Raw genomic sequence first — 57671 nt, forward strand, 5'->3', positions numbered from 1 at the left:
TTCTTCAGCAGACTGAAGTCCATCCTTGACTGAACTATACTTACTGCGGTAGCGATTTCCGTATTGAATGATTTTCTCGGATAGAAGCACGTTTTCGATCAAATCTCCCGTCTTCGTGTAAAAATGATCGACAGTGTCTTCTGCTCCAAGAAGAGTTTCTTGAACGAACTTCATGTTTAAAGGCTTCTCGGTTAAACTTGCATTCACTTGCTCAATCTTCCGATGGACCTCATCAAGAAGATCCTTGTAATCAGCAGGTAAGCCAGGTACATTACTCTTTGAAATCATGCGGCTCGCTTCAGCCACCTTTTTCTTAAGCTCCTGGATTTTTTCGCGGGTCGCCAGCTCATCCTTACGCAAGTTTTGTAAGTAGATGGAAAACTCACTCTGTTCCCGATTCAGTTCTTCCAGACCGTTCCGGATTTCTTTCAGCTCATCACTTAGTGAGGAGAACGCAGTTTCATTCGATTCTTCTTTATTCATCAACATTTCGTGGCGCTTTGAAAGCTGAATGATTTTCGTTTCAATTTCGTACGGTGTATCAAGGTCCGCATCTTGAAGATGGTAGCCTTGCTTCACAAGTGTTACTTCAGATTGAATATCTTCATTATCTTCCTTGGCCTTGATCAATCCTTCAGTCGTTTGATCTTTATACTGTTGGACAAAATGTTTGGCATGTACTTCTTTTTCCAGCAAATCATAAAGGTTCTCGACCTTTACTTTAATTTCCTGGATTCCTTCTTCTACCTCTTCTACCTTCAGCTCTTCAAGATTTTTATTAAAGTGGAGCAGGGTATCCTTCAGGGATGCAACCTCTTTCTCTACTTCAATATGATCAAGCATATATCCTTGCCCCTTCATCTCCACGTATCCCGCTTCAAGCTCGGACAATTGTGTAGGCAAAAGGTTTTCGCAATCGGTGATCAGCTTCGGAACCGTCTCCATTTTGTAGGAAACATCCTTCATTTCCTGTGCCAGACTAAGGACTATTTCTCTTGCATCCAGATAATTCCCCTGCTCTGTTAAGTCATTGAATTGATCCATTTGTTCAGAGAGCTTATCTAAAATGTTCTCTATGTACTTAGCGGCTTGACCATATGTATGACGATACGCAAGTAACTGCTTTTTACTGTTTCGATAGTCTTCTTGAAGAGATTGGATTTCTTCACGGTTCTTCTCTTCACTGCCGATCAGCTCATTTAACTCTGTCAGAATTTCCTCGATTTTCTGTTCCGTTTCAGTCAGAACCTTGTCGATACGGGATAGTATCTCTTTTGTTCTAGTAAATCGAAATTTATCGGTGTACTCTTCTGCATCAAATAGTAGTTCTTCAACATCAGGAAGCTGTACAGCAACAATCTCATCCCATCCTTGTCTCCAACCGTCAAACAATTCTTCTGTTTGCCCCGTCATATTCAGTTGCTTCACTTTGGAGAGTTCATCTGAAACCGGCTTGTTCATAATATCTATCTTCCATGCTTCATAGCGATCAATTTCAGCGTAATATTTTTTTCTCGAGATAAATCCGATAAGGAATACGATTAAGATTAGTATTATTCCAGCGATGACGAATTGCATCTTAAGCCCCCTGTTCAACTATTCAGTAGACATCTATATCAATTTGAATGTTTCATTAATAAATTCTCATTGCTATAATGATACCATGTTAACGACAATTTTTGACTATTAATTTCTAATTTTTCAGTGATAAAAAGTCATTTTCAGCAAATTCAAGGAAAAATAGACTTTTTTCTTAAGAAATAATCACTATTTACAAGGAAGTGAAGACTTTTGGTAAAAGTGGACGGACATATTCATACCCCTTTTTGTCCCCATGGAAGTGACGATACATTTGAAATGTATATTGAAAAAGCGCTCTCCTTAAACTATTCTGCAATAACATTTACGGAGCATGCGCCACTTCCCAAGGGTTTTGAAGATACAACACCCGACAAGGATAGCGGAATGGATCCATTGCACCTTTTGGAATACTTTCAAACTCTGGATTTCGTTAAGGAGAAATATAAAGATAAAATCACGATTCGTTCAGGGTTAGAGATAGACTACATTGCAGGCTTCGAAAGAGAAACAACTGAATTCTTAAATACATACGGACCCCGATTGGATGATAGTATTCTTTCCGTCCATTTTTTAGAGCACGGGGGAAAATGGGATTGCCTGGACTTCAGTCCTGATGTGTTCCAATCTATGATTACTTATTACGGATCCGTCGATGCGATTTACGAACACTATTATAATACTGTGATAAAGTCGATCAAAGCTGACTTGGGATACTATAAGCCTAAGCGTATCGGCCATATGACCCTCGTAAAGAAATTTCAAAGGCTGTATCCGGCATCCCATGCTTTTTCAGATAAAACCTCTTTGATATTAAAAGAAATGGCATCAAGTGATTTGGAACTAGATTATAATGGAGCAGGCCTGGTGAAGCCCTACTGTGGTGAATCCTATCCCCCAACAGAAATCATTCAACAAGCTCTTTCCTTAGGAATCAAAACCGTTTACGGGTCCGATGCCCATACAGCTGCAGGTGTCGGTCAAGGTAGCGCAGAGATGCAATGATAAAAACAAAGAACTCTTCAATTGACTGAGAAGAGTTCTTTTGTCACTTTTCCATGCTTAGATAATTAGTTCTTTCTTCATGACTTCCTTCGCTTCGGAGACGAGTAGTAAATCGATCCATTGATCAATATTCTTGTAGTATTGATCAATAAAATAATATTCCTGCGGGAACATTTGCCATACTTCCCTTAGTTGCTGGCTATTAAGAAACGGCATTGTCAGCATGGACTTGAGCTGAATCACCAGAAAGCTGACAGGCTGTTTCTTCAAGGCATGATCTTTCATCCCTTGTTCAAACAATCTCTTCATATAATGTCTTTCCTTCATTAAATAGGAAGCAATGATTTCACGAACAACCTGTGAATCTATCGAAACTTCCCTCCAGATAAACCTGGATAATTGATGATGGTCACTTTGGAATTTCAAGATTTTGTACACTGCCCGCTTTAAGCATAAATCCGCACTTACATAATTCAAGGCTTCCACTTCTTCCTGAAGAAAGCGCAGATACGGTTCAAAGAAATGAGTGAAGCACGCTTCCAGCACACCCTGCTTCCCTTTAAAATAATAGGAGATGGTAGCAGGATTAACATTCGCTCTTTTTGCTATATCCCGGACAGAGGTCCCATCAAAGCCATGATCATAAAACAAATACACTGCCGCTTGAAAAATGGCGTCTTTCGTCGGTATTGAGGTATCTAGTTTTTTCATATTTCCCCTTCTTTCAAATATGATAGGCGTATGAAAAAAACAGTGACAAGAATTCAATATATTAAAAATCTTTTGATGAAAAAATCTAAATCATTGAAGGTTTCGAAGAATTATGCTAAAAATGGTTCAATAGATGTTTCTATTATAGTTTGTTTACTCAAAGAATTCGTGTTTTCATGTGGATTTCCTTTAAGTATTTCTCGACAGGATCTGTTGTATAGTGGGCTTGGGGGAACAAACGGACATGAAATAACGCACATTTTGTAGAATTGGGGGAGCTGTTGGTGTTTAAAGCAGAAAAATATCAAGGTACAAAGGAACAGGGCTTTGGTCTTGTTACGAAACAACTGAAAGCTTTATTAGAAGGCGAACCGAATCGAATTGCTAATTTAAGCAATGCTTCTGCCCTCTTAAATCAATTTATGGACCGTATTAACTGGGTAGGATTCTATTTATATGAAGAAGAAAGCAATCAACTGGTGTTAGGACCATTCCAGGGACTGCCTGCATGCGTAAGGATCCCATTGGGCCGAGGCGTTTGCGGTACATCTGCAAGTGAACAAAAAACACTTTTGATTGATGATGTTCATCAATTCCCCGGGCATATCGCATGTGATGCAGCCTCTCAATCAGAAATCGTCGTTCCCCTTGTGAAAGAGGGAAAACTGATAGGCGTACTGGATATAGATAGTCCGGAAAAAGCCAGATTTGATGAAGAGGATCAGAAGTACTTAGAGATTTTTGTGGAAGAACTAATGCGCCACCTTTAAAATTCATTCTGACAGACCTTGCCGACAGGGTCTGTTTTATTTTTGTGGATGGGGATGGTCCAATTCGAAGGGGTGTTGTGCCACTTTGGCCGGTTGTTGTGCCACTTTCAGCATTTGTTGTGCTACTTTCAGCGTTTGTTGCGCCAAATTGTGAACACCAGCTGCTCACTAATCACGATTACAATACATCACTAAAAGGGAAGAAAGGAACCAGCCAGCCCGGTTCCTTCCTTCCCTTTTACTTATGCCTTATCCAACGCCTGCGATAAATCATCCCAAATATCCTCCGGCGCTTCCAATCCTACCGAAAGTCTTAGGAGCGTGTCACTGATTCCCATGCTTTTTCTTGACTCTTCAGGTACGACTGCATGAGTCATGGTCGACGGATGCTGGATTAATGTTTCTGCATCCCCCAGACTCACGGCGATCTTGATCATTTCAAGATCATCCATCAGCTTCTGTGCCTGTTCCTTGGAACCCTTTATCGTAAAGGAAATCATTCCTCCTGCTTTCTTCATTTGTTTCTTCATGACCTCATGTTGAGGATGGTTGGAATGGCCCGGGTAGATGACGTTTTCTACCGCAGGGTGTTCGGCTAACAGACGTGCAATCTTCTCTGCACTTTCACAGTGACGGTCCATTCGCACAGCCAACGTTTTTAAGCCCCGCAATAATAACCATGCGTCAAAGGGGGATATGATTCCTCCTATATCTTTCTGAGTCGTCATGCGAATTTCTGCCATCTTCTCCTGTGATCCCACAACCAGCCCCGCGACCACATCTCCATGACCACCGATGTACTTCGTCGCACTGTGAATGACAATATCGCATCCCAGTTCCAACGGTCGTTGTAAATAAGGAGAACAGAATGTATTATCAACCACTACAGGAATCCCTTTTTCACGGGCGACCTTCACGACAAGCTCAAGATCAATTAACTGCATAGTCGGATTGATTGGTGTTTCTACATATATACAGCTCGTATGTTCTGTGATTTTCTCCCGGATTTCCTCTTCTGTACTCATGGAGGAAAAATCATGATCAATGGAGAATTTCTCTTGTAGTAACTGAAGCAGACCGAACGTACAGCCATAGACGCCTTGAGAGCATAGGATATGATCTCCTGATTTGGTTAAGGAGAATAATACGGCGGACACAGCTGCCATACCGGAACCAAAGGCAAGGGCAGCCCCGCCGCCTTCCAATGATGCCATTCTGTCTTCCAGAATCGATACTGTCGGGTTACCCAGTCTTGAATATATATATCCTTCTTCTTCACCGGCAAATCGATTTTCCCCTTGTTTCGCATTTGCAAAGGTATAAGTAGAAGTTTGATATAAAGGCGGCGCTAAACTATCAAAGTGCTGAGATGATGCATACCCCTCATGAATCACCCTTGTTTCAAAACGCTTCTCTTCTTTCATACAGTATTCCTCCCAGTATTCCCTTTAAGTCTAAGTAACTACTATTCTAGAATATGATAACCACGACAAAAAAGAAAGCGGTTACACTAAAGTGATAAAGAGGAATGGCCAAAAAAGAAGAACCCGTAAGAGACATGTCGACTCATTTCACGGGTTCCCGAACATTCTTATTCCAGGATGATTCCATCACAATCTTTTACAACCTGATTCTTGCCATTATTTTTCGCATGATAGAGTGCTTCATCTGCTTTCTTTACTAATTCCTTTACAGACTTAGGGCACTGGTCATCCTCTACTCTCCATGTGGATAAGCCACAGGACAGAGTCACTGAAGGATCTGTATTCACCGGAATCTCCTCGACAATGCGTTGAGCAATGTCAGAACCAGTCTCATGATCAAGTGAAGGCAGATAGACCGCTAATTCTTCTCCACCCCATCTGGCAACAAATCCATGATGACTTACGATTCCTTTAATCAGGTTCGCCACCCCAATAATGACTTCATCCCCAATTTGATGGCCGTAATTATCATTAATCGCCTTGAAATCGTCAATATCGATCAACAGCAAGGTTCCCACTGAGTCTTTATTCATCGATGATTCCATCTCATCATCGAGATAATTCCGTGCGAATAATTTGGTCATATGATCGGTAATGACCATATGCTCAAGTTTCTCACGAAGGGTTGCATTGGTTATCGCCAGGGTTGAGTGATGGATAAACGACTGAAGCAGCTTGTACATATCAAATGAAAACATGTACGGTTCTTTATGTAACACTATGCAAAACCCTAGCAGGGCTTCATTTTGAATCATCGGGACGGCCATAACGGAAGGAAAGACCACTCCCATATCGAATCGATCGCTTACATCACCTAAAAAGATGGCATCCCGTTCCTTCTCGATTCTCCCCTTTACATAAGAGATATACTTTTCACCTTCTTGTTCAAAAAAAACAGGAGAGCTTTCTTCCAGGATTCTATACTCCCCTTTTTGAAGGAGAACAAATCCGATGGCTGATGCCTGAAAGGATCGTTTAATCTGTTTTTTTAAAAATAAGACCGTATCCGTTAATCGTAAATTCAAATTTAACTGATGGGAGGTTTCATTAATAAGCTGCAAATCGGTAATAAGCCTTTTTGATTGTTCATAGAGCTTGGCATTTTCAAGGGCATTCCCTGCTGTATATGCAACTAAGCGAATGAACTCGATCTTCTGTTCCGTAAAGGTGAAATGGGCCTTTGACTTCACTTCGAGAACGCCATAGATTCCCTGTTTCCCTTTTAAAGGTGCATACAGGATATCCTGTTCCCTCACTTCGATACTCCCATTGACAAATGCCTGCATGGCAGACTCATTGGCACGATCAAAGTCAAAATTTTTAATGGGGAGTGTCCCGAATTCATACCGGTCGTTAGACAATAACAAGTGGAATTCATCGATTGGAAACACATGCTTCAACGTTTCAATGATCTGCACGAGAAGCGTATGAACATCCCTTGTTGAGTGAAAGATCTCCGTTACTTTAAATAATTCCCTGTACCGTTTTTCATCTTCGAGTACGGCCTGGATTCCACCTGTATGCTGTAAAAATTGATTGCTGGCTTCCCAAAAGGAATGGAGCCAGCTATCGTCTGCCACTTCTTTACGTTCATCCCTCTTTACTAAAAGCATCGCCAGGGGACTGCCATCTTTATTCGTAAAGTGAAAACGGATGTTGAAATTATCCTCTTCCTCAACCATTACAGGACGAAAAATGTATTTCTCCTTCGTTTCAGCAAGCGTGAGGGGAACTTCCTCATTGTCACTGGGGTGATATAAGAGATAGGCAGACTCGCTATAAAAATATAAAAATGCCCGATCAATATCAAGGCAGTCTTTAATAATTGTCAGCCACTTTTGCAAATGAGCAGAATGCCCCAATTCAACTGACATTTCTTCATAGATTAAATCAAACAGCTTTGACTTATATTCAAGCAATGAATTATGAACAACGTACATTTTTCTCACCCACACCTAAAAGGTTTGTGAAACTATTAACATCATTGACCTTGAGCCAGCACCAGATCTTCTTGTAATACCACGAGCCATATAGGCTGATCTACCGATAAGGAATGGACTTCCGCGGGTTCAGCTTTCTGATCTGACAAATCCAGTTGAATCGGGTCTTTGTCCTCTCTAAAGGAAATGTCTATCAATTGATGATGCTCATCATATTTAAAGGGTTGTTTACTGGAAATCACTGATGAAGGAACATCTTTCTTCTCTTGTAAAACCTCTAAAGATCTTGAAAATAATACCCATTGTTTCTTATCTAATTGGACCCAAATTCCATCTTTATCTTTTGTGAGTCCTATCTTTTTCACTCTTTTCTGTAACGACACACTATGTAATACCTTAAAATAATACTGATTGCTTCTATCAAGTTCATATATAATAAGAACAGGCTGATCTTGAGCCATCTTTGCTACAGCGATGACGGGGTTCTGCTCTCTATTTCCTGCAGTTAATACCTCCGCATGGATCGATTGCCCAGACTCATCTACTTGTAATGAGGAATTGGAAGAATAAACAAACCCTCCGAAAACAACCAGGACGCACAGACCAATCAATACAAATCTAAGGGTCTTTTCTCTTTTTGATTCTTTCAACAACATTCACCTATTCAACATATTTTCCAACTTTTATTATATCACAAAAAATGACTTTTGGACTATTTTGTTTAGAGAACAACACTCGCAAGAATCTATGAAACCTGTTCATCTTAAAATACTTCCTTGACTTCTATTCTCTCCCGTCATATAATATTCTTTGTGTAAAATAATGCAGCTTCAGTGAAGTCCTTTATGATCGTATTTTGTTCCTCTACATCTTGAGGTGTATCTTGTAACCCTCTGCTGCTAGGGCGAAGGTACATGAAAACAAAATGCACATAATTGTTTATTCACAGGTGTTTTTATTTTACAACAAAATAAAAACAATAAAGGAGGAGTCATTCATGGCTCGATATACTGGCCCAAGCTGGAAATTATCTCGTCGTCTTGGAATCTCTCTAAGCGGAACGGGTAAAGAATTAGAAAAGCGTCCTTACGCTCCTGGACAACATGGTCCTAACCAACGTAAAAAAATCTCTGAGTACGGTTTACAACTTCAAGAGAAGCAAAAACTTCGTCACATGTACGGAGTAACTGAGCGTCAATTCCGTAACCTATTTGACCAAGCTGGCAAATTACAAGGTAAACACGGTGAAAACTTCATGGCGTTACTTGAGTGCCGCCTGGATAACGTTGTTTATCGTTTAGGTTTAGCTCGTACTCGTCGTCAAGCACGTCAACTTGTTAACCACGGTCACGTAACAGTGAACGGATCTCGCGTAGATATCCCTTCATTCCGCGTACTTCCTGGTCAAACAATCTCAGTTCGTGAAAAATCACGTAACCTTGACATCATCAAAGAAGCGATGGAAGTGAACAGCTTTGTTCCTGAATTCCTAACTTTCGATGCTGACAAATTAGAAGGTACTTTCACACGCGTTCCTGAACGTTCTGAATTACCGGCTGAAATTAACGAAGCTCTTATCGTTGAGTTCTACTCTCGTTAATCTTTGTAGGAAAGACACTGTCCATTTTATGGGCAGTGTTTTTTTGTGTCTAATAAAATTAGATTGAGTCAGCATTTGGACATTTTGTAAAATAAATAAGAATTCATTACAATTCAGGACGGGTTTCGGTACTGAATGTAATCATTAGAAGCATTTCTTTTCAACCTTCAACTTTTCAGATATATTTTCAACTTCTTCTTGCACACTAATAAAAAGCACGGTACCCGCTCCACAAAAGAGAAACGGATACCGCACTGACAGATTCAATAATAGTATTATACGTACTGAATTCTAAAATATTTCTTTTTTCCGCGGCGAATGATGGTAAATTGTCCTTCAATCATATCTTTCTCATCAATCACATGCTGAAGGTCTGTTACACGTTCACCGTTAAGGTATACTGCACCATTTCCGACATCTTCACGCGCTTGTCGCTTAGATGGTGAGATTTTCGCATTTACGAGAAGGTCGATTAATCCGATCGCTTCTCCTTTAGGCTGTTCGAATGAAGGAACATCTTTAAATCCTTCAAGAATTTCAGAAGCCGATAAAGATTTGATCTCACCACTGAATAATGCTTGTGTGATGCGGATGGCTTGATCTAGCGCTTCTTCACCATGAATCAGTTTGGTCATTTCTTCAGCCAGTGCTTTTTGCGCCTTGCGAAGGTGAGGTTCCGTTTCAACAGACTGTGCCAAAGCATCGATCTCTTCGTGTGAAAGGAATGTAAAGTATTTCAAGTATTTCACGACATCCGCATCGGCCGCATTGATCCAGAACTGGTAGAATTCGTAAGGAGATGTCTTCTTCGGATCCAACCAAATCGCTCCACTTTCCGTTTTACCGAATTTACTTCCATCTGCTTTCGTTACAAGTGGAATCGTGAAACCAAACGCCTTCGTTTCTTCTTCGTGGGTACGTCTGATCAGTTCAAGGCCAGTCGTGATATTCCCCCACTGATCACTGCCGCCGATTTGGAGCTTACAATTGTAGTTGTCGTATAGATGATTGAAGTCCAGGGCTTGCAGAATGGTATAAGTAAATTCAGTGAACGAAATACCTGATTCCAAGCGTGACGCAATCGTATCTTTCGCCAGCATGTAATTTACACCCACATGCTTACCGAAATCACGAAGGAAGGTGACAACATCCATCGCTCCGATCCAGTCATAGTTATTCACCATCACTGCCCCATTTTCCCCTTCGAAATCAAAGATGCTTTCAAGCTGTACTTTAATGCTCGCTACATTCCCCTGAATCGCTTCAATTGTCTGCAGTTTACGCTCTTCATTTTTACCACTCGGGTCACCGATCAATCCGGTTGCCCCTCCCACCAACACAAGAGGACGGTGCCCTTGATTCTGGAATCGTCTTAATGTTAAAAATGGGAGCAGATGCCCGATATGCATACTATCTGCTGTTGGATCGATCCCGCAGTAGATGGAGATGCTTTCTTTATTCAACAGGGCCTTCAACCCTTCAGCATCCGTTTGTTGATACGTGATTCCACGCCATTCCAAGTCCTTTATCAAATCCATGTTTTTTCCTCCTTTTTTGTAAAACAAGACAACAAAAAAGTCCCTGCATAAATGCAGGGACGCTGTCGCGCGGTACCACCCAAATTAAGGAATTACATCCTTCACTCATTAAAGATAACGGCTTTAACCGTTTGCTGCTACTAAGGTTCACAGCAAAAGCTCCAGGATGTAATTCATCGGCCATTTGTGTCAGTTCACAGCAACCACTGACTCTCTTTATAACAGGGAAGGCAGACTACTTATTCCTCTCATTGCGATCACACGTTCATTTTTTTGTAAGTAAATCCGACTGTGTGCCGGATCGTCATTCATTTCGCTATATAAGGTTTTTACCATATTCTAAAATATTAGTCAACTAAACACATGATAAAAGACCATTTTATTTGACTTTTTACGACAGCCTTCCTGTAAATATGCTATAATGGGAATGTTCTGGGGGGAATGATATATGAAGGAAAAATGGAACAAATTACTCGAAAAATTAGACCCTGCAATCAGGTTCTTTTCAAATACTGGAGTTCAAAAACGAGCAAGAATTACATACGGAGTATTCTGGAATCTGTCGTTGATCCTGGTCGTGATCTTTGTACTGGGATTCGCATTTGCAGGAGGAGTCGGAGCGGGATATTTCGCTTCTCTCGTCAAGGAAGAACCGATCCGTCCTTATGACCAAATGAAAAAGGACATTTACAACTACGAAGAAACATCGCAGCTATACTTTGCCAATGATGTATATTTGGGGAAACTCCGAACAGACTTAGAGCGCGAAGAAGTGAAGCTCGAGAATGTTTCTGAAGATCTGCGAAATGCTGTAATTGCCACGGAAGATGAATACTTCAAAGAACATAACGGTGTCGTACCGAAAGCGATCATGCGTGCCGTACTACAGGAATTCACCAATTCCTCCACTCAATCAGGTGGAAGTACACTCACACAACAGCTAATCAAAAACCAAATATTGACGAATGAAGTATCATTTGAAAGAAAAGCGAAAGAAATACTCCTCGCCCTTCGCTTGGAACGTTTCTTTGAAAAGGACGAAATTCTGGAAGCGTACCTGAATGTAGCGACACTTGGACGTAATTCTTCCGGTCGGAATATCGCCGGGGTCCAATCTGCTGCCCAAGGGATATTCGGAGTCGATGCCAAGGACTTAACCTTGCCTCAATCGGCGTTCATTGCAGGACTTCCTCAAGCTCCATTCTCTTACACACCATTTACGAATAGTGGAGAAATGAAAGAGAATCTGGAAGCTGGAATGAGCCGAAAAAACACTGTACTCTACAGAATGCACCGAGAAGGTTATATTACGAAAAAAGAGTACGATGATGCTGTTGCCTATGACCTGTCGAAAGATTTCATCAAGCCTAAAGCATCACCGAGTGAACAGTATCCTTGGCTGACTGCCGAACTTGAAAGCAGAGCAGTGGACATCATGACGGATGTACTTGCCGAAAAAGACGGCTATTCAAAACAGGATCTTGAAAATAATGATGAACTTGAAGATAAATACCGAACGCTCGCGGACCGCAATGTCCGTCAAAGCGGTTATAAGATTCACTCAACTATCGATAAAAAAATCTATGATCAAATGCAAAAGACGAAAGATGCCTACGAAATGTATGGACCTCCGAAATATGTAACGGCAACTGACCCTGAAACAGGAGAAGAAGTGGAAGTGCAGGAGCCGGTTCAGGTCGGAGCAATCATGATTGAAAATAAAACAGGACGCATCATCAGTTTCATTGGCGGCCGTGATTTTAAAACGGAACAAATCAACCACGCCACCCAGTCACTGAGATCGAACGGGTCTACCATGAAGCCTTTACTTGCTTATGCCCCGGCACTGGAATACGGATACATTTCACCTGGATCCCCTATTCCTGACGTTGGTGTGAACATCAATGGGTGGACGCCTGAAAACTACTCGCTTAATGAACGTGGACTTTTCCCTGCAAGATATGCACTTGCAGAATCATTGAACTTACCTGCTGTAAGAACTTATGCCAATATTTATAACCGAAATCCATTTAAAGAATTCCTTCTAAAAATGGGCTTTTCATCACTAAACAGCCGATATGATAACAACCTGTCACTTGCACTGGGGGCCACCACAAGTGGTGTAACAGTCGAAGAAAATGTAAATGCCTATACTACTTTTGCAAATGGCGGGAAATTCATAGATGCCTACATGATAGATAAAATTGTCGATCAAGATGGCAATGTGGTGTTTGAACATAAAGTAGAACCGGTGGATGTATTCAGTCCACAAACAGCTTACCTTGCCATCGATATGATGAGGGATACCCTGGATCATTCACTTGGGACAGGTCGCTATGCGAAGAAATTCCTGAACTTTGGTTCTGACTGGGCCGGGAAATCCGGAACGAGTCAGGAATACAAGGATCACTGGTTTGTCGCATCGAATCCGAGCATTACATTTGGAACCTGGTTCGGATATGATACACCTTCATCATTAAATACAGCAGAATCGAGAGCACAATATGGACATTATGGATTGCGAAATATCCGCTTATGGTCATACTTATTAAATGATACAAGAGACCTGGCTCCTGAACTGATTGATCCCGAAGGTTCGTTCACAGCACCGGAAGGCATTGTAAGAAGATCCTTCTGTTCCATTTCCGGATTGCTGCCATCAGAAGCATGCAGTCAGGCGGGGTTAGTGAAAAGTGACTTATTCAACGCTAAATATGTACCAACCAAAACAGATGACAGCTTACTCATGAGCCGTTATGTCATGGTAAACGGAAAGAAATATTTAGCTCTGCCTAATACGCCGGAAGAATTTTCACAACCGGGAGTGATCTTGAACCCTGACTTTGTGAAGAATGTATTTGGTTCTGTACCTGGAAATCCAAACAAACTCATTCCGGAAGGTGACAATCGATTCAAAAATGTTCTGATTGCAGAAAACAAAATTTCTGACGACGGAGTTGCTCCAGGGACGGTAAAAACAAGTGCTAATGGTAATACCATCACTTGGACCCCTTCTGCAAGCGGAGATGTCGTCGGATATCGTGTATATAGTAAATCTGGCGGCAAGGTCGGCAGTGTCAAGTCTGGCGGGAATTATTCAGTTTCCGTTGGAAATGGTGATTTCTATGTGGTTGCTGTTGATGTAGCAGGAAAACAATCTACACCTTCCAACACTGTGCAAATCGGAAAACCAGAGCCAAAACCGGAACCGAAGCCTGAGAAGCCGGCAACGGATCCGAAACCGCCTGGTGATAAACCGGCTGATCCTCCTCCTAAACCAGACAAGCCTGAGCCACCACCTGCTGATGATGGCGGCGGTGACAATGGAGGAACCGAGCCACCAGCTGAACCTGAACCACCTGCTGAGCAGAATTAGATAGCAATTTAAAAAACGAGCAAAAGTATTTACTTTTTGCTCGTTTTTTTATATTGGATGAGGGTGAAGGGCTGGATTTGGACTGTCCCTTTAATCTTTCATGCCATTTTGGAAATTTATCTGCCGTTACTCATAAATCGACAAATTCCATCATCCTCACCTCCTACTCCTCCAGACCACGAAAAAACCCCCACTCATCACGAGCAGAGGTTCTTTCATCTATTAATCTTCCATTGTACTTAAATCACCGGTAGGAAGGTCTAATTCCCATGCCTTCAACACGCGACGCATGATTTTCCCGCTTCGAGTTTTCGGCAGCTTGTCTCTGAATTCTATTTCTCTTGGAGCCGCATGGGCAGCTAATCCTTTTTTCACGAATTGGCGAATCTCTTCTTTCAACTCATCTGTCACTTCGTAACCGTCGCGAAGTGCAATGAAAGCTTTGATGATTTCGCCGCGAACAGGATCAGGTTTTCCAATGACGCCTGCTTCGGCAACTGCCGGATGTTCTACGAGCTTGCTTTCTACCTCAAATGGACCCACTCGTTCTCCAGACGTCATGATGACATCATCAATTCGGCCCTGGAACCAGAAATATCCGTCTTCATCCATATAAGCTGAATCTCCTGAAACATACCAGTCACCAGGCATGAAGTATGATTCATACTTCTGTGGATTATTCCAGATCTGGTTCATCATGGATGGCCAGCCTTTTTTAATTGCTAAGTTCCCCATGCGGTAAGGAGGCACTTCGTTTCCTTGATCATCCACAATCGCCGCCTTCACACCCGGGAATGGTTTCCCCATGGATCCAGGCTTGATTTCCATGCTAGGATAATTACAGATCAATTGACCGCCTGTTTCAGTCATCCACCAAGTATCATGGATTCGCAGATTGAATACTTTCATTCCCCAGCGGACAACTTCTGGATTCAGCGGTTCTCCTACGCTCAGGATATGGCGAAGCGAGCTTAAGTCGAATTGTTTCACGACTTCATCCCCTGCACCCATCAACATCCTGAAGGCGGTTGGTGCACTGTACCAAACCGTTACTCCATAATCTTCGATCGTTTTATACCAGTTCTCCGGCTTAAAGCGTCCCCCTACAATGACGTTCGAGGCACCTGTCAGCCACGGACCGAAGATTCCATATGAAGTCCCTGTGACCCAGCCCGGATCCGCTGTGCACCAATACACATCCTCTTCCTGAAGGTCAAGTACCCATTTGGAAGTTTGATAATGTTGGATCATAGCGTTATGGACATGAAGGACCCCTTTTGGTTTTCCTGTGGACCCTGATGTATAGTGAAGGATCAACCCATCGTTCCGGTCTACCCATTCTACTGCCAGTTTATCGCTCGCTTCAGCAAATTTTGAAAGGAAGTCAATATGGACATCGTCCTCCTGTACATCTTCCCCAATTAAGAAAACATGCTTTAAGTTTGGAAGTTCACTTACTGGAACCCTCTTTAATAGCTCAGGAGTTGTGATCAGTACCTTTGCTTCACTATCCTCCAGACGATCACGAACGGCTCCCTCCATAAATGCTTCAAACAGAGGACCAACGATGGCACCCAACTTGATCGCACCTAATACGGAGAAATACAATTCCGGTGATCTCGGCATGAAGATGAAGACACGGTCACCCTTTTCCACATCCCCAAAACGCTTCAATAGATTTCCTGCTTTGTTCGACATCTTCTTCATATCAGAGTACGTATATTTTTCATCACGTTCTGCATCTCGGTAATAAAGAGCCACTTTATTTTTCCTGAAAGTTACTGCATGTCGGTCAATCGCTTCATGAGCCAGATTGACACGCCCTGTTTCCGACCATGAAAATTCTTTTTCGACATCTTTCCAATCAAATGATTCATACGTATTTTCATAGCTTTCAAGATTATAGTTTCCCTTCGTTACTGGTAACGCTTCCACTTTCATATACCGCATCCCCCTTATGTAAGAAATTACAATCTTATTATAGTATAAATTTAATATTTTCTCAATTTTTTAAAAAATCTGCCACAAGGCGCTCCTTTCTGCGTTTCGAGTAAAAACTCTTCAAACCCTTGTTCTAGATAGGTATTGCAAAATAGCTTCCCCACTTCAAACGTCTGAAAATTTTGTGAAAGCGCTATACATTTTTTAATTTCATGTATAATGGACTTGAGGAATATCTTTAGGTGGTGTCCAGATGAAATTGAAAAAAACCTATAATGCAACAGAATTGAAAACAATAAAGGGAAATATCATTATTGAAGGTCCGATTTCCGCTGAAGAATTAGCCAGGCTAGACTTTCACGAGGACTTGGTCGCATTCAGACCTCCTGCCCAGCAGCATAAAGCCCTTGTAGAGATTGCCGGTTTACCGGAAGGCCGAATCCTTATCGCGAGAGATCATCATACGATTGTAGGCTATGTTACATATTTATATCCTGATCCCCTTGAACGCTGGTCTCAAGGAAAAATGGAAAATCTGATTGAGCTTGGAGCAATCGAGGTCATCCCTAAATTCCGCGGGGCTTCCGTCGGAAAAAATCTTTTAAAGGTTTCCATGATGGATGATCATATGGAAGACTACATCGTCATTACGACTGAATATTATTGGCACTGGGACCTCAAAGGAACCGGCCTGAACGTGTGGGAATATCGTAAAGTGATGGAAAAAATGATGAACGCCGGCGGATTGGAATATTACGCAACGGATGACCCTGAAATCAGTTCCCATCCAGCGAATTGTTTAATGGCGAGAATTGGTACGAGAGTGGACCCGGATTCCATCCAACGATTTGATCAACTGAGGTTTATGAATCGTTTTATGTATTAATGGAATTCTGACAAGTTTTCTAAAGGGGTGGAGAACGTGATTGTAGAAGAAATTATGAAAACGAAAGTCGAAACATTAAAGGCAGACGATACAATTGAAACAGCCATAAAATTAATGCGGGAGAAGAAGATCAAGCATATACCGATTACCAATCATGATATGGAAGTGATCGGGATCGTGAGTGACCGTGATGTAAAAGACGGTACCCCATCTATTTTTCATGATGAGTCCACAACCAGTGAATTACAGAATCCTCTTAAATTGATCATGAAGAAAGATGTGATCACAGGTCATCCTCTCGATTTTGTCGAAGAGGTTGCGGCTCTCTTTTATGAGCACCGGATCAGCTGCCTCCCTATTTTGAAGGAAAAGAAGCTGGTCGGAATCATTACTGAAACCGACCTGTTGTACACGCTCATTCAACTGACGGGAGCACATCAGCCCGGCTCTCAAATCGAAGTGAAAGTCCCACATAAAGCGGGCATTCTATACGAGGTAGCCGGTATCATCAGAAGGAATAACTCCAATATTCAAAGTGTACTTGTCTATCCGGATAAAAAGGACGAACAGTATAAAATCCTTGTGTTCCGAGTAAGAACGATGAATCCGATGAATGTGATCAATGATCTAAAGAGAGAAGGATATGACGTGTTATGGCCAAACATGCCAGGAATCTCCTCATGACAAAAGATGCTGTTTTCATCTATTCAGACGAACTCCTGGGGTATCGGTTCTCTGATGAGCATCCCTTCAATCAAACCCGATTGACCTTGACGATGGATTTACTCAAAGAAGCAAATGCTCTTCAATCAGATGAAATCGTTCCACCACGAATGGCTACCGATGAAGAGTTATTTCTTAATCATGATCCCAATTATGTAAACGCCGTCAAGAGAGCGAGTGTCGGCCAACTCTCTCAAAATCAGGCAGAAGGGTTTGGAATTGGTACAGAAGATACCCCGATGTTTCAAGGAATGCATGAAGCGAGTGCTTATTTGGTAGGCGGGACGTTGACGGCTGTTGATCTTGTCATGACGGGAAAAGCGAAGCATGCCCTCCATCTCGGCGGTGGTCTGCATCATGGTTTCAAAGGTAAAGCATCAGGCTTCTGTATTTATAACGACAGTTCGGTGGCAATCCGCTACTTGCAGGAAAAGTACGGTGCCCGGGTCCTATACGTCGATACAGATGCTCATCACGGAGATGGCGTTCAGTGGTCCTTTTACGATGATCCGGACGTGTGTACCCTTTCCATCCATGAGACGGGTCGCTACCTCTTCCCAGGGACAGGTAATATTAATGAACGCGGTCACGGAAAAGGATATGGGTATTCGTTCAATATCCCACTCGATGCTTTTACAGAGGATGAGTCCTGGCTAGAAGCTTACGAAACTTCCTTTCGCGAAGTAATTGAATTCTTCAAGCCCGACGTCATTTTGACTCAAAACGGGGCAGATGCCCATTATTATGATCCACTCACCCACCTTTCGGCTACCATGAATATATACCGGGAAATCCCTCGTATCGCCCACGAATTGGCTCATGAGTATTGCGGGGGCAAATGGATTGCCGTTGGGGGCGGGGGCTACGACATTTGGAGAGTGGTTCCGAGAGCCTGGGCACTGATTTGGATGCAAATGACCGATCGAATGGACCTTACCTCTTCATTCCCAGCTAAATGGACGGAACGCTGGCAGAGGAAAGCAGGGGTTACCTTGCCAAATGAATGGTGGGATAAACCTGACATTTACAAACCTATCCCGAGAAAAGGCGAGATCACAGAGAAGAATAAACAAACCGTAGAGAAAGCTCTTTATTCCGTCCGGCAGCAGCTGAGGCAAAAGCCGGGCAGCTAATGGGATGAAGGGGTAAGTATTTCATAACTCTACGAATCTATTTTAAAAACCAAGGTCCTCTCATCACATTGAGAAGTCCTTGGTTTTTATTGTTCCTCATATGCAGGATCTGTTATGATCACTTCCACACGCCTGTTTTTTTGAAGATTTTCCCTTGTGTCATTGGGGGCAATTGGTCGAGTGTCCCCATATCCGACAGCAATGAAGCGCTTCGGATCTATGTTTTCGGTTTGAACGAGATACCGGATCACACTGCTTGCCCTTGCAGAGGAGAGCTCCCAGTTTGATGGGAACCGATATGTACCGATGGGACGATTATCCGTATGTCCCTCCACTTTCACGAAGTTTGGTATCCTCGATAAAAGATCGCCAACTTTATTTAAGAACGGATAAGCGTCCTCAAGGACCGTTGCTTCACCTGAAGCGAACAGTGCTTGCTCCTGAAGGACCAGCACGACTCCGCGCTCGGTTCTTGTGGCCACTACAACGTCACTTAGTTTGTTTTCATTTAAGTAGCTTTGAATATCGGCTAAAAGCTGATTCAACTCTTTATCGGTTTCCTCACTGCTTTGAGGCTGAGTTTTCTCCATCTCCATTTCAGGTTCAGCTGAAGGATTCTCGAATGGAATGACAGAAGGGTAAAACTCAAGTATTTGACGCTGCTGAAAGGAATCAGCGATGGTCCTGAATTTCACGATATCAATTTGAGACATGGAAAATAGTAAAATAAAGAATACGAGAATAAGAGTAATGAGATCAGAAAAGGTTACCATCCATTTCGGTGCACCCGTAGGCTGAGACACATGTCTTCGTCTACGCTTCATCGAATGCTGCCTCCTCTTGCTTCCTGCCAGAGTACATCTCCAGTTCCTCATTGGATAAGAAAACTCTCAGTTTCTCTTCCAATATTTTCGGATTTTGACCGGATTGTACACCGACGACACCTTCAATCACGATTTGTTTCATAAACACTTCTTTTTCTGTTTTCATCGCTAATTTGGATGCCATTGGTAAGAAGACAAGGTTTGCAAGGATCGATCCATATAGAGTCGTTAATAAGGCGATGGCCATATTAGGCCCTAATGACGCTGGATCATTTAAATTCTTTAACATCAGTACGAGACCAATCAAGGTCCCGATCATCCCCCAGGCAGGTGCATATTCCCCCGCCTTGTCCAATAAACTTTTATTTTTACGATGCCGCTCTTCTAAAGCGATGATTTCGGCATTCATGATATCCACAATCACGTCCTGCTCAATTCCATCGACGGCTAACAGGACTCCTTTTCGAATGAAAGGATCCTCAACCTCTTCCACTTCCGCCTCTAATGCGAGAAGGCCTTCACGTCTCGCTTTTTCTGATAGGGTCACAAACGTGCGAATCAGGCCCTGAAGATCGTATTCCTCGTCACGAAAGGATTCTCTCATCACTTTCCCCAGTTGCTTCAATTCCTTAATAGAGAAACTGACCAGCATGGCAGCGATCAACCCGCCTATCACAACAAACATGGAAGGCAGATCCACAAAGGAACTGAAGCCTGTAACACCAGCGTTCGTAATGATGGCGAAAGCGACGAATAGAAACCCTACTACAACCCCGATTGGTGTAAGAACATCAAGCTTTTTCATTTTGACTCTCCCTACAAAAATAAGTTCTGTTTGTCTTTATCTCTTATATCGACAAACTTCTTATTTTGTTGAGTTCCGATGTTCAATTCGATGAGGAAGAACAACTGTAGATTCTTCAACCGTTTCTTTGTTCATATATTTCGTTAATAATCTCATCGCCACAGCCCCGATATCATATAAAGGCTGAACAACGGAAGTTAACTGTGGTCGAACCATAAGCGCCAATCTTGTGTTATCGAAGCTGATCACTTCAACTTCATCAGGAATGGACACGTTTTGATCCTGCGCACCGTGAACGACTCCAAGGGCCGTCTCATCATTTCCGACGAATATAGCGGTCGGCTTATCCTCAAGCTCAGAAAACCTCTGCCAGGCTTCAAGTCCTGAATCATATGTGTACTCACCTTCAACAACCAGGTCGTCACTATATTCAACTCCGGCTTTAGCGAGTGCCTCACGATACCCTTCTAATTTAAACTTCATGTTGATTGTATCGTGGAAAGGACCACTTACAAATCCGATACGTTTATGTCCTTTTTCCAACAATTCCGTAACAGCATCGTAGGAAGCCGCTTTGTAGTCGATATTAACTGAAGGAACCTTGCTTGTTTCTTCCACAGCTCCAGCTAATACGATTGGAACCGGGGAACGTTCGAATTCCTGGACATGTTCCTCGGAAATGTGCCCGCCAAGGAACAGAATTCCGTCCACTTGTTTACCAAGCATCGTGTTAAGAAGATGAAGTTCCTTCTCCGCATTTTGATCCGAGTTACTTAAGATAATATTGTATTTGTACATGGTTGCGATATCTTCAATTCCACGTGCCAATTCCGCATAGAAAATATTAGAGATATCCGGAATGATGACTCCGACCGTTGTTGTTTTCTTACTTGCAAGTCCCCTTGCTACTGCATTCGGACGATATCCAAGGCGGGAAATGACCTCCAGTACTTTCTTTCTTGTTGCCGGCTTTACATTGGGATTTCCGTTGACAACACGTGAAACGGTCGCCATGGAAACATTTGCTTCTCTTGCTACATCATATATTGTAACGTTCATAGCTAACTCTCCTTTACTCTTCTACTCATTTATTTATCTTATTTTACACTAAATAAACCTAAAGAAAAAAGCGATTACAATAGTTTGTTAAAAAATGCACATAATTATATTCACGTTAGTGTTTTTTCAATGTATATAGGTTATTTATCTGCAATTACCATGATAATCATACGATAGTCTCTATTTTCGTGCAACGACTCCGCCTTATCTTAATAAAAAGTTCATTATAGCATGCAGAAAAATCGGCGACCAGAATACAGGCTTACTGGAGAAGAGTATCGTTTCGCCGATATATTTAGAATTTCGCCGTTATATGCGAGATTTCGCCGTTAAAATCGGAATTTCGCCGTTAAAATGAAATTTTCGCCGATATCCTCAATGATGATCGGATAGTTCACCTGAAATTCACTAATTATTTTGTTCGTAGACTGCTCAAAAAGGCTTATCTTACAAAAAACACCCACAATGACAGCATAAAACCGTTTTTAAAATCAAAAACAAAGGGTTGAACCCCATAAATAGGATCCAACCCTTCTCTTTTATATATTATACTTCGATCGTTCTTCCTTTTAACAGCTCCTGATAGAAATGATCAAATTGATCTAAATCCATTTGTTGGGCAGAATCGGATAAGGCAACGGCAGGATCAGGATGAACCTCAGCCATTACACCATCTGCACCGATGGCAAGTGCTGCTTTCGCAGTTGGAAGCAACAGATCTCTGCGTCCGGTTGAGTGCGTTACATCCACGAATACTGGCAGATGCGTTTCTTGCTTAAGAATTGGGACAGCTGAAATGTCCAATGTGTTTCTTGTCGCTTTTTCGTACGTACGAATTCCACGCTCACAAAGGATGATGTCTCCATTTCCTTGTGAAATGATATATTCAGCAGCGTTGATGAACTCATCGATCGTTGCAGCTAAACCGCGTTTAAGTAATACGGGCTTCTTCACTGCTCCTGCTGCTTTTAACAACTCGAAGTTTTGCATATTTCTCGCACCGATTTGAATCACATCAATGTATTCCAATGCGGGTTCAATATCGGCTGGATTTACGATTTCACTGACGACAGCCAAATCATATTCATCCGCCACTTTTTTAAGAATTTTTAATCCTTCGATCCCAAGGCCCTGGAAGTCATAAGGTGACGTTCTCGGTTTGAACGCTCCGCCTCGCAGTAATTTAAGTCCTTTTGCTTTGACGGCTTTTGCCACTTCTGCTACCTGCTCGTAAGATTCAACCGCACATGGACCGAAAATGAAGTGAGGCTTTCCGTCTCCAATTGAATCGCCGTTGATCGTTACAATCGTATCATCCGGTTTCTTTTTACGGGAAACAAGCAGTGCTTTACGGTGATCGTCTTTTTGAAGCTCCAAACCTGCTTTAAAGATTTCTTTAAAAATATGTTCAACGGTCGAATGTTCAAATGGACCATTATTATTTTCTTTGATCAAATCAAGCATTCCTCTTTCACGAACAGGATCATAGCGGTATACTCCTTGAGTCTCCTTGACACGCCCGATTTCCTGAACTAGTTTAGCACGTTCATTAATGGTGTCTAATAGTTTTAAGTTCATCTCGTCTACTTGTTTTCGTAATTGATCGAGCTCTTGATTACTCACAATACAGCACCCTTTCTTTTTTTATCCTGTTCATACGTAAAAACTGTTATAGTTTTAAGAAAGTATGATACATTTTTGATATTGAAACTTATTATAATAGAACATATCCAAAATGTCACGATAAAATTCTTTATTAATTAGACGCTTTTAAGCACTAAAGTATTTTAGTATTGTATGAGAATAGGTTAAAGTGGGTGAATACTAATTGAAAAATAAGCAAAAAATATTTGCTTTGGACATCGGAACCCGATCGGTCGTCGGGATCATTTTAGAAGAAATTAACGGAATATTTCAAGTTTCAGATATTTTAGTAGAAGAGCATAAAAAGAGAGCCATGCTGGATGGTCAGATTCATGACGTTCCAGCAGTTGCCGAGGTCATTTGCTCCATTAAAGCACAATTGGAGAAGAAACACGACCCCCTTCATAAAGTGTGTGTCGCAGCTGCCGGAAGAGCCCTGAAAACGGCAACCGCATCTTCCTCATTAAATATAAAAGGGAAACCCCTTCTTCAAAAAAACGATATTCTTCATCTCGAGTTAAGTGCTGTCCAGCAAGCACAAGCATTGGCAGCAGAAAACGAAAATGATACGAAGGGCTATCACTATTATTGTGTTGGTTATTCTGTCCTATTTTACCGCTTGGATGGTGAGGAAATCGGAAGTCTCATCGATCAGCAGGGGGAAGAGGCCACCGTCGAGATTATCGCAACCTTCCTTCCACGTGTAGTAGTTGAATCCTTAATTGCTGCACTGAATCGCGCTGGCTTAGAAATGGATGCCTTAACCTTGGAGCCTATCGCTGCGATTAATGTGCTGATTCCAGAATCCATGAGACGACTAAATGTAGCCCTCGTTGATATCGGAGCAGGAACATCCGATATCGCGATTACAAATCTCGGTACTGTCATTGCCTATGGAATGGTTCCGACAGCCGGCGATGAAATAACTGAAGCCATCAGCAATGAACTGTTGCTGGATTTTCCTTTAGCGGAGCAAGCAAAGAGGGAGCTTCAGTCTAGAGAGGAGATTACGGTTACCGACATTCTCGGTTTTGAAACGAGTTTCCCGGCACTGGAGGTTGTTGATAAAATTGGTCCAACTGTAAATCGTTTAGCCGGGGAGATTTCTAAGGAGATTCTCCGTTTGAACAATGGGAAGCCTCCACAAGCAGTCATGCTTGTAGGAGGAGGCAGCTTAACACCTGGGCTGCCGGGCAAACTAGCCTCATCCTTACAACTTCCACATAACCGGGTCGCAGTAAGAGGCGTGGAAGCGATTCAAAATATAACCATATTGGATGAAATAACAAAAGGACCAGAGCTCGTTACACCTATCGGAATCGCCATTGCAGCTAAACAGACACCTGTTCAATATGTCACTGCCCATGTGAACAATCAACCGGTCCGATTATTTGAAGTTAAGAACTTAACGGTCGGGGACTGTATTTTGGCTGCGGGCTTAAAACTAAGTAAATGGCACGGGGTTCCAGGGAATGGTTTCTTTGTAACAGTCAATGGTCAAGATATATCCTTACCAGGAGGCCACGGTCAGGCACCTCTTATTGAAAAAAATAGTCAGCCTAGTGCTCTGGACGAAAAAATTAACAATAACGATATTATCACTGTTCACAAAGGAGAGAACGGGTCTTCACCAAGCGTAACGATTGGAGATCTATTAGATACCTCTACTTCTAAACAGATTGTGATAGATGAGAATCCTTTTTTACTAGCTCCTCTCATCTACAGAAACAATCAGCCTGCCTCCCTTGAAGAGACCATTCAGGACCGTGATTGTATCCAGATCGAATTGATGGAATCACTCTTCGACGTGTTAAAGCATTCAGGGTATGAAGAGTGGTTAGAAAGCACTAAGCCCTATCGTATTTCCATCAATGGAAAAGACACCTTCTTCCCTGTTTATAGTGGAAGGCTATTCATCAACGGTTTTGAGGCAAAGCTTTCATCAAAGATTCAGCAGGGTGATGTCATTTCATATAAACCAGGCTTTACTCCAACGGTAAAGGAGCTTCTCGCCAAGAAACAGCTCACTGCAGGGGCTTCTATCATCATTACTTTTAACGGAAAGAAAGTAGAGCTTATGAAAGAGAGCAGCCGTGTTTATCGAAATGGCAGCAGACTTGGAATGGACGATCGTTTAATTTCCGGGGATTCGATTGAAATTGAAGAACAACCAATAAGCTCATTTATCTTCCAGGACTTATTTAATACTGTTGAAATCACCATGCCTTCTCATGCGAATGGGAGCTTCATACTCTTGAAAAACGGAGAGGAAACCACCTTTTATGAAGAAATTAAACAGGGGGATGAACTAGAAATCGTCTGGCCACAGTCCACACGCTGAATGAAAGAATAGCAGACAACAAAAAAACTGGCATTCACGCCAGTTTTTTTGTTTATGATCCAACTTGTCCAGGTACGCTGCTCGTACGTTTAGTTGGACGGATATTATTGCTATTATCGTAGGTAGCAGTTGAACTCGTTGAAGTCTGTGAGCTGTTTACTGAAGAGGTCGTGTCTCCTGTCACTTCTTCACCTGCTTCTCTCACTTTACCGCCAATATCCTTCAATTCCTTTCCCGCTTCCTTCGTTGTAGCGATAATTTCTGAAGAATCTTCCTTTACTTGATTCACTTGATCGATCACATCATCATTCACCTTTTCATAAAGGCTCTGTGCGTCGGTGATCGCATCCTTTAACACAGTGGAAGCCGTTTTAAGACGATCCTGCCAGTCGTTCATAACTCCCGATGGATTCTCCCTTACCTTTGCCACCATTCCCATTGTGGAGTCCTTCACATTGGATGTTCTGGATGAAACTCTTTTTCTCGTTGTTTTATCAAGCATAGCTAATGCGCCGCCTACTACAGCTCCCACTACCATGCCTTTTAATAACTTACCATTCTTCTCACCGCAAATGCCGTTCATCGCAGTCGTATTAGTCGTATTACTCGTTTGAGTATTATTAGGTACAGTCTGAGTCATGAATCGTTCCTCCTAATTTACTATCAATAAATTTTATTCTTATAGAGTAAATTCCCTGTTTTATAGAAAGTAAACACATGGGAGGGAATTACCAAAAATTATTAGAAATCCCAAAAAGAAATCATCAATCCGGACAAATAAAAAGGACCCTGTCATAACAGAGCCCTTTCCCTACAACTTATTCAATTCATTCTCGGTAATATTCCAATGTGAAGCATTCCAGCCCGGTTTTCCTTCAATAAACAAGAAGGCTTGGGGTGATTCATGCTTGATGCCGTATTTTTCGGCAATATGATTGGATAGTTCCCTTGACTCTTGAACGGCTAAATAGTAACCGTCTTCCTCTTCATGCTTATTCAGGAATGCCTGGTATTCACTGAAAGCATTTGAGCTCACTGGGCATGTTAAGCTGTGCTTCATAAAAAAGAAGCGGGAATTCGTTTCAGAAAGCTGTTCAAACTCTTGAACGGTTTCAATCTTTTGCATATCATTCATACTCCTTTACATAAAAATGTGCATTATTAAATAGCCGGAGACTGGGGTGCCCCTTAGCATTTTTATTCCAACAAAAAAACGGTGAAGTAATCATATCACTTCACCGCCCTTAGAATCAATTATTATTGATTGTATGTTTTTTCAGTTTCGTCAAATGCCTTTTTTGTTTCTTCAAGCTTTTGATTCACATCTTCTGATTCTTCCACAGGTGTTTCACTTACAGCAACAGCTTGAAGCTCGTCATTTGTTTCTTGGAGCTCGTTATTATTTGAGCGGTATGTTTTTAGCTTCCCAACGACATTGTTGGATTGCTCCTGTACTGATTTTGAAAGTGCAGATGATTTTTCTTTGGCTACCGCAGCAAGCTCATTGCTCTTTTCTACAGCCGTGTCTTTCCACTGACCTGTCCTTTCTTTCAGTACTCCAGCCTGCTCGTTGATATCATGACGAAGGTCTTTACCTGATTTAGGAGCCAATAGAAGAGCTGTTGCCGCCCCAACGATTCCTCCGATCAGTGTTCCGATCATGAAGTCTTTTGAGTTAATGTTGTTGCTGTCGTTTGTTTGGTTTTGGTTTTGGTTCTGATTTTGATTGTACTGTTGTGTCATTTGAAAATTCCCCTCTCTAATTGTTATAAGATCTTGCTCTTTTAATCAATTTTTCTCGAGATCGAACTTCTTTAGATGCTTGGTTTTGAACAGCTGCATCAGGTTGACTTGGCTGTTTTTCCTGTTTTTGTTTCCATTTGTCCTTTAAATCGATAAAGGCATTTCCCCACTGAACCACCTGTGAAATCTTCCCTTGATTACGTTCAAGTTCAGTTGAAATGGAAGTACTTACTTTCTTAACCGAGTTATTAAGATTCTGGATGGAATGCCCTACATCTCTTACTGCATAAACAACAGTGTTCAGCTCCTCAGATTTCTTCTGGATATCCTCAGCTAATAAATTTGTTTTATGTAGTAATTCAGTAGACTCTTTGGTTACTCCCTGAAGCTGACTCTCAAGACCCGTCAATGTAGTCGAAACACTGTCCAGGGTAGAGCCTAAAGACTTCAAGGTCTTCATGACACTCATAACTAAAATTAAAAATGCAACGGCTATTACAGCCACGCTTAGATAAAGAATGATTTCCATATGCCACACCTCCATGTATAGAAATTCTTTACCCTTATGACAAACAAATAAACATTATACTAGTATTTCTTCTTTTCTCATGAATTCTCCTGCATGAAAAAATAAAAATATTCTTATTTTATCATTTCTCATTTTGTTTCTTTCATCCATTAGTAAATGTTTTAGGGTACAATATAATGGACTATATAAAAGGGGGAAGATAACTTGAAAGATCCACGTATTGAAAAACTGGCAAAAAATTTAATTCAATATTCCGTGCAGCTACAGCCTGGAGAGAAAGTATTAATCGAAAACTTCGGATTACAACGTGAGCTTGTAACAGCACTAGTTAAGGAAGCATATGCAGCTGGAGGATATCCTTTCGTATCCATCAAAGATCACTCGGTCGACCGTGCATTATTGATGGGCGCTCAAGAAGAACAATACAACATGATTGCAAGCTTTGAAGCGAATGTCATGGAACAGATGGATGCGTATATCGGTTTGCGCTCAGGTGATAATATCAGTGAACAATCGGATGTACCTGATGAAAAGATGAAGATCCATGGAAATACAATTGGTAAAAAAGTACATAGAGAAATTCGCGTCCCTAAGAAAAAGTGGGTCGTGCTCCGTTATCCTACTTCATCCATGGCACAGCTTGCCAACATGAGCACAGAAGGATTCGAAGACTTCTACTTCGATGTCTGCAATCTGGACTACAGCAAAATGGACAAAGCCATGGATAACCTGGTTGAGCTTATGAACAATACGGATAAAGTCCGCCTTGTCGGAGAAGGGACGGACCTTACATTCTCAATCAAGGACATTCCTGCAGTGAAATGTGCGGGTCGCCTGAACATCCCCGATGGAGAAGTATATAGTGCACCTGTAAAGGATTCAGTAAATGGAATCATTTCCTACAATACACCGTCACCTTATAATGGGTTTACCTTTGAAAACGTAAAATTGACATTTAAAGAAGGTAAGATTGTGGAAGCTACTGCAAATGATACGGACCGCATTAACAAAATCTTTGATACGGATGAAGGGGCAAGATATGTAGGTGAATTCGCCATTGGTGTGAATCCGTATATCCAGCATCCGATGCAGGACATTTTATTTGACGAAAAAATTGATGGCAGCTTCCACTTTACGCCAGGCGAATGCTACGAAGAAGCGTACAATGGAAACCACTCGAACATTCACTGGGATATGGTGATGATTCAGCGTCCTGAGTACGGAGGCGGAGAAATCTATTTCGATGATGTATTGATTCGAAAAGACGGCCGATTTGTCATTGAAGAACTTGAAGTGCTGAATCCTGAGAATTTGAAGTAAGACTGTAGAGTCACTGTCATGAAACATGACGGTGACTTTTTTTTGTATTGTGAATGGTTGCATGATTGATTGGTTTAGCTGTTGAACTTCTACGTTTATTCACCTGTTGAATTTCTACACTTATTTGCCTGTTAAAAATACCTATACTATTAACAGTTGAATTCCCCCATTATTTCAACTGTCAATCCCATTCCAAACTTCTCCGAAAATAAGAAAAGAACCGGCTCTCATCAAGAACCGGTTCTTCTACATTAATTTTCGGCTATCTGTTCCTCCAGCGTTTTTTCATACGCTTGTTGGAACTTTTGTACATCTCCTGCTCCCATGAAGATAAGCACGCTGTTGTCGTGTTTTAAAAGGGCAGTCGTATCTTGTTCGTCTATAATCTCGCATCCTTCGATCTTACTTTCAAGATCGTGGATCGAAAGTTTCCCATGATTTTCCCGTGCAGATCCGAAGATTTCACATAAATACACCTTGTCAGCAAGACTCAAGCTTTCAGCAAACTCAGAAAGGAAGGTTTGCGTACGTGTGAATGTATGAGGCTGGAAGACAGCGATGATCTCTTTTTCAGGATATTTCTGCCTTGCCGAATCTACGGTTGCTTTAATTTCAGTCGGATGATGAGCGTAGTCATCAATCAGGATCTGATCGCCCACTTCCTTTTCAGAGAAACGGCGTTTAACCCCTTTGAATGAGCTTAATCTTTCCTGGACGATGGTTGTATCAAGCTCTTCGTAATGACAGATGGCAATGACGGATAAAGCATTCATGATGTTATGGTCACCGAATGTCGGGATTTTGAATGCCGCATAAAATTCATTACGGACAAACACATCGAATGAAGTGCCGGTTCTGTCCCTTGATACGTTTCTCGCCTGGAAGTCATTCTCCTCAGCAAAGCCATAAAACACGACTGGCACTTGAGCCTGGATTTTCTGTAACTGTTCATCATCTCCACATGCGATGATTCCCTTTTTCACTTGCATCGCCATCTCCTGAAAGGCAGAAAAAACGTCATCCACATTGGCAAAATAATCGGGATGATCGAAGTCAATATTAGTCATGATGGCGTAGTCAGGAAAATAAGACAGGAAGTGGCGGCGATATTCGCACGCTTCAAAGACAAAGTATTTGGCATCTACTTCCCCTTTCCCTGTTCCATCCCCGATCAGAAAGGATGTTGGCTTTGCGCCACTGATGACATGTGCCAACAATCCGGTTGTAGACGTTTTTCCGTGTGCACCGGTTACCGCTACACTTGTAAATTTCTGCATGAAGTCTCCAAGAAATTTATGATATCTAGTGAGGGGTAGACCTTGCTCTACAGCTGCCTGAATTTCTTCATGTGTATCAGGAAATGCATTTCCCGCGATCACATGCATATCCCCTCCAATGTTTTCTTTTTGGAAAGGGAGAATTTTTATATTTGATTCATCCAGAGCTTTCTGAGTAAAGAAATATTTATCTACATCAGATCCTTGGACCTCGTAGCCCATATCGTGGAGTATTTGGGCTAATGCACTCATGCCCGACCCCTTAATTCCTACGAAATGATATATAGTCATAATAGAACCTCCAACAATCGTCTATCTAAAAGCATTATATGAAATGAATATTATTTTGCTATCGGTCTTAAGCTTTTGATATTTAGTATAGAAAAAAGCGAACTTTCTTCAACTTGAAATATTATATCATTTTTTAAAATCCCTGACCATGCACAAGCTACGAAAGACTGCGGATAATGAAGTTTGGTGCTTCTTCTTTTAAATATGTTCTCCATAAAACCCCAGTTTTTTGATTCATTTGACCATAATGATGTTTCACGTCTGATAAAATCCCCTCTGATTTGACGGGAAAAACGGGACCTAAGAGCCACTGATGAGTTACTAACGGGACTTTCCTCACGAAATAGATCCCACCCTCATAAATTCCCTTTTCTTCACAATTTAGGTTTGTTTTAACAGAAACTTCTTCATCCTGAATGACATTCTGACATGTAAACGTAACTTCTTCGTTTTGATTACCGATTTTTCTAATGATGATGGGCTCCCAAGCTGCAGTCAGCACGATGGCACCGAGCAGTTTGACTGATTCATGCAGTGAATGGGACTGAAGAAATTGAAAGAACAGGGTTTGGCCCTTAATTGTTTTATAATCAAACAAAAACCATTCCTGGAACAGCTTTTCTACTTCTTCAACCATTTGAGTCTCATCATGTAATAGAAAACGCTTAGAGAAAATCATCTTGGCCCGTACCTTTTCTCTTATGTTCGTTTCCTTCAATGCGTACTCATACGCTTTTTTATAGAGGTCTTTTATATGTTCCTCGGCCATTCTCTGCTTTTTTTGTTTATATTGCTCTAGATTTAAAAGGCTTTCTTGTTCTTGCATCCTCTCACCTATTCGAATTCTACTTTTTCCAGGCGGGGATTTGGACGGAGTTTTCTTCCTGCCTTGGCTTCAGGGGAACCGTCAATTACGACATTATCTCCCGTAAACCCGACATGGATTTTCAGAAGACTGCTTCCTACTCCATACATATCGACTGGAACTTTATTTTCCTCAAACTGGCGAATACGATCTTCGTTAAATCCACCTGACACCACAATCTTGACGTGGTGGAAACCTTCTTCATCCAAGGCATGTCTTAATGCGTAAATCAGTTGCATGTTTACTCCCCGCGGATCAAATGTTCCAAGCACATGTTGATTACGGAGGAAGTATTTATCGATCATCATTCTTGATGTATCTACCCTTACCCCTTTTAATTCAGGGCCAAACTCCCGTGCTACCTTTAATGAGTCTGTAATGGCATCATTATTATAGTCTACCAGGGCAATGAGCTCGTCCTCAGGAAATGTTTCCTGATAAGCTTTAGTGGCTTCTACAATATCCCCATTGAATAATTGGATCAGGGCGTGAGGCATGGTTCCCATCCCCTTCTTTCCCCACCATTCGTTCATGGCATGGGTAGCCTGGGCTGTAGATCCCCCGATAAAGGCTGCATATCCATCCCCAGCCTGCTGAGTAAAGTGATCATCCCGATCTCCCATGAAGACGACAGGCTTTTGTTTCCCTGAAATAGAGGCAGCTTTCATTACATTATAGACACTTGTCGCAACTGATGTTCTTCTTGCCAGGATACCATCAATGATACCTTCTAAATAGCCAAAGTCCTGGTAACGGCCCTTGATAGTCAGAACCGTTTCAAATGGTGAGATTTGATCCCCATCTTTTAAGGAATGGATTTCCAGATTTTCCGGGTTATCGGCGAAACTATGTAGAAGTGCAATCACTTCATCCGTTCCACAAATAACGGAATGATTCTTTTGAAAGAATTGCATGGTGACAACGGCATCGGGTTTATACTTCTTGGCAATTTCCTTTGTTTTCAAAAAATAAACCGCTGAAAACCAGCCATCCTTGATTCTTTCGTCAAACTTAAATGTATGATTGGTCAATCTGCTGAGTTTTCCTTGAAGTTTCAATTCTATTTCTTTCATCACTAAAGCTCCTTATGGCTCTTTCCTACACAAAAATAGGTATTCTGTTTACTGAATCCTAAAAGGACACATATAAACAGAATACCATGTATTAAATGATTCTACTAGTCTATGCCAGAGTCTCCAATTCACTTTCGGAAATCAGGACATCCCTTGGTTTACTGCCTCTGGACTCTGAAATAATTCCATTACTCTCCATCATTTCCATCAATCTTGCCGCCCGGTTATAGCCGATTCTGAATCTGCGCTGTAATCCCGATGCAGAAGCCCCTCCCTGATCGACGACAAACTCACAGGCTTCTAAAAATAATTCATCTTCTTCCTCGGTAACCTGTGCCTTCTTGATCAATTCATCCTGTTGGAAGAGATAATCCGGCTCTCTTTGCTCTCTTACATGATTGATGATGTCATCTATTTCGTCATCGGACACGAAGGTTCCCTGCAGGCGGACCGGCTTCGATGAACCATTTTCCAGGAAGAGCATATCTCCCTTACCAAGAAGCCTTTCAGCCCCGCTTCCATCAATGATCGTTCTTGAATCGACGCTTGATGATACGGAAAACGCCACTCGTGTCGGTACATTGGCTTTGATCAAGCCTGTAATGACATCGACTGAAGGCCGTTGAGTCGCAATGATTAAATGTATCCCACATGCACGTGCCTTCTGGGCAATCCGGCATATCGCTTCTTCAACATCTGCAGGCGACATCATCATCAAGTCAGCTAACTCATCAATGACTATGACTAAATACGGCAGCATATCGCTGTATTGTTTATTCCGTTTCGCCAGTTCATTGAAGCGTTTAATATCCCTTACACCTGTATGAGCGAATAACTCGTATCTTCTTTCCATTTCCTCAACAGCCCATTTAAGAGCTGCAGTAGCTGCCTTTACGTCTGTTATGACCGGACTGACGAGATGTGGAATCCGGTTATAGGGTGCAAGCTCTACCATCTTTGGATCAATGAGAAGCATCTTCAATTCATCCGGTGATGCTTTGTACAAAAGACTTACGAGTATCGAGTTGATACACACACTTTTACCTGATCCGGTAGCACCGGCGATGAGTCCATGTGGCATTTTGCTTAAATCAGTCACGATCGGCTGTCCGGAAATATCGAGACCAAGAGCGGCGGTCAGAGGGGAAGAGGGCTCTTGAAACTCAGGACTCGCGATCACTTCACTAATGCAGACTGGACGGCTCTCCCGGTTAGGCACTTCAATACCAATCGTATGCTTACCGGGAATAGGGGCTTCCATTCGGATATCCCTTGCAGCCAGGCTCAGCTTAATATCATCTGATAGATTGGTAATTTTATTCACCTTCACTCCAGGTTCCGGTTGAACCTCGAACCTCGTGACTGATGGACCTTGTGTGACATTCACTACTTTGGCCCTCACGTTAAAGTTATGAAGGGTTTCGTCCAGTAATATTCTTTGTGAATCGAGCCACTCTTCGCTCATTTCCTTTGATACAGGAGGCATCAGATAATCCACTTCAGGAAAAACATAGTCTCTTGTCCTTTTAGAAGATGAGCTTAATTCGCTATAGCTCTTTACCGCCTCTTCTCCTTGGACAGAACTTTGTTGAGACGTTTTCTGTTCAGGATGATGAATGGATGTCGCTTCTTCCATTTTTTCTTGCTTTACTTCCAGGACAGGTTGTTCCCTCTTCTCCGGTTCTGCTTCAGCCTGAGTTAATGTTTCGCCCTCACTTTCCTTGCGGATGGGCGTCGAATCATTACTAGCTGATCGTTTTCGCGTATCTAATTGTCGCTTATCCTGTTTCAGCATCAATACGTTAAAAGGAAGGTGAGACCTCTTACGTCTCTGCGGTTCTTCCTTCCTCGGCTCTTGTTGGGAACGTACAGGTTCTGATACTTCCTCTACTCGTTTCTCCTCAATCGTGGATTCACTTTGTACAACAGGTTCTTGAACAGGATGAACGGGTTCATGGACATGTTCTTCATTTACTTCATCTTCACTTGAAGAATGAACAGGTTGTTGCGGTGGATCTTCCTGCACCGAGTCATGACGCTCTTTCTCTTCATGTGATAAATATTCCAGCTCTTGTCGTGGTTGTTCCATTTCAGATATAAGAGAAACACGTTCATTTGTTTCCTGGGAAACTTCTTCAGTGATCTCCACTTTTCGATCTGGATTCTCTACTGGAATTGTTTCATTGATATCTTCAGTATCTACCATTACAGTATCTTCAATCTGCGATTCTTTACGATGTACTTCCGGAAAATTCGTAATCATCTCAGCAGGTTCATCGTTACCAGGTTTTTCTGGTTCAGCTGTTTCAACTTCGACTATGGATGCTGATTCTTTTTCCACGGGAATTGAATTCTCTACTACAGATAGTGCCTCATGATCAATCACAGCTTCTTTGTTCTCTTCTTCATTATGTAAAAATTTCTTAAGCTCGAACTCTACCTGGTCTTCTTTTTTTACCGGTCGTCCTCTAAAACCATAAATTGGTGAAGGGATTTCTGTAGGGGTGAAGGGCCTGCTGTTTCCCTTTTCCACTTTAGGAGATTTCTTCGATTGGACTTTAGCCGATGTTTTTTCTTCTTTCCACTTTCTATTTTTAGAAGCGTGGTCCTGACTCTTTTCCTTTTGTTCCTTGGACGGTTCTTCCTTCTCCTGACTTCTTCGATTTCTATTCGTTCGCGGACGCTCTATATTTTCTCCATCCGATATGAGGGGAAAACGAAAAGTCCCTTTAGGATATTGATACGTCATCCTTGCTTCTACATCACGTGAATGGTTGGGCCCTACTATATTTTTACGTTCAGTCTTTTTACGTTCAATATGCTGAACTTCATCATTGGTTTCCTCATAAAACTCTTCAAATTGATCATCATTATCTGATAATTTACCAAACATTTTTTTAATCCAGCTCACAAACATCACTCTTTCTTTCATACTTATTTATATTTTATCAGTTAAAGAGAAAAATTCGAGTCATTTCGATAGAATAAGAGAATTGTTAAAGAATTGTGTCGAAACAAACATAGGTGTAAAGAGATTGTAATACGAATTTTGCAAGGCTATTTTCAGAGCTGTGTTACTAAGCCAGTAGTGGTTGATTTCCGCTTCAGGTGCTCGCTTTCCGCGGGGCGTGAGTTGAGCACCTGCAGCGAGAATCAACTTATGAATGATCCCGTCACGTCCCAGTACTCAGTAAGAAAACCTTAATGAAAAACTACTATGAACAAGTTTCTATTAGTTTTCAATCGTACGACCTCTAACATAAATAAAAATAAAAATACCTGAGCCCATACTCCGGACCCAGGTATATATTTTTAAGCTGTGAATGGTTGACCTACTTGGTAAGTATCTTCAAGAACGAGAATCCCTTTTTCTTGAGGGGCATCTGGAAGTGCAAGTTCTTTGGCAGAACAAATCATGCCTGATGATGCCACTCCGCGAAGCTCTGCATCTTTGATGACCATTCCGCTTGGCATTACGGCGCCAACTTTCGCAACAACGACTTTTTGTCCTTTGTCAACGTTAGGAGCACCACACACGATCTGAAGAGTTTCATCCCCAACATCCACAGTACAAATGTTCAATTTATCTGCATTTGGATGCTTTTCTTTTTCAGACACATACCCTACCACGAATTTTGGTGAAAAGTCTGCCTCCAATACTTCATCGAAACCGTTCTTTTTGATGGCTTCATTGATCAATTGGAGCTTCCCTTCATTCATTTCGACAGGTCCCACATCACTTAAATCCATATACTTTGATGCTTGGAATAGGTTATACCCAAGTGTCTTCCCTGTTTTCTCATCAAACAAACGTGCAGCATCTTCTTTTCTTTCGTGCTGAACTTCTCCCTCAAACCCTGGTTCCATTGTAACGATCAGGGTATCACCAATACCTTCTAAGTTATAAAATACGTTCATCATTTCTTCTCCCTTTCCTTTTTGCGATTTTTTGCCAGAATGAAGATCGGCTCCAGTTCTCCTCCTTCATATACAAAGGATAGTGCCGTTATCGGAACATTTCCTGTCGTAAAGAAACTCATGGTCATCTGGGCAAGGACGTCATAGCCGGTTTCATTGCGGATATCCCCGATGACTAATACATCCTGATGAGGTACGGATACAGTCATCTCACCTTGAACATCCTTACTTACCTGCTTTAAGAAGGCATCATTCAAAATGCGACTTGCATCGTATCCATCATTATTGTTCAGAAAATAGAATATGTTACCTGCTACTTCGTCCTTCTTCATGTCCGTTGGTAAGCTTCTGACATTGAATAAGGCGGTCTCCTTCATTTGCTCGTGAGTCCATCCTTCAGCCTTTAACATATTTTCATCTAATAGGCGGTAAGTTTTCCCCAGGTCAACAGCATAATAGATACGCGTTTCAGCTGTATGATCATCTGTAACGAGGGCAACCCCTTCATTGGATTCGGTCGCAAAAGAAGTGGAACGGATCACTGGAAACACTTTTTTTTCTTTGTTCCCAAGATCTGCTTCGGTACCCATTACGTTTAAAGCTTCTTCCACGTAATAAACCACTTCATCGATAATGGACTTATTGTTTTCTTTCCACTTGGATACAATCGGAGGCAGAGCGATGTTTATTCCTTTTTTCGTATCCGTGTTCTCAATTCTAAGAAGATCCTTATCTCGATCATATGTAAACGTACGATTCGGTTTCTCTAATCGTTCCTGGAGTATACCTTTTAGCTTTTTAATGTCCAAATCTGATCCTCCTTTGGTGGTACTATTATAATAGAAAGTATCGGTCCAAAACTTTCATCGTTGATTCATTCACTTATAACATTTTACATCAAAATGCATAGAATACAAAAGGAACCTGTCTCATTTAAGCCAAAAAGAAAAGGGATCCCAGAATAAGGTGATCCCTTTTCATCCTATTATGAAGATAATGTGTTCATGAAGTTCTCGATTTGTTCTTTTGTTTTACGGTCCTTATTAACAAATCGTCCAAGTTCACGGCCGTCTCCGTATGCCAGAAAGCTTGGAATTCCGAAGATATCCAATTCAATGCACAGATCAATGAATTGATCTCGATCTACGTATAGGAACGTGTACTCTGAGTATTGGCTCTCTATTTCCGGAAGGATCGGCTCGATGATTCTGCAATCCGGACACCAGTCCGCTGAAAACATAAATACATGCTTGCCGCTTTCTTTCAACTGGTGAAACTCTTCCACTGATTCAAGTTTGCGCATATTATTTGCCCCCTGTTTCAATCGTCATTTGATTAGGTTTGATCCAACCTAGTTTACGCATATATTCAGATATTAACAGGCTTATGAATGCAGGTCCAACAAAATGCAACAGAAGGATTCTCAATGTTACATCCCAACTGAATCCCATCGTTTTAAAGGTCATGATTTGACCGACGAATCCGCTGGTTCCCATTCCGGCTCCAGCAGCATTATTCTCCATTAACCATATCGTGGTTCCGATGGGTGCCAATATCATGCCCGCAACTGTGGGAGGAATGAGAATGCGGGGATTTCGGACAATATTAGGTACTTGAAGCATGGAAGTACCTATTCCTTGAGCCAATAATCCACCGACTTTATTCTCCCTGTAACTGATGACAGCAAATCCTACCATTTGAGAAGCACATCCAATCGTTGCGGCCCCGGCAGCGACTCCATTCAATTCAAGCATAAGGGCAATGGCCGCGCTCGAAATAGGTGCCGTCAAAGCAAGACCCATGAGGGCTGCAACCAGAATCCCCATAGTAATCGGGCGTTGCTCTGTAGCCCAGCTGATCCAACTACCAAACATGCTCATAAAGTCTGCAATTCCCGGCCCTATAAAGTAAGCTATCGTAAACCCTGAAAAGATGGTGACGAATGGGGTGACAATGATATCCACTTTCGTTGTTTTGCTGACTAGCTTACCGATTTCCGTTGATATGACAGCTGCTACATAAGCTCCCGCCGGTCCACCTAAGCTTGCGCCTGCTGCTCCGGTAACTACCGCAGCAAATAGGACGAGTGGTGGTGCCCCGAGACCAAAGGCAATGGCTGCCCCTATTGCAGGACCCATCAAGCTGATCGCAAGACCGCCCATCTCTATGAAAAATTCACTTAACCCAGGGGGGATGGGAAGCTGTTCCCCGATCGTCTTAATGATTAATCCGATAATCAACGAACTGAACAACCCTAATGCCATATAACTTAACGCATCTATGAAATAAACCTTTGGAGATAATGTAATGCCTTTACTCTTTAAGAATTCTCTCACTTAAGTCCTCTCCTCCTTGTTAACCCTTCTACTTTTACTAGTGTAAAGACACTTGTTTATTTTGTCTATATATTTTACCTTTATCGGGCAATCAATTACCTTCTATTTTCCTTTATTAAATCGTACCTATTCACGTATAATAAAAAAACCGATTTTCCGCCTAAGCGGAAAATCGGTCTCTATCGTTATGATTTATGTTTAACTGAAGCTGCTATTTTCATCATCATCTCTGCATGATCTGCTAGATCATCTAATTCCACTTGTGTCGTTACCTTCGTTCCACCCACTCCAACCATAAGTTCGTATTCTTCCGTATCGGGCAGTTCCTTAATGACATAGTATCCTAAGCGATTGTCCTCTTTAAAAGTCCCATGTTTCAAGAGATTTTCATTGTCACTAATGGCCATTTTATATAGAAGTTCACTATCCTTATTTTCTTGAGGATTTGTAAAAAGTATAAAAGTATCAGAGCTTTTGGATATAATGATATTATTTGGCGATTCTTTTTCTATTTTGGCTCCAAATGGGAGATAAAAGTTAATGTTTCCAGCCTCTTCTTGAGCTGTTTCATTTGAGCTTAATGTGTTCTCCACCACTTCAGCTGTCTTTTCTTTTTCTTGATCGATCGTTGTGTTGCATCCGGCTAAAATAAGCACAAGAATAAAGAAAATGACTGTGTATTTGATTTTCATCCTATACTTATCCTCCCTTTCATGCTTAGGACCTACGCTTATGATACCCTCACAAAGTCCCATTGACAACCCTTACAATAAGAAATCCTGCCTTTTTAATGGGAAAATAGGTTATTTTTAACTTACATAGGGTATTTATGATAAAATAACTAAAAACAGGAGGGTGAAAATCATGGAATTCACAGTGTATCTGGCAGGGGAAATACATAGTTCCTGGAGAAACGAGCTTAAAGAGAAAGCAGAAGAGCTTCGCCTCCCTTTATCTTTCGTCGGTCCAATGGAAAATCACGAACGTTCCGATGCAATCGGGGAAGAAATTCTTGGTGAACAACCAAATAGAATACTCCGCGATGAGGCAGCTTCGAGTATTAACAATCTTCGAACAGAGTTACTGATGAAAAAGGCCGATGTGGTGATTGCCTTGTTTGGAGAAAAATACAAACAGTGGAATACTGCTACGGATGCGAGCACCGCCATCACACTTGGAAAGCCTCTTATTCTTATTCGTCCCGAAGAACTGCATCATCCATTAAAAGAACTTTCAAACAAGTCACATGTTACCGTAACAAACATAGATCAGGCGATTAAGACGTTATCATACGTTTTTGAAACGGAATAAAATCATGAAAATAAGCATGCCGTCCAAATTGGAAGGCATGCTTATTTTTATGCCCATTACAAAAATCCCGGAACTTTTTTACTATATTAAAATAATTTAATATTGGCAATATAAAGACATTTTATGTTATTATTAACAATTTATAAACTTTTTTTGACTTTATGAAAATATTAAAATATTATAGTAAAAGAATAAGGGAGGTAGTAACATGTCATCAATGAATAAACAGAAAATTGTGGATAGTGTCCCTCAAAAAGGTTTCTTTGGACATCCGAAGGGATTATTCACTTTATTCTTCACAGAATTTTGGGAGCGCTTTTCCTATTACGGAATGCGTGCCATCCTCGTATTCTACATGTACTATGAGGTTTCAAAAGGCGGTCTGGGCCTAGAGCAAAACACAGCTTTAGCAATCATGTCGATTTATGGTTCACTTGTATATATGTCCGGAGTAATCGGAGGCTGGCTGGCAGATAGAATATTCGGAACTTCGAAAGCCGTCTTCTACGGTGGAATATTCATCATGTTTGGTCATATTGCTTTATCATTTCCAGGAAGTTTAGCCATGTTCTTTGTTTCGATGGTATTGATCGTTGTCGGAACAGGATTATTAAAACCTAATGTTTCAACTGTTGTCGGTGAAATGTACAGCGAAAGTGACACTCGCCGCGATGCAGCTTTCAGTATTTTCTATATGGGTATCAACCTTGGTGCGTTCATTGCTCCACTAATTGTTGGTAAACTTATGGAAACAAAAGGATTCCATTGGGGATTTGCGGTTGCTGCCATCGGTATGTTCTTAGGTCTTGTTGTATTCATGACAACAAAGAAAAAGAATCTTGGTCTTGCTGGCACCTATGTTCCAAACCCGCTTGCACCAGCTGAGAAGAAGAAATATGGATTAATCGCAGGATTGGTAGTTGTTGGTCTTGCTATCATTTTAGGTATTACGATTCCTGCAGGTCTATTTACATTAAACGTATTTATTAATTTAGTAGGTATCTTCGGTATCGTCGTTCCAACCATTTACTTTATCGTGATGTACTATAGTCCGAAAACAACGCAAACTGAACGTTCCAGAGTCATCGCTTATATTCCATTATTTATTGCTGCGGTTATGTTCTGGGCAATTCAAGAACAGGGTTCAACCATCCTTGCAGTTTACGCAGATAAGCGAACTGAACTGGAATTCATGGGAATCAGCATATCTCCAGCTTGGTTCCAATCTTTAAACCCGTTATTTATCATTTTATTAGCTCCAGTATTTGCTTGGATGTGGGTGAAACTTGGTGATCGTCAACCTTCAATTCCGAAGAAATTTTCATTCGGTCTATTGTTTGCCGGTTTATCATTCTTAGTGATTCTATTGCCTGCATACTTCGGAGGAGAAGATTCACTAGTAAGTCCTTTATGGCTAGTGCTAAGCTATTTGATTGTAGTACTTGGCGAGCTATGCTTATCACCAGTCGGTCTTTCTGCCACAACCAAATTAGCTCCGGAAGCTTTCTCTGCTCAAACGATGAGTCTTTGGTTCTTAGCTTCTGCTGCTGCACAGGCGCTGAATGCACAACTTGTCCGTTTCTACACACCAGAAACAGAAACGCTGTACTTCGGGGCAATCGGAGGTATGGCAATCGTATTGAGTATTGCTCTATTCCTGCTTTCACCTAAGATTCAGGAATATATGAAAGGTGTAAAATAATTGATTTAACCCTCTGAATGTTTTCAGAGGGTTTTTATATACCTGAATGGATATACTTCCTTAATGTCTGAAAAGTATAAAAAGAACTCCGCTTTAAAACGGAGTTCCATTCTAACAATTAGAAAAAGTCACAATCACATTTTCTTTTACGTCTGCTTCTACGATGATCTTCCGTTCCTAAGACATTATCTCTTCTATGACAACCACATTTTCTACGTTTATCTTCATCGTCATCTCTTCTTCTGCGACGTCTTCTACGATTATCTTCTAATCCAAATACATCATCTCTGCGGTCACATCTTCTCCTGTCACCGAAAAGGAACTTATCCCAGTCACAGCATTTTCTGTCATCACGACGGTCATCACGACAGTCATCTTGACGACCCCCAACTCGGTCATCACAATAATGGCATCCCATAAATTCTTACCTCCTTAGAAAGAATTTATCAGATAAAATAAAGTCTGATATACTCCATCCTATGAATAACAGGTAGGTTTGGTATGGGCCAAGTACCCTCTAAGGGCAAAAGTCTATCGATTATTTGTCCCGCTTTTTGTTTCTGAACTGCCACTGACCTATTAAGAGCTGTACCACGTGCAGAAACATCGCCTCTCTCGTAATGAGTCCATTCGTAAACACACCCATTGCGCCCTCTTTTTTTCTTATCCCAGAGGTTTGAGTGTACTCATCCATCAAGGGTCCAAGCTCTTCCCCTGCCTTTAACCGACTGCTGATTTCTTTAGGAAGGAGGATTCTGGCACCTCCACCAATGATTTCGTTGCCGCTCCGATCCACGAGTGCCCCCCAGTTACAGACAAACATTCCGTAAAGTGATTCCGTCACTCCTCCTTCAAGGCCGATCCCCATATCGCTATCTGTTGCCCGCAATATGTTCTTGGCACGATTTAACGCACCTTCGATGGTCTCTTGATCAGAGATTGGCTGTTCACCTACATTTGAATCTGTTTTGAAACACTCGAATTCAACGTCCTTATAATGCTCCTGAAAAGCCATTTGAATGGCTTGCACTTTTGCGGGATTTGTAGTTCCAATTGCTATCTTCAACAAATTGATACCTCATTTCTAAGAGAGAGTCACTCCCTTTTTTCTCTAGAAAAAGACTGTCTCAAGAAGTTCATAAATGAGACAGCCTTTTTAGTATATTTTTTTAGAAACGTGAATTAGCCGTTTGATTTAATGGATTCAATTGTGGAACGGTCACATTGCTTCACTAATTTGACAATCAGTTCTTTCGCAGCCGCATAATCATCTACATGGATCATGGATGCATGTGTGTGAATATATCTTGAACAGATACCAACAACGGCACTTGGAACCCCTTCATTTGACATATGTACTCTTCCAGCATCTGTTCCACCTTGGGAAACAAAATATTGATATGGAATGTCATTTGATTCAGCTGTATCAAGAACAAATTCCCTGATGCCTCTGTGGGTAACCATTGAACGGTCAAGAATGCGAAGGAGAGCACCTTTCCCTAATTGGCCAAATTCATTTTTATCCCCTGACATATCATTTGCCGGACTCGCATCGAGGGCAAAGAAGATATCCGGATTAATCATATTGGCTGCTGTCTGGGCACCTCGTAATCCTACTTCCTCCTGAACCGTGGCTCCGGAATATAGAGTGTTTGGAAGTGTCATCCCTTGAAGCTCTTTTAGCAGCTCAATGGACAATCCGCATCCATAACGGTTATCCCAAGCCTTCGCAAGTATTTTTTTCTCATTCGCCATAGGTGTAAACGGACAAATCGGTACGATCTGCTGTCCTGGTTTAATCCCGATTTCCAGTGCATTGTCACGATCATCAGCACCGATATCAATAAGCATATTCTTGATTTCCATCGGCTTTCTACGCTGTTCTTCTCCGAGGAGGTGAGGTGGGATGCTTCCGATCACACCCGTAATCGGGCCGTTATCCGTGATGATTTGAACACGCTGAGCAAGCATAACCTGACTCCACCAGCCTCCAAGGGTTTGAAAACGAATCATTCCATTCTCCGTAACAGACGTGACCATAAACCCTACTTCATCCATGTGTCCTGCAACCATCACAACAGGATCCTGATCATTGCCTTTTTTCACTCCAAAAACCCCGCCGAGACGATCCTGCACAATGTCATCTGAGTATTGAGACAATTGTTCTTTCATAAACTTACGAATCGCATGCTCATTACCGGGTGCTCCCGGCAATTCAGTCAATGTTTTAAAAAGTTCCAACGTATCTTGTTTCATGTCATATGCCCCTTTTATATAAAATCTACCTTATGTATAATCTTATTTTACAGAACTTTCGAACGTCTTACCACCAATTGAGAAGAAAAGGAGTTCTCTTTTTTATTATTTCTTTGATAGAATGTACCTATAGATGGAAAATAATCGAGAATTACTGGGGAGATATTGGGAATAGTATTCTATCCCTTGCTTGTCAGAGAAACATCAATACACATTGCCTGTGGAGGGAATAAAATGAACTGGAAATCTTTCATAATCGGAATCGGAATCGGAGCAGTAGGCGGATATTTTCTTAAAGAAAAATTGGATGATTCGAACATGGTTTCTGCCGAAAAAGTATTAAAGGACGTAAAACTTTCATTTAAAAAAGAGGGGGACATCGATGGCTCCTGGATCGGCATGAAGCCCGAAGACTATCAGAAGCACTCGGTGACAACGAAAGTCTATAAAGGCGGGGTATCCAGACGAAAGGACGGGGAACTGGAGCAATATGAGTTTTTAGCAGATGCATATACGGGCACAGTTGTGGATGTGTACCCTTTATCCTAAAAATGGAATAACTGCACCATTAAAAAGGATGATCCCAAAGAGACTTGGGTCCATCCTTTTTTATGCATTATTATTTTTCCCTCAGTACGTGATCAACGATCTCTCCATCTCTATTCCACTTGATTCCTCTATAAACCGCATCATGATAGAAAAGGAACCAGTACTCTCCTTCAATCGCTTGATTGATCCACTTTTCTTTTGCATCGATGGACGTCATCGGATAGTCGTCGTAAGCCAGTACCCATAGTGGATTTTTGTGCGCGTGAGTAGGCATGATATCCGCCATATGGATGAACTTCTCCCCGTTATGCTCTAAAAGGATAATTGAATGCCCGTCACTGTGACCTCCCGTATGCACCATTGTGATTCCAGGAAGCACTTCCTTTTCTCCCTGGAACGTTTCCACTTGAGATTGAATGCTTTCCCAATTTTCTTTCCAGTATGTATTGCGGGAGCGCGCATTCGGATTTCTCATTTCATCCCATTCCACTTGGGAGGTGAAGATGGTTGCATTCGGGAATACAGGAACAATCGTATCGCCCTCATATTTGGTTAAGCCGCAAGCGTGATCGAAATGCATGTGAGTCATTAACACTACATCAATATCACTTGGTTTCAAGCCCAGTGCTTCCAGTGATGCCTCGATATCCGACTCTTCATGCACGCCATAGTTACGCTTTTGTTTATCATTCAGCTTCCCTTTACCGATACCGGATTCAATTAATACTTTCTTCCCTTCCCATTCGAAAAAGAGCGGGTCTGTTCGTAGTTCGATTTGATTCAAGTCATTTACGGCATATTTTTTTGACCAAAGAGGCTTTGGGACCACTCCGAACATAGCTCCCCCATCCATGTGTGTGACGCCGCCATTCAGCCAATAGATCGATATATCTCCAACCTTCAACGTTTCCAATTTGACTCCTCCTTTGTTCATTCCCTTTTATTTTATCAGAATTTATGGACAACTTATAGGTGGATGCTCGGATCTGCAACCATCATGAATACACAAAAAAAGCAGCCCTGCGAGATCGCAAGGCTGCTTTAACAGTGAATTATTGATTTTGATATTGTGCTTCAACCCGGTAAATTCTTTGCCCTTTGGCTGAAAATTTCTCTTCATATTCAGTCATGATATTTCCTTCATAATCACTCTTATGAAGGTCAAGACTCAAGAAATTCAGATGCAGACCATACCATGAGAAGCTCTTTAATGAGTACTCGAATAAGCCTTGATTGTCTGTCTTAAAGTGGATTTCTCCGCCTTTGATCAGCACATCTTCATATAGATTCAGAAAATCTTTATAAGTCAATCGACGTTTTTCATGTCGGTTTTTCGGCCATGGATCAGAGAAGTTCAAGTACACTCGGCTTACTTCTTCTGATGAGAAGTATTCAGTCAGGTTCTTTGCATCGACATTTAACAGCTTGACGTTAGGGAGCCCGGCTTCAATCAAGCGATCAAGAGCAGTTACAATGACGCTTTCATATAACTCAATTCCAATATAATTAACGTCAGGATTGGCTCTGGCCATTTCCGTGACAAATTGACCTTTTCCAGTTCCTACCTCAATGTGAATAGGATTGTCATTACCAAATTCTTTATTCCATTGACCTTTTATCTCCTGGGGTTCTGCCACAACATACTGTGGATGGTCACTGATTTTCTCAGAAGCCCACGGTTTATTACGTAAACGCATGTAGACACCTCTTTTTTTATTATCGAAAAAAACATACCACGACTATCCGTCCTGTGCAAGAGCCAAAATAGAGCCAATCTCGCTTCAGATCTTCTGGCTGATTTACCCACTTCAGGTCCGTCCCTCAAAATGCACGCATAATTGAAAAAGGAATTCACACACTATTAGTGAATTCCTTTTTCGGGTCTGGTCATTTTGAAGGGCTGAAAAAGTACGTGTTTCTTTAAATCTTTGTAGACGAAAACGAAAGGGTGTACCTCTATGCCTTTAAATTCACAGAATCAAATGCAGTTATTATCAGATATTTTAAGCAATCACAGTGCGGATTGCTGCGGTTCGGTTTCTGAATGTAAGCAAGTTGAACGATTGGTGAAATCATTAATGGTTAATGCTGATATTCACGAAAACGTAAAGCCTGTCCTGCAGGAAATTTATCAGTATAGTCAAAGCGGGATATCCTCAGCTGACTTATCGAACCATATTACGTCCAATCAAGAAAACTTGTCCCAATGGGTTACGGATATGAACAGCTACTCTTAATAGATCAGATGACTTTGTGCAGATATTCAATCCAGTGATTCATTTCGTGAAATCGGGCTTTTCCTTTATGCCACTGAATGGATAATATCGTTTGTGCGACCACATACCATTTCATTCTCAGCTTTAAGTTATCGGTTAGCTCAACACCATATTGAGTTAGCCAGTTCTCCCATTGGTCTTCAGGGATATACCAGTATAGTAATAGACCTACGTCAAAGGCAGGGTCCGCAATCATCGCCCCATCCCAATCGATTAAATACAACTGGTTGTAATCAGACAGCAGCCAGTTGTTATGATTGACATCACCGTGACAGACTACATATTCTTCCTGATGAACTTCCAAGAGCTCTTTTTGAAGAAATAAAAGCGCCTCTCTTATAACAGGCAATGAAAGAAGATCGAATTCTAAGCCTGTCTCCACTTCCGTGAGCATATGCTCCGGCTGAAACGGCTCTTTTCCCAACCGCTCAAGCATGGTTGAAAGCGGCTTTGAGGAATGAATCTTGTTAAGCAGCCTTGCCACCCGTTCATCCTTCATCTCTTCCGGCTTTAATTCTCTCCCATTTAACCAGTGTTGTGCCGTTATGACATCCCCGTTTTCTAGTCTTTTTGTCCAAACTAGCTTGGGTACGATTCCTTCTGCAGACAATACAGCCACAAAAGGAGAGGAATTGCGTTTCAGAAATAACCTTTGCTCTTGGTACTGAGCAAAGAACGCTTCTCCAGTAGCACCGCCTGCGGGGACTATTTCCCAATCTTGGTCAAATAAGTGTTCCAATATATTCACCTTCTATTGGTCCTTTGTCATGTTTATATGTTCAGTTACGTTAATATTTGAATTCATTTACTTCATCAAAAAAGTCTTATAAAATAAAAAAGACAGCTATTGGGCAATACAATCAATAGCCATCTGTTTAATTTTATCGTCATCTTGCGTTTTCGTCAAGCACTGGAATGAACTGTTACCTTACAAACACATAGGAAGAGACAGGTTTAAGGGTTATGGTTGGCTCTTCAACCCCATAAAGACCGCTTACTTTCGCCCGATTTCCGTCTGACAAACAAATCCAATCTTTTCCTTCCGGGAGGGAATACTGACACTTTTTCGAATCTGAATGGAAGACCATGAAGATATCGTTCCACGGACCATACGGGTGGACATTCTGATAGCGGACCACAACAAGATTTTCAATACTATGTGAGACTTCCACATGTTCCCGGATCAGGCCGCTCTTTTGAAATCGGAAGGCACCGTGACTTTTACGGATTTGAATCAGTGCTTTCACGTATTGAACCACATCATCGAATTCTTCTCTTCTCGTCCAGTCTAATTGATTAATTCCCACAGGAGAATTGTAGCTATTTTCAATCCCCTTTTTCGTCCTGTAAAATTCCTGTCCTGCATGAATAAACGGGATCCCTTGAGATAGCAGTACCATCGTGGTTGCTAATTTATGGCGACTCATAAGGGTTCCTTCATCTTCATTTAAACAAGCTTTCATTTTATCCCAAAGGGTGTGATTATCATGGGATTCCACATAGTTGACGGATTGGGTCGGCTCTTTAAAGAGTCCTCTTTCCCCATTTTTCATCCCGACACTTCCAGTCAGGACGAGTTCCACCTTTTGTTCCAAGTGTCCGTGACCGAGGGCAAACCCTTTGTCATATAAGTTAAACGTACTTCCTTTAATGGTGTCCCGGAACCAGTCATTGAATTGACCGATCCCTTGAAGCTGATGGGCGTTACGAAGGTTGGCCTTTTGATGGGGTGGCAGGGGTGTGTTCAGGTCCCAGCCTTCTCCTATGATGATCGCTCCAGGCAAAACCTTATCCACTTCTTCACGGATTGTCGTCATCGTCTTAGTATCAAGAATTCCCATCAGGTCAAAACGGAAGCCGTCGACACCGTACTCTTTTATCCAATAAAGAATCGAGTCAACGATGAATTTCCTGGCCATCAGGCGTTCGGAAGCAAAATCATTTCCCACTCCCGTCCCATTTGAAGGTAAACCATTTTCGTCGTGACGGAAGAAATACCCGGGCACAAGCTTTTCAAAAGATGAATCCTCCCGAATGAACACGTGGTTGTAAACCACATCCAATATGACCCTGATATTTTCTTCATGAAGGCTATGAATCACGCTTTTCAGTTCATTGATCCGTTCATAGGGATCTTCAGGCTTTAAGCTGTAGCTCCCTTCCGGCGCGTTAAAGAACAAAGGATTGTATCCCCAATTGTAGCTTTTATCGGAAGGGTGATCAGTCACCCCATCGAAATCATTGACAGGAAGCAGTTCAACATGGGTGATGCCCAGCTCCTTTAAATACTGAATTCCACTACTGAATCCTTTCGGGGTAGAAGTTCCTTTTTCTGTAAAGGCACGATATTTCCCTGCGAATTTCATGCCACTTTCTTTTTGTGCTGAGAAATCACGGACATTCAATTCATAAATGACAGCATCTGCAGGTGAAGATAATGGTGCCAAGGGATTAGGTCCCTCCATACGTCCAAGGTTCACAACACATCCCCACTCACTGTCGTAGGAAACCGATTTAGCATAGGGGTCGATCAGTTCATCCCAAACCAGGTTGATACAAGTTAGAATGGTATAATTATAACGATTTACATCGGTATTCACCTTACATTCCCATACGCCGTTCCGGGTCCTTAAAAATGGGTATTGAATCAATTCATCATCAGGAGACTTGAGCTTTAATCTGACCTCAGTGGACGTCGGAGACCATACTTTAAACACGGTGCATCCCTCTTGGTATGTAACACCAAGGTCATCCCCGTCATAATAATAGCGTTGATCAAACTCTTCGGTTCTTATGACCGCTCCGATTTGCAGATCAGTCTTTGTGTTATGCTCATCGACAACTTCATAGGTTTCACCTAAGACAACCTTCTCGCTCTGAATAGTCGTGATATATTTCATGGCATCATTGAGGGGAATCTTTTCTTCAATGTGAAGAGCTATCTTTTCACTACCTTTTATGAGAGAGAAGTGACTGGAATTCCCATCATGGTAATCGTATGGAAGAATCAATGTAACCGTATTGAACGTATCTAAAAACGCATCGTAATGCCTACTAATGACTAACACTTCTGCCACCCACTTCTGTTTAACATTTTCCAACTTAATGGAAGAACATGCACCTTCAATTCATTCCCCTTCTTCAGTTCTTCAATTGTGTCTCCGTCTGCGTGCACTGGTACATCCTGACTCGATCGGATGGTCATCGTTGTTCCTGTACACGTGCTGACTTCATTGAAAGCCGTATGTTTTCCGAAGAAGACAGATAGAAAGACCAGGAGTAATTTCCACCTTGATAACCCATGGACGAGGGTCATATCGATAGATCCATCATTAGGACAAGCCTGTGGGGCGATCTTCATTCCTCCACCAAAAAAGGGTTGATTCGAAACTGTCACAAACCATACCTTGTGAAACACCTGCTCTTTTCCATCAACATCTATTGAAAGGGAAAAGGGTCTATACGTAAACGCTTCCTTACAAAGGAGGATAGGATAGATCAGTTGTCCAAGGGACCATTTGTTCAACCACTTTTTGAATGAAGAACGATTGGCCATACGGGCAATTTCCGCATCAAATCCTATCCCTATATTATTCACGAAATACCCATTTGGTCCGCTGCTCATGGTAAATTGACCTGAATCCAGGGTCACGATGTCCTCTTTTTTTAAACCTTCCTTTATTAAGGTATATGCTTGTTTTTTATCGTTAGGCCAATTATAGCCCCTTGCAAAATCATTACCACTTCCTGATGGAATATACCCTATAACGACCTTGTCAAAACCGATTGTTCCACTCACCACAGAGTTCATGGTCCCATCACCTCCTACTCCCACTACCAGGAGCCAGTCGGATGGAGATTGATTGACAACACTTGCAACAATCTTCTTCACGTCACCGGGGTGACCTGTCACAAAAATCTCATGTGGAATATCGATGGTTTGACTAAATTGATTCCACGAAGATAAGGAGTGATGATTCTTTGCTGAAGGATTCACGATAAAAATCGTCTTCATTGTTGATTCTCATCTGATCCAACAGCATGTTCTCCCCACTGAAGTCTCTTGAATGAAGTGGTCTGGCAATACTCCAAGATGGCTTGTGCCGCTTTCAACTGGACACTCTTGATCGGAGAAGAGCTTGAGCGTTGTTGCTGGAACCATTCATTGTGGAGCCGTTTGTCAAGAAACTGAATGCCCACCGGAGCCTGTGGGTAATCTATGTATCCATTTCTGCTTATCACGCCTTTATGAATAGGAAGGTCCACACCTGCATATTGAATGATTTGATGGAGTATCCCCTCCATCCTTCTTAGTCCGATTAGAGGGTTTAATACCTTCGTCTCTACATCTCCCCATTTTTTCAACCAGAATCGTTCTCCTGAACCGATGTAGGCAGTTCCCTCTTCAAATTCGAGAAAGGTTAAGCACCAGATCCCTGTTGGTGTGATAAGAATGGTTTCGAGTTCTACAGGAGCATGTTTAATTTTTAATACCGGGTTGTACATCACAAGTATGTTATCTGGAAAACGCTGAAGCAGGTAGCGTAATCGTTCGTCATAATGATAGCTGTTGTCTACATAGGATTTCTCCATGATCGTGGAGCTTGCCCATCGCAACTGAAAATCAAATACAAGGTCCAGGAAGGAAACCTTCAATTCTTCCTCCGTAGAGATATCGTGGTGTGAATCCATTTCAAATGTAATTTCTTCATCATTTGCCTGAATGGAGCTTGAGAACTCCTCTTTTTCATCTTCTTTCTTTTTAAACAGTGAAAAGAGCTTCTCTTTCATGGAGTTCTTTTCCAGTACTTGTTCTTCATCCTTAATGATCGGGGAGGCGGGAGGGAGTTCACCGTTTTCCCAATGTTGTTTCATTTTTTCCCATTGCAGCTTTTTTAATCGAACAAATTGGGAAGGATATCTATATAAATCCGTTTCGTACCTGGAAACGTAATCTTGAAGTTTAATCAGCTGTGCCATATGGATCTATCCTTTCATGACGGTCAATTTGCATGTAACGGTTTGGTGTAAATGGCTTCATACTTAGGCAGTCGATCTACGTGTGTTCGATATAACACGATTTCTCTTGCTGTGAATAAATGGATGTCGGGCGGCTGAAACGAATTCAACCATTCGGAAGTAAAAGGAAAATCTCTATTCCACTTTCGCCCTACGGTGATATGTGGACAGAAGGGTCTCTTATCTAATTGAAAGCCCGAATCTTCACACGCATCATACACACTATCCCGAACCCGTTGTAAGATTTCAGAAGGCTTAGCTCCCATCCAAAGAATTCTCGGTGAATCACTCTTTCCAAAGGTACCGTAGTGATCAAGAGTTAATGAAAATGAAGGACAATCCAGCGCGTCCACTTTATGGATCACGGGTTGAAGTTCATCCGCACTTCCCAAAAAGGCCAATGTGATGTGATAGTCCTCCGGGTGCACCCAGCTCTGAAAAGAACCCTCATCCTTCATTGGCTGCGTCCACTTATGTATACAGTGTTTCGTTTCAAGAGATAAAGAGAGTGCAAAGAAATAGTGAGCTTTCAACATATCACTCGTCCTTTCATTAGTTACTATCATTTTAGCAAAATGTGTCATGAGAGAGAATGACTAGAAGGAAATGCAATAAAAATGAAATACAAAGCTTATTTATTTGATAAGATTTATCTGAATTAGTACGATAGAAGAAGAACGTTTTCTGAAAGGAAGTTGACCATGAAAGTTGTACAAAATATAGCTGAACTGATCGGGGACACTCCCCTTGTCAAATTGAATCGACTCAATCCTGCTGACGGAGCGGATGTATATGTTAAATTGGAATTCTATAACCCAAGTAAAAGTGTGAAGGACCGTGCAGCCTTTCAAATGATCGTTGAAGCAGAAAAGGAAGGCTTATTAAAAGAAGGCTCAACCATCATAGAGCCAACAAGCGGAAACACGGGTATCGGACTTGCCATGAATGCGGCAGCAAGGGGATATCGCGCAATCCTGGTCATGCCCGATACGATGACTCAAGAGCGTATTAATCTGTTAAAAGCATACGGAGCTGAAGTAGTCTTAACACCTGGAGATGACAAAATGCCAGGAGCTATCGAAAAAGCCAAAGAATTAACAGAGCAAATTCCAAATAGCTTCATGCCGATGCAGTTTGAAAATGATGCGAATCCGGATGCCCATCGAAAAACGACGGCCCTCGAGATTGTGGAAGCCATGAAAGAAATCGGCAAGCCCTTATCTGCATTTGTTGCGACTGCCGGAACAGGCGGAACGATTACAGGAACAGGTGAAGTGTTAAGAGAGCACTATCCGGATCTCTCCGTTCATGTGGTGGAACCGGCGGGATCTCCGGTTCTTTCTGGAGGTAAGCCAGGGAAGCATAAATTAGTAGGGACGAGCCCAGGTTTTGTTCCGGATATACTGAATACCAGTGTCTACGATGAAATCCACAAAATCGAAGACGAGCATGCCTATGATATTGCCCGTAGAATGGCAAGTGAAGAAGGTATCCTGGTAGGGCCTTCATCAGGGGCTGCTTGCTATGCAGCCATTGAAGTGGCGAAGAAATTATCACCGGAAGATGTAGTCGTGTGCATTGCCTGCGATACAGGAGAAAGATATCTATCAAGTGACCTGTTTAGGTTTTAATATATCCGGACGATAACCAAATGAGGCTGCGCCCATGACGGCCCAGCCTCTTTCTTATGTTCATTTAACCTTATGATACTGCGTGATGAAATGTTCAGGAGAAGACTTAACAACAAACGTCCACACTCCTTCAATCGTGTGAAGATACAAAAAAGTATAGTAAGCTGACAATGGTTTGCTTGTCATGTCCATCACGTCCTTGATGGTGAAGCTTTTCGTAGGAGTCTCGATTCGATCCTTGTATAAATAAAGGTGCTCCTCTGTCTCTACCGTGAATTGCTGGTTGTCTTCTATTCTTCGTTCTGTCTTCATAAATGGTTGTGAACAAATCAATCTCATTTAAAGCCTCCAACTATTTTACCGGGCTTTGTTCCCTTTTTCTTTCACTAAAGAGTGCCTGCAGCTTTTTCGTTACAGAACCGGGTTCCCCATTCCCGATCACCTGTTGATCGATCTTAATGACGGGCATTACTTCTGAAGTCGTACTTGCGATGAATACTTCATCCGCTTCGAGAAGATCAGGGACAAGAAACGTCTCTTCTTGAAAAGAGATATTATTTCTTCTGCATAAATCTTCAATGACTCTTCTCGTAATACCATTGAGTATCAAGTTTGTTACGGGATGCGTGTAGATGACTTCATCTTTCACCATGAATGCATTAGAAGAGGAGCCTTCCGTTACAGTATCACCCCGATGCAAAATGGCTTCGAAATGACCTTCAGAAGCAGCTTCTTCTTTTGCCAGCAGGTTTCCGAGAAGATTCAAGCTCTTAATATCACATCTCAGCCACCTGATATCTTCGACCAGCTTAGCTGTCACACCTTGCTCCATCTGGTGAAGGGGAACAGGAAAGTCTTTCGTATAAGCAACGACACTTCCCATTACATCTTTCGAAGGAAAATGGTGCTGACGGGATGACACACCACGCGTCACTTGTAAATAAACAATCCCGTCTTTCACTTGATTGGAATCGATAAGCTCCAGAAGATGCCCAGTCAGTTCTTCTTCTGAATACGGAATGGACAGATTCATCTTTTCAGCACTTTGATAAAGTCGCTCCATATGTTCCTTCATCGTAAACGTGTTTCCGCCGTATACGCGAATCACTTCATAGATTCCATCCCCAAATTGATAACCCCGATCCTCAATATCAATCTTCGCATCGGCACGATCCATAAATTCCCCATTTACAAATACTATTTTCATTCTGCTCTCCCCTTGTCTCTCTTAAGATTCACATGCTAATTCATGGATAGCCTGTGCGTAAATAGCCGTTGCTTTCAGAAGGTCCTCTATATACATATATTCATCCTTCTGATGAGCAATATCTTCACGGCCTGGGAATAATGCCCCAAATGCTACGCCTGCCTCTAAGCTTCTGGCATAAGTCCCTCCACCGATGCTTAATAACTCGCCTCTCTCACCGGTTTGATCCTCATATACTTTTTTCAGCGTTTGAACGAGTTCATCATCTTTAGACACATGATGAGGTTTACTATCCGAGAAGTTCTCAATCGAATAGCCTTCTATCTTCTCAATGATTGCCTTTCCTTTTTCCATCTCAAATGTAACCGGATAACGCATATTTAATCCTAATCGTCCGCCTTCAGCATCTGAATAGCGCAGCTTCCCTACGTTGATGGTTAAATCTCCCGTAATATCGTCACGGTAGCTTACACCGAGTTGAATCCCTCTTGAATCTTTAAAGAAACGCTTGGTCGTGAACTCAAAGAATTCTTTTCCTTGAGAAGATAGTGGCAGCTGTGATAAGAATGCTGCTAAGTAGAGACCCGCATTCTTCCCGTTGTCAGGCTCCATTCCATGTGAAGAAACACCTTCGACTTCAAAAACAAGCTCGCCGTTTTCGATGTAATAGTTGCCTTTGATGTTTTCTTCCTTTGTGAAAATTTCAAAGTTTTGAACCCATTTTGTGTGGTCCTCTTCTACCAGCAGAACCGCTTTGGCATAGTCAGGAACCATGTTGTAGCGTCGTCCGGACTCAAAAGACAGGACCTTGATGCCCGATTGAGACGCATCCGCCGGTTTTGTTTGGACTAAATCATAGTCGGCAATCCCTTTTTCTGCATGGATGATTGGGAAGTCGGCATCAGGGGCAAACCCCATTGTAGGCATTTCTTCTTTTTTGAAATAGTGCTCTACACATCTCCAATCGCTTTCTTCATCTGTTCCAATGATCATCCGAACCCGCTTATTGAAGGTTGGGTCCAGATCCTTTACGATTTTCATGGCATAATAGGCAGCCATTGTAGGGCCCTTGTCATCGATCGCTCCACGGGCGAAAATCTTACCGTCTTTTATCTCGCCGCCATAAGGATCTAGACTCCATCCATCCCCTTCCGGCACAACATCCACATGGCAAAGAATACCGAGAAGATCATTTCCTTCCCCAAATTCTAAATGACCTGCAAGGTGGTCCACATTCTTAGGGATGAAACCGTCTTTCTCACCGAGGGTTAATAAATAGTCCAACGCTTCTTTCACGCCTCTCCCCAATGGTGCCTCCTCTGTTGCATTCTCTTCATCCAACACACTTTTAATTTGCAGGAATTGCTGCAGATCCTTAAGCAAATCGTCTTTCCGCTTCTCCACTTCATTCGTCCAATTAATACTCATTCGTATCCACCTGCTCTATATGTATTTACTTCTACTTTCATTTTATACTGTTTCATGGGGAAATCCAAACAGAGAGAATCCGTAGAATGACCCCTTGAAGTGCAGGGCTCTGTAAATCAGCGCGTGCTGGATGGTGAGGGGAACCGCTACGTTTGCAGCTAGCGTTCGGCCGAGCCGGGAATCTTGTGCCTGGAGCGAAAAGGAACGGTCCACGTTTTGTTCCTACACTCATTCTCTAGCAAAAATTAACCACTTTCTTACTTCTGGAAGTAGCATCAATCTTTATCAAAAGAGCTTTATAAGATAAAAAATACATATATTTAGCATTTTCTTCATATTCTAGGAATACAACCATCAAGTTACTACGTAAATTATTTGTAAATTTGGACAATATTTTTGAAATTTTGTAGGATTAGGAGTACAATGTAATTGTCTGACATCTTATGAGTAAACTTTATATGTAGAAAAGGGGTTGTCTAAAGCGCATAGTACATATGGTAGCACGTGAGGTGCACAAACGACGCATGTAGTCTTTGCCTTTGGAAAAATGATGAGGGAGTGGTTCTTTGAAACCTTCAACCAATCGTATGCTAACTAGAATCAAAGCTGTATACATGTACATCAATCAGAAAGGTACTGTAACAACTCAAGATCTTGTAGACGAATTTGGCATTACTCCTCGAACCATACAAAGAGATCTCAACGTGTTAGCGTATAATGACTTGGTGCAAAGCCCAAGTCGGGGTCAATGGACAACTACAGAGAAGAAAGTGAAGATGACATCGTAAACGAAAAGCGGAAGGGCTTTGCCCAGAGGCGACAAGCATAAGCCGAACCTGCCGATAAGGCGGGTTTTTGCCTTTTTGGCAGATTTGGCTTATGACCTCGAGGGACTAGCCGCTGGAGCTGGACACATAGAAAAGCGGAGGCGGCCTTGCCGCCGGAACTGTGGCAGATCGAATAACGGACTAAAATTACTATTTAAACAAAGAAACGGGGCAGCACCTTTAGCGAAAGGTGCTGCCCCGTTTTTTATTCAGGTTTGAATTCTTTTAGTAGCGTAACTTCCTCTTCAGTCAGTTCACGGTACTCACCAAGTTCTAAATCTTTATCAAGCTCAAGCGGGCCCATCGTTAAACGCTTCAGATACATGACGCGCTTCCCTACGCTTTCGAACATTCTTTTCACCTGATGAAATTTCCCTTCAGTGATCGTCAATTCAATATCAGAAGTCTGGCCTGATTTTAGAATGGTCAATTCCCCTGGCTTAGTTTCATAGCCATCATCCAACGTGACTCCACTTTTAAAGGCTTCCACGTCCTCTTCTGTTACTTCACCGTCAATCACGGCAAAATACGTTTTCGGAACATGACGCTTCGGAGAAAGGAGCTGGTGGGATAATTGACCGTCATTCGTAATGAGAAGGAATCCCTCTGTGTCCTTATCGAGTCTTCCAACCGGAAATGGATTGAATATTTGATCTTCCAATTGAAGCAAATCAATGACGGTTTCATCCTGTCCATCTTCAGTTGCTGAGATGACTCCAGGCGGCTTATTCATGAGAAGGTAGATGAATTCACGA

General features: G+C 41.8%; 53 protein-coding genes and 1 other annotated feature (2 of these 54 running past the window's edge). Of the genes, 15 read left to right on the plus strand and 38 right to left on the minus strand.

Annotated features, from left to right (window positions below; translation table 11 throughout):
- On the minus strand, positions 1-1578 hold the 5' portion of the coding sequence (gene ezrA, locus ACYH0O_RS19515) for a septation ring formation regulator EzrA (RefSeq protein ID WP_482629999.1). Its footprint begins 117 nt before the window's first position; 1578 of the gene's 1695 nt are visible here — the first part of the coding sequence; it begins with the start codon at positions 1576-1578; its stop codon lies off the left edge, out of view.
- Positions 1579-1791: 213 nt separating this feature from the next.
- Here ezrA and hisJ point away from each other — a divergent pair, with 213 nt between their 5' ends.
- The gene (gene hisJ, locus ACYH0O_RS19520) at positions 1792-2583 is read left to right on the plus strand and encodes a histidinol-phosphatase HisJ (protein ID WP_482630000.1); all 792 of its coding nucleotides are present in this window, start codon (positions 1792-1794) and stop codon (positions 2581-2583) included.
- Positions 2584-2640: 57 nt separating this feature from the next.
- Here hisJ and refZ read toward each other — a convergent pair whose 3' ends face one another.
- On the minus strand, positions 2641-3294 hold the full coding sequence (gene refZ / locus ACYH0O_RS19525; RefSeq protein ID WP_482630001.1) for a forespore capture DNA-binding protein RefZ: 654 nt from the start codon (positions 3292-3294) through the stop codon (positions 2641-2643).
- Positions 3295-3578: 284 nt separating this feature from the next.
- Between refZ and ACYH0O_RS19530 the strand changes: the two genes are divergently transcribed.
- Positions 3579-4064 (plus strand): GAF domain-containing protein, encoded by a 486-nt coding sequence (locus tag ACYH0O_RS19530; RefSeq protein WP_149157113.1) that lies wholly within the window; start codon positions 3579-3581, stop codon positions 4062-4064.
- Between the two features lie 242 nt (positions 4065-4306).
- Here ACYH0O_RS19530 and megL read toward each other — a convergent pair whose 3' ends face one another.
- The 3 genes from megL to ACYH0O_RS19545 form a co-directional block, all read right to left on the minus strand.
- Entirely contained in the window at positions 4307-5488 is a 1182-nt protein-coding gene (gene megL, locus ACYH0O_RS19535) for a methionine gamma-lyase (RefSeq protein WP_482630002.1), read from the minus strand.
- A 167-nt stretch (positions 5489-5655) separates the two neighbouring features.
- On the minus strand, positions 5656-7488 hold the full coding sequence (locus ACYH0O_RS19540) for a sensor domain-containing diguanylate cyclase (protein WP_482630003.1): 1833 nt from the start codon (positions 7486-7488) through the stop codon (positions 5656-5658).
- A gap of 41 nt (positions 7489-7529) precedes the next feature.
- Complete coding sequence (locus ACYH0O_RS19545) at positions 7530-8138, minus strand: hypothetical protein (RefSeq protein ID WP_482630004.1); 609 nt, start codon at positions 8136-8138, stop codon at positions 7530-7532.
- A 347-nt stretch (positions 8139-8485) separates the two neighbouring features.
- On the opposite strand from ACYH0O_RS19545, the gene rpsD reads away from it, so the two are divergent.
- On the plus strand, positions 8486-9088 hold the full coding sequence (gene rpsD, locus ACYH0O_RS19550; protein ID WP_034765742.1) for a 30S ribosomal protein S4: 603 nt from the start codon (positions 8486-8488) through the stop codon (positions 9086-9088).
- Between the two features lie 275 nt (positions 9089-9363).
- Here rpsD and tyrS read toward each other — a convergent pair whose 3' ends face one another.
- Positions 9364-10626 carry a tyrosine--tRNA ligase gene (tyrS, locus tag ACYH0O_RS19555; protein ID WP_149157109.1) on the minus strand — a complete coding sequence of 421 codons (1263 nt, stop codon included), beginning with the start codon at positions 10624-10626 and terminating at the stop codon, positions 9364-9366.
- Between the two features lie 52 nt (positions 10627-10678).
- Positions 10679-10887, minus strand: a binding site (T-box leader).
- 187 nt (positions 10888-11074) lie between these two features.
- Between tyrS and ACYH0O_RS19560 the strand changes: the two genes are divergently transcribed.
- Positions 11075-14002 (plus strand): transglycosylase domain-containing protein, encoded by a 2928-nt coding sequence (locus ACYH0O_RS19560; protein WP_482630005.1) that lies wholly within the window; start codon positions 11075-11077, stop codon positions 14000-14002.
- A 222-nt stretch (positions 14003-14224) separates the two neighbouring features.
- Here the strand turns inward: ACYH0O_RS19560 and acsA are convergent, their stop codons facing one another.
- Positions 14225-15943 carry an acetate--CoA ligase gene (gene acsA, locus ACYH0O_RS19565; RefSeq protein ID WP_482630006.1) on the minus strand — a complete coding sequence of 573 codons (1719 nt, stop codon included), beginning with the start codon at positions 15941-15943 and terminating at the stop codon, positions 14225-14227.
- 253 nt (positions 15944-16196) lie between these two features.
- Between acsA and ACYH0O_RS19570 the strand changes: the two genes are divergently transcribed.
- The 3 genes from ACYH0O_RS19570 to ACYH0O_RS19580 are packed head-to-tail and all read left to right on the plus strand — an operon-like array spanning position 16197 to position 18685.
- On the plus strand, positions 16197-16829 hold the full coding sequence (locus tag ACYH0O_RS19570; RefSeq protein WP_482630007.1) for a GNAT family N-acetyltransferase: 633 nt from the start codon (positions 16197-16199) through the stop codon (positions 16827-16829).
- Positions 16830-16865: 36 nt separating this feature from the next.
- Positions 16866-17513, plus strand: coding sequence for an acetoin utilization AcuB family protein (locus tag ACYH0O_RS19575; protein ID WP_482630008.1), 648 nt, complete (start codon positions 16866-16868; stop codon positions 17511-17513).
- The gene (locus ACYH0O_RS19580) at positions 17510-18685 is read left to right on the plus strand and encodes an acetoin utilization protein AcuC (RefSeq protein ID WP_482630009.1); all 1176 of its coding nucleotides are present in this window, start codon (positions 17510-17512) and stop codon (positions 18683-18685) included. Before ACYH0O_RS19575 ends, ACYH0O_RS19580 begins: the two co-directional genes overlap by 4 nt.
- A gap of 86 nt (positions 18686-18771) precedes the next feature.
- On the opposite strand, the gene motS is transcribed toward ACYH0O_RS19580, so the two are convergent.
- The 4 genes from motS to ACYH0O_RS19600 all read right to left on the minus strand — a co-directional run bounded on the left by motS (position 18772) and on the right by ACYH0O_RS19600 (position 22996).
- Positions 18772-19509: a flagellar motor protein MotS gene (gene motS / locus ACYH0O_RS19585; RefSeq protein WP_482630010.1), complete on the minus strand. Its 738-nt coding sequence runs from the start codon at positions 19507-19509 to the stop codon at positions 18772-18774.
- The gene (gene motP, locus ACYH0O_RS19590) at positions 19499-20314 is read right to left on the minus strand and encodes a flagellar motor protein MotP (RefSeq protein WP_482630011.1); all 816 of its coding nucleotides are present in this window, start codon (positions 20312-20314) and stop codon (positions 19499-19501) included. The genes motS and motP overlap by 11 nt, the downstream gene beginning before the upstream one ends.
- A 60-nt stretch (positions 20315-20374) precedes the next feature.
- The gene (ccpA, locus tag ACYH0O_RS19595; protein ID WP_149157101.1) at positions 20375-21373 is read right to left on the minus strand and encodes a catabolite control protein A; all 999 of its coding nucleotides are present in this window, start codon (positions 21371-21373) and stop codon (positions 20375-20377) included.
- Positions 21374-21919: 546 nt separating this feature from the next.
- The gene (locus tag ACYH0O_RS19600) at positions 21920-22996 is read right to left on the minus strand and encodes a bifunctional 3-deoxy-7-phosphoheptulonate synthase/chorismate mutase (RefSeq protein ID WP_148970963.1); all 1077 of its coding nucleotides are present in this window, start codon (positions 22994-22996) and stop codon (positions 21920-21922) included.
- Positions 22997-23201: 205 nt separating this feature from the next.
- Between ACYH0O_RS19600 and ACYH0O_RS19605 the strand changes: the two genes are divergently transcribed.
- Positions 23202-25358: a cell division protein FtsA gene (locus ACYH0O_RS19605; protein WP_482630012.1), complete on the plus strand. Its 2157-nt coding sequence runs from the start codon at positions 23202-23204 to the stop codon at positions 25356-25358.
- Between the two features lie 52 nt (positions 25359-25410).
- On the opposite strand, the gene ACYH0O_RS19610 is transcribed toward ACYH0O_RS19605, so the two are convergent.
- The 4 genes from ACYH0O_RS19610 to ACYH0O_RS19625 all read right to left on the minus strand — a co-directional run bounded on the left by ACYH0O_RS19610 (position 25411) and on the right by ACYH0O_RS19625 (position 27630).
- Entirely contained in the window at positions 25411-25998 is a 588-nt protein-coding gene (locus ACYH0O_RS19610; RefSeq protein WP_482630013.1) for a YtxH domain-containing protein, read from the minus strand.
- 171 nt (positions 25999-26169) lie between these two features.
- Positions 26170-26484, minus strand: a complete 315-nt coding sequence (gene ytxJ / locus ACYH0O_RS19615) for a bacillithiol system redox-active protein YtxJ (RefSeq protein WP_148996136.1) — start codon at positions 26482-26484, stop codon at positions 26170-26172.
- A 131-nt stretch (positions 26485-26615) separates the two neighbouring features.
- Positions 26616-27101 (minus strand): YtxH domain-containing protein, encoded by a 486-nt coding sequence (locus ACYH0O_RS19620; RefSeq protein ID WP_482630014.1) that lies wholly within the window; start codon positions 27099-27101, stop codon positions 26616-26618.
- A gap of 16 nt (positions 27102-27117) precedes the next feature.
- The gene (locus tag ACYH0O_RS19625; RefSeq protein ID WP_149157097.1) at positions 27118-27630 is read right to left on the minus strand and encodes a DUF948 domain-containing protein; all 513 of its coding nucleotides are present in this window, start codon (positions 27628-27630) and stop codon (positions 27118-27120) included.
- 204 nt (positions 27631-27834) lie between these two features.
- On the opposite strand from ACYH0O_RS19625, the gene ACYH0O_RS19630 reads away from it, so the two are divergent.
- Positions 27835-28950: an aminopeptidase gene (locus tag ACYH0O_RS19630; protein ID WP_482630015.1), complete on the plus strand. Its 1116-nt coding sequence runs from the start codon at positions 27835-27837 to the stop codon at positions 28948-28950.
- A gap of 251 nt (positions 28951-29201) precedes the next feature.
- On the opposite strand, the gene murC is transcribed toward ACYH0O_RS19630, so the two are convergent.
- From murC to ACYH0O_RS19675, 9 genes are all read right to left on the minus strand, one after another.
- A complete protein-coding gene (gene murC / locus ACYH0O_RS19635; protein ID WP_482630016.1) occupies positions 29202-30518 on the minus strand; it encodes a UDP-N-acetylmuramate--L-alanine ligase in 1317 nt (438 codons plus the stop codon).
- A gap of 157 nt (positions 30519-30675) precedes the next feature.
- The gene (locus tag ACYH0O_RS19640) at positions 30676-31344 is read right to left on the minus strand and encodes a hypothetical protein (RefSeq protein ID WP_482630017.1); all 669 of its coding nucleotides are present in this window, start codon (positions 31342-31344) and stop codon (positions 30676-30678) included.
- An 8-nt stretch (positions 31345-31352) separates the two neighbouring features.
- Positions 31353-32456, minus strand: coding sequence for a nicotinate phosphoribosyltransferase (locus ACYH0O_RS19645; RefSeq protein ID WP_482630018.1), 1104 nt, complete (start codon positions 32454-32456; stop codon positions 31353-31355).
- A 109-nt stretch (positions 32457-32565) separates the two neighbouring features.
- Positions 32566-35367 (minus strand): DNA translocase FtsK, encoded by a 2802-nt coding sequence (locus tag ACYH0O_RS19650; protein ID WP_482630019.1) that lies wholly within the window; start codon positions 35365-35367, stop codon positions 32566-32568.
- Positions 35368-35768: 401 nt separating this feature from the next.
- Positions 35769-36374, minus strand: coding sequence for a YtpR family tRNA-binding protein (ytpR, locus tag ACYH0O_RS19655; protein ID WP_149157092.1), 606 nt, complete (start codon positions 36372-36374; stop codon positions 35769-35771).
- Positions 36374-37183, minus strand: a complete 810-nt coding sequence (locus tag ACYH0O_RS19660) for a DUF1444 domain-containing protein (protein WP_482630020.1) — start codon at positions 37181-37183, stop codon at positions 36374-36376. The genes ytpR and ACYH0O_RS19660 overlap by 1 nt, the downstream gene beginning before the upstream one ends.
- 176 nt (positions 37184-37359) lie before the next feature.
- Positions 37360-37677: a thioredoxin family protein gene (locus tag ACYH0O_RS19665; RefSeq protein WP_148970975.1), complete on the minus strand. Its 318-nt coding sequence runs from the start codon at positions 37675-37677 to the stop codon at positions 37360-37362.
- 1 nt (position 37678) lies between these two features.
- Positions 37679-38710, minus strand: a complete 1032-nt coding sequence (locus ACYH0O_RS19670; RefSeq protein ID WP_482630021.1) for a PTS sugar transporter subunit IIC — start codon at positions 38708-38710, stop codon at positions 37679-37681.
- 185 nt (positions 38711-38895) lie between these two features.
- Complete coding sequence (locus ACYH0O_RS19675) at positions 38896-39402, minus strand: hypothetical protein (protein ID WP_149157088.1); 507 nt, start codon at positions 39400-39402, stop codon at positions 38896-38898.
- A gap of 172 nt (positions 39403-39574) precedes the next feature.
- On the opposite strand from ACYH0O_RS19675, the gene ACYH0O_RS19680 reads away from it, so the two are divergent.
- Both ACYH0O_RS19680 and ACYH0O_RS19685 read left to right on the plus strand, forming a co-directional pair.
- Positions 39575-40021 carry a YtoQ family protein gene (locus tag ACYH0O_RS19680; protein WP_482630022.1) on the plus strand — a complete coding sequence of 149 codons (447 nt, stop codon included), beginning with the start codon at positions 39575-39577 and terminating at the stop codon, positions 40019-40021.
- A 208-nt stretch (positions 40022-40229) separates the two neighbouring features.
- Positions 40230-41723 carry a peptide MFS transporter gene (locus tag ACYH0O_RS19685; RefSeq protein ID WP_482630023.1) on the plus strand — a complete coding sequence of 498 codons (1494 nt, stop codon included), beginning with the start codon at positions 40230-40232 and terminating at the stop codon, positions 41721-41723.
- Positions 41724-41990: 267 nt separating this feature from the next.
- Here the strand turns inward: ACYH0O_RS19685 and ACYH0O_RS19690 are convergent, their stop codons facing one another.
- The 3 genes from ACYH0O_RS19690 to ACYH0O_RS19700 form a co-directional block, all read right to left on the minus strand.
- The gene (locus ACYH0O_RS19690; RefSeq protein ID WP_482630024.1) at positions 41991-42125 is read right to left on the minus strand and encodes a hypothetical protein; all 135 of its coding nucleotides are present in this window, start codon (positions 42123-42125) and stop codon (positions 41991-41993) included.
- 136 nt (positions 42126-42261) lie between these two features.
- Entirely contained in the window at positions 42262-42792 is a 531-nt protein-coding gene (locus ACYH0O_RS19695; protein WP_482630025.1) for a DUF84 family protein, read from the minus strand.
- Positions 42793-42905: 113 nt separating this feature from the next.
- Positions 42906-43979: a M42 family metallopeptidase gene (locus tag ACYH0O_RS19700; RefSeq protein ID WP_482630026.1), complete on the minus strand. Its 1074-nt coding sequence runs from the start codon at positions 43977-43979 to the stop codon at positions 42906-42908.
- Positions 43980-44213: 234 nt separating this feature from the next.
- Between ACYH0O_RS19700 and ACYH0O_RS19705 the strand changes: the two genes are divergently transcribed.
- Positions 44214-44528 (plus strand): hypothetical protein, encoded by a 315-nt coding sequence (locus ACYH0O_RS19705; RefSeq protein ID WP_482630027.1) that lies wholly within the window; start codon positions 44214-44216, stop codon positions 44526-44528.
- Between the two features lie 70 nt (positions 44529-44598).
- Here the strand turns inward: ACYH0O_RS19705 and ACYH0O_RS19710 are convergent, their stop codons facing one another.
- Positions 44599-45441: a YtnP family quorum-quenching lactonase gene (locus ACYH0O_RS19710; RefSeq protein WP_482630028.1), complete on the minus strand. Its 843-nt coding sequence runs from the start codon at positions 45439-45441 to the stop codon at positions 44599-44601.
- A gap of 139 nt (positions 45442-45580) precedes the next feature.
- A complete protein-coding gene (gene trmB / locus ACYH0O_RS19715; protein ID WP_482630029.1) occupies positions 45581-46225 on the minus strand; it encodes a tRNA (guanosine(46)-N7)-methyltransferase TrmB in 645 nt (214 codons plus the stop codon).
- A gap of 261 nt (positions 46226-46486) precedes the next feature.
- On the opposite strand from trmB, the gene ACYH0O_RS19720 reads away from it, so the two are divergent.
- The gene (locus tag ACYH0O_RS19720) at positions 46487-46765 is read left to right on the plus strand and encodes a YtzH-like family protein (RefSeq protein WP_482630030.1); all 279 of its coding nucleotides are present in this window, start codon (positions 46487-46489) and stop codon (positions 46763-46765) included.
- Positions 46766-46769: 4 nt separating this feature from the next.
- Here ACYH0O_RS19720 and ACYH0O_RS19725 read toward each other — a convergent pair whose 3' ends face one another.
- From ACYH0O_RS19725 to thpR, 5 genes are all read right to left on the minus strand, one after another.
- Positions 46770-47543 carry a phosphotransferase gene (locus ACYH0O_RS19725; RefSeq protein ID WP_482630031.1) on the minus strand — a complete coding sequence of 258 codons (774 nt, stop codon included), beginning with the start codon at positions 47541-47543 and terminating at the stop codon, positions 46770-46772.
- Positions 47544-47727: 184 nt separating this feature from the next.
- Positions 47728-49872: a type I pullulanase gene (gene pulA / locus ACYH0O_RS19730; RefSeq protein ID WP_482630032.1), complete on the minus strand. Its 2145-nt coding sequence runs from the start codon at positions 49870-49872 to the stop codon at positions 47728-47730.
- Complete coding sequence (locus ACYH0O_RS19735; protein ID WP_482630033.1) at positions 49866-50819, minus strand: diacylglycerol/lipid kinase family protein; 954 nt, start codon at positions 50817-50819, stop codon at positions 49866-49868. The genes pulA and ACYH0O_RS19735 overlap by 7 nt, the downstream gene beginning before the upstream one ends.
- Positions 50816-51784 carry a nuclease-related domain-containing protein gene (locus tag ACYH0O_RS19740; protein WP_482630034.1) on the minus strand — a complete coding sequence of 323 codons (969 nt, stop codon included), beginning with the start codon at positions 51782-51784 and terminating at the stop codon, positions 50816-50818. Before ACYH0O_RS19740 ends, ACYH0O_RS19735 begins: the two co-directional genes overlap by 4 nt.
- Before the next feature lie 23 nt (positions 51785-51807).
- A complete protein-coding gene (thpR, locus tag ACYH0O_RS19745) occupies positions 51808-52359 on the minus strand; it encodes an RNA 2',3'-cyclic phosphodiesterase (protein ID WP_482630035.1) in 552 nt (183 codons plus the stop codon).
- 165 nt (positions 52360-52524) lie between these two features.
- Here thpR and cysK point away from each other — a divergent pair, with 165 nt between their 5' ends.
- Entirely contained in the window at positions 52525-53454 is a 930-nt protein-coding gene (gene cysK, locus ACYH0O_RS19750) for a cysteine synthase A (RefSeq protein WP_149157076.1), read from the plus strand.
- Positions 53455-53514: 60 nt separating this feature from the next.
- On the opposite strand, the gene ACYH0O_RS19755 is transcribed toward cysK, so the two are convergent.
- From ACYH0O_RS19755 to pepV, 3 genes are read right to left on the minus strand one after another with little or no spacing between them, the layout of a single operon-like run.
- Positions 53515-53793: a hypothetical protein gene (locus tag ACYH0O_RS19755; protein ID WP_149157075.1), complete on the minus strand. Its 279-nt coding sequence runs from the start codon at positions 53791-53793 to the stop codon at positions 53515-53517.
- 13 nt (positions 53794-53806) lie between these two features.
- Entirely contained in the window at positions 53807-54661 is an 855-nt protein-coding gene (gene dat / locus ACYH0O_RS19760) for a D-amino-acid transaminase (RefSeq protein WP_482630036.1), read from the minus strand.
- A gap of 21 nt (positions 54662-54682) precedes the next feature.
- Entirely contained in the window at positions 54683-56089 is a 1407-nt protein-coding gene (pepV, locus tag ACYH0O_RS19765) for a dipeptidase PepV (RefSeq protein WP_482630037.1), read from the minus strand.
- Between the two features lie 566 nt (positions 56090-56655).
- Here pepV and ACYH0O_RS19770 point away from each other — a divergent pair.
- Positions 56656-56877 (plus strand): DeoR family transcriptional regulator, encoded by a 222-nt coding sequence (locus tag ACYH0O_RS19770; protein ID WP_113969813.1) that lies wholly within the window; start codon positions 56656-56658, stop codon positions 56875-56877.
- A gap of 244 nt (positions 56878-57121) precedes the next feature.
- Here ACYH0O_RS19770 and ACYH0O_RS19775 read toward each other — a convergent pair whose 3' ends face one another.
- On the minus strand, positions 57122-57671 hold the 3' portion of the coding sequence (locus ACYH0O_RS19775; protein ID WP_482630038.1) for a pseudouridine synthase. It continues 170 nt past the right edge of the window; the window shows 550 of its 720 coding nt (coding positions 171-720); the start codon falls outside the window, past its right edge — the gene reads right to left on this strand; its stop codon occupies positions 57122-57124.

This window comes from Rossellomorea sp. H136, from assembly GCF_056838065.1.

Bases quoted from the DNA above. Each gene is read 5' to 3' on its own strand.
- refZ (WP_482630001.1), bottom strand. From the start codon at position 3,294: ATGAAAAAACTAGATACCTCAATACCGACGAAAGACGCCATTTTTCAA.
- megL (WP_482630002.1), bottom strand. From the start codon at position 5,488: ATGAAAGAAGAGAAGCGTTTTGAAACAAGGGTGATTCATGAGGGGTAT.
- ACYH0O_RS19540 (WP_482630003.1), bottom strand. From the start codon at position 7,488: ATGTACGTTGTTCATAATTCATTGCTTGAATATAAGTCAAAGCTGTTT.
- rpsD (WP_034765742.1), top strand. From the start codon at position 8,486: ATGGCTCGATATACTGGCCCAAGCTGGAAATTATCTCGTCGTCTTGGA.
- tyrS (WP_149157109.1), bottom strand. From the start codon at position 10,626: ATGGATTTGATAAAGGACTTGGAATGGCGTGGAATCACGTATCAACAA.
- ACYH0O_RS19560 (WP_482630005.1), top strand. From the start codon at position 11,075: ATGAAGGAAAAATGGAACAAATTACTCGAAAAATTAGACCCTGCAATC.
- acsA (WP_482630006.1), bottom strand. From the start codon at position 15,943: ATGAAAGTGGAAGCGTTACCAGTAACGAAGGGAAACTATAATCTTGAA.
- ACYH0O_RS19570 (WP_482630007.1), top strand. From the start codon at position 16,197: ATGAAATTGAAAAAAACCTATAATGCAACAGAATTGAAAACAATAAAG.
- ACYH0O_RS19580 (WP_482630009.1), top strand. From the start codon at position 17,510: ATGACAAAAGATGCTGTTTTCATCTATTCAGACGAACTCCTGGGGTAT.
- motS (WP_482630010.1), bottom strand. From the start codon at position 19,509: ATGAAGCGTAGACGAAGACATGTGTCTCAGCCTACGGGTGCACCGAAA.
- motP (WP_482630011.1), bottom strand. From the start codon at position 20,314: ATGAAAAAGCTTGATGTTCTTACACCAATCGGGGTTGTAGTAGGGTTT.
- ccpA (WP_149157101.1), bottom strand. From the start codon at position 21,373: ATGAACGTTACAATATATGATGTAGCAAGAGAAGCAAATGTTTCCATG.
- ACYH0O_RS19610 (WP_482630013.1), bottom strand. From the start codon at position 25,998: ATGACTCAGACTGTACCTAATAATACTCAAACGAGTAATACGACTAAT.
- ytxJ (WP_148996136.1), bottom strand. From the start codon at position 26,484: ATGCAAAAGATTGAAACCGTTCAAGAGTTTGAACAGCTTTCTGAAACG.
- ACYH0O_RS19620 (WP_482630014.1), bottom strand. From the start codon at position 27,101: ATGACACAACAGTACAATCAAAATCAGAACCAAAACCAAAACCAAACA.
- ACYH0O_RS19625 (WP_149157097.1), bottom strand. From the start codon at position 27,630: ATGGAAATCATTCTTTATCTAAGCGTGGCTGTAATAGCCGTTGCATTT.
- murC (WP_482630016.1), bottom strand. From the start codon at position 30,518: ATGACTATATATCATTTCGTAGGAATTAAGGGGTCGGGCATGAGTGCA.
- ACYH0O_RS19640 (WP_482630017.1), bottom strand. From the start codon at position 31,344: ATGCAAGAACAAGAAAGCCTTTTAAATCTAGAGCAATATAAACAAAAA.
- ACYH0O_RS19645 (WP_482630018.1), bottom strand. From the start codon at position 32,456: ATGAAAGAAATAGAATTGAAACTTCAAGGAAAACTCAGCAGATTGACC.
- ytpR (WP_149157092.1), bottom strand. From the start codon at position 36,374: ATGAACGTATTTTATAACTTAGAAGGTATTGGTGATACCCTGATCGTT.
- ACYH0O_RS19665 (WP_148970975.1), bottom strand. From the start codon at position 37,677: ATGCGCAAACTTGAATCAGTGGAAGAGTTTCACCAGTTGAAAGAAAGC.
- ACYH0O_RS19675 (WP_149157088.1), bottom strand. From the start codon at position 39,402: ATGAAAATCAAATACACAGTCATTTTCTTTATTCTTGTGCTTATTTTA.
- ACYH0O_RS19680 (WP_482630022.1), top strand. From the start codon at position 39,575: ATGGAATTCACAGTGTATCTGGCAGGGGAAATACATAGTTCCTGGAGA.
- ACYH0O_RS19685 (WP_482630023.1), top strand. From the start codon at position 40,230: ATGTCATCAATGAATAAACAGAAAATTGTGGATAGTGTCCCTCAAAAA.
- ACYH0O_RS19700 (WP_482630026.1), bottom strand. From the start codon at position 43,979: ATGAAACAAGATACGTTGGAACTTTTTAAAACATTGACTGAATTGCCG.
- ACYH0O_RS19705 (WP_482630027.1), top strand. From the start codon at position 44,214: ATGAACTGGAAATCTTTCATAATCGGAATCGGAATCGGAGCAGTAGGC.
- trmB (WP_482630029.1), bottom strand. From the start codon at position 46,225: ATGCGTTTACGTAATAAACCGTGGGCTTCTGAGAAAATCAGTGACCAT.
- ACYH0O_RS19720 (WP_482630030.1), top strand. From the start codon at position 46,487: ATGCCTTTAAATTCACAGAATCAAATGCAGTTATTATCAGATATTTTA.
- ACYH0O_RS19735 (WP_482630033.1), bottom strand. From the start codon at position 50,819: ATGAAGACGATTTTTATCGTGAATCCTTCAGCAAAGAATCATCACTCC.
- ACYH0O_RS19740 (WP_482630034.1), bottom strand. From the start codon at position 51,784: ATGGCACAGCTGATTAAACTTCAAGATTACGTTTCCAGGTACGAAACG.
- thpR (WP_482630035.1), bottom strand. From the start codon at position 52,359: ATGTTGAAAGCTCACTATTTCTTTGCACTCTCTTTATCTCTTGAAACG.
- cysK (WP_149157076.1), top strand. From the start codon at position 52,525: ATGAAAGTTGTACAAAATATAGCTGAACTGATCGGGGACACTCCCCTT.
- ACYH0O_RS19755 (WP_149157075.1), bottom strand. From the start codon at position 53,793: ATGAGATTGATTTGTTCACAACCATTTATGAAGACAGAACGAAGAATA.
- dat (WP_482630036.1), bottom strand. From the start codon at position 54,661: ATGAAAATAGTATTTGTAAATGGGGAATTTATGGATCGTGCCGATGCG.
- pepV (WP_482630037.1), bottom strand. From the start codon at position 56,089: ATGAGTATTAATTGGACGAATGAAGTGGAGAAGCGGAAAGACGATTTG.